Source organism: Muribacter muris (assembly GCF_004569585.1).
Taxonomy (GTDB): domain Bacteria; phylum Pseudomonadota; class Gammaproteobacteria; order Enterobacterales; family Pasteurellaceae; genus Muribacter; species Muribacter muris.
This window is the reverse complement of the sequence record NZ_SPPA01000008.1, coordinates 1-57,671: the sequence shown is the minus strand read 5'-3', so window position 1 is coordinate 57,671 and position 57,671 is coordinate 1. Positions and strand designations below refer to the sequence as shown.

52 protein-coding genes, 3 tRNA genes and 1 pseudogene are annotated in these 57,671 nt (G+C 44.2%); 33 read left to right on the top strand and 23 right to left on the bottom strand.

Annotated features, from left to right (window positions below; all coding sequences use genetic code 11):
• Nucleotides 1–99 precede the first annotated feature (99 nt).
• Both E4T80_RS04950 and E4T80_RS04945 read left to right on the top strand, forming a co-directional pair.
• Nucleotides 100–1,377: a maltoporin gene (locus tag E4T80_RS04950; RefSeq protein WP_135055614.1), complete on the top strand. Its 1,278-nt coding sequence runs from the start codon at nt 100–102 to the stop codon at nt 1,375–1,377.
• 116 nt (nt 1,378–1,493) lie between these two features.
• Complete coding sequence (locus E4T80_RS04945) at nt 1,494–2,324, top strand: MalM family protein (RefSeq protein ID WP_135055611.1); 831 nt, start codon at nt 1,494–1,496, stop codon at nt 2,322–2,324.
• Between the two features lie 85 nt (nt 2,325–2,409).
• On the opposite strand, the gene accC is transcribed toward E4T80_RS04945, so the two are convergent.
• The 3 genes from accC to E4T80_RS04930 form a co-directional block, all read right to left on the bottom strand.
• Nucleotides 2,410–3,753 carry an acetyl-CoA carboxylase biotin carboxylase subunit gene (accC, locus tag E4T80_RS04940; protein ID WP_135055608.1) on the bottom strand — a complete coding sequence of 448 codons (1,344 nt, stop codon included), beginning with the start codon at nt 3,751–3,753 and terminating at the stop codon, nt 2,410–2,412.
• 74 nt (nt 3,754–3,827) lie between these two features.
• Nucleotides 3,828–4,292, bottom strand: coding sequence for an acetyl-CoA carboxylase biotin carboxyl carrier protein (accB, locus tag E4T80_RS04935; protein WP_135055604.1), 465 nt, complete (start codon nt 4,290–4,292; stop codon nt 3,828–3,830).
• Nucleotides 4,293–4,450: 158 nt separating this feature from the next.
• A complete protein-coding gene (locus E4T80_RS04930; protein ID WP_135055602.1) occupies nt 4,451–4,825 on the bottom strand; it encodes a helix-turn-helix domain-containing protein in 375 nt (124 codons plus the stop codon).
• A gap of 149 nt (nt 4,826–4,974) precedes the next feature.
• Here E4T80_RS04930 and E4T80_RS04925 point away from each other — a divergent pair, with 149 nt between their 5' ends.
• Entirely contained in the window at nt 4,975–5,916 is a 942-nt protein-coding gene (locus E4T80_RS04925; protein ID WP_135055599.1) for a Slam-dependent surface lipoprotein, read from the top strand.
• A 55-nt stretch (nt 5,917–5,971) separates the two neighbouring features.
• Here E4T80_RS04925 and dsbA read toward each other — a convergent pair whose 3' ends face one another.
• Both dsbA and E4T80_RS04915 read right to left on the bottom strand, forming a co-directional pair.
• Nucleotides 5,972–6,610 carry a thiol:disulfide interchange protein DsbA gene (gene dsbA / locus E4T80_RS04920; RefSeq protein ID WP_135055596.1) on the bottom strand — a complete coding sequence of 213 codons (639 nt, stop codon included), beginning with the start codon at nt 6,608–6,610 and terminating at the stop codon, nt 5,972–5,974.
• Nucleotides 6,611–6,647: 37 nt separating this feature from the next.
• Nucleotides 6,648–6,917, bottom strand: coding sequence for a DUF1040 family protein (locus tag E4T80_RS04915; RefSeq protein ID WP_135055592.1), 270 nt, complete (start codon nt 6,915–6,917; stop codon nt 6,648–6,650).
• A gap of 83 nt (nt 6,918–7,000) precedes the next feature.
• On the opposite strand from E4T80_RS04915, the gene mobA reads away from it, so the two are divergent.
• The gene (gene mobA / locus E4T80_RS04910) at nt 7,001–8,098 is read left to right on the top strand and encodes a molybdenum cofactor guanylyltransferase MobA (protein ID WP_135055589.1); all 1,098 of its coding nucleotides are present in this window, start codon (nt 7,001–7,003) and stop codon (nt 8,096–8,098) included.
• Between the two features lie 47 nt (nt 8,099–8,145).
• Here the strand turns inward: mobA and E4T80_RS04905 are convergent, their stop codons facing one another.
• The 3 genes from E4T80_RS04905 to rpsT form a co-directional block, all read right to left on the bottom strand.
• Nucleotides 8,146–8,397: a DinI-like family protein gene (locus tag E4T80_RS04905; protein ID WP_047977696.1), complete on the bottom strand. Its 252-nt coding sequence runs from the start codon at nt 8,395–8,397 to the stop codon at nt 8,146–8,148.
• 268 nt (nt 8,398–8,665) lie between these two features.
• The gene (prlC, locus tag E4T80_RS04900) at nt 8,666–10,804 is read right to left on the bottom strand and encodes an oligopeptidase A (protein WP_135055585.1); all 2,139 of its coding nucleotides are present in this window, start codon (nt 10,802–10,804) and stop codon (nt 8,666–8,668) included.
• Between the two features lie 180 nt (nt 10,805–10,984).
• A complete protein-coding gene (rpsT, locus tag E4T80_RS04895) occupies nt 10,985–11,248 on the bottom strand; it encodes a 30S ribosomal protein S20 (RefSeq protein WP_047977691.1) in 264 nt (87 codons plus the stop codon).
• 235 nt (nt 11,249–11,483) lie between these two features.
• Between rpsT and murJ the strand changes: the two genes are divergently transcribed.
• A complete protein-coding gene (murJ, locus tag E4T80_RS04890) occupies nt 11,484–13,046 on the top strand; it encodes a murein biosynthesis integral membrane protein MurJ (RefSeq protein WP_135055582.1) in 1,563 nt (520 codons plus the stop codon).
• On the opposite strand, the gene E4T80_RS12970 is transcribed toward murJ, so the two are convergent.
• Nucleotides 13,043–13,291, bottom strand: a complete 249-nt coding sequence (locus E4T80_RS12970) for a hypothetical protein (protein ID WP_194188937.1) — start codon at nt 13,289–13,291, stop codon at nt 13,043–13,045. The two genes, murJ and E4T80_RS12970, sit on opposite strands and share 4 nt — an antisense overlap.
• A gap of 24 nt (nt 13,292–13,315) precedes the next feature.
• On the opposite strand from E4T80_RS12970, the gene E4T80_RS04885 reads away from it, so the two are divergent.
• Nucleotides 13,316–14,527: an acetate kinase gene (locus tag E4T80_RS04885; RefSeq protein ID WP_135055579.1), complete on the top strand. Its 1,212-nt coding sequence runs from the start codon at nt 13,316–13,318 to the stop codon at nt 14,525–14,527.
• Nucleotides 14,528–14,774: 247 nt separating this feature from the next.
• Here the strand turns inward: E4T80_RS04885 and E4T80_RS04880 are convergent, their stop codons facing one another.
• Nucleotides 14,775–16,400: an ABC transporter substrate-binding protein gene (locus tag E4T80_RS04880; RefSeq protein ID WP_135055577.1), complete on the bottom strand. Its 1,626-nt coding sequence runs from the start codon at nt 16,398–16,400 to the stop codon at nt 14,775–14,777.
• A gap of 79 nt (nt 16,401–16,479) precedes the next feature.
• On the opposite strand from E4T80_RS04880, the gene pcp reads away from it, so the two are divergent.
• On the top strand, nt 16,480–17,118 hold the full coding sequence (gene pcp, locus E4T80_RS04875; protein ID WP_135055574.1) for a pyroglutamyl-peptidase I: 639 nt from the start codon (nt 16,480–16,482) through the stop codon (nt 17,116–17,118).
• 64 nt (nt 17,119–17,182) lie between these two features.
• Here pcp and proS read toward each other — a convergent pair whose 3' ends face one another.
• Entirely contained in the window at nt 17,183–18,898 is a 1,716-nt protein-coding gene (proS, locus tag E4T80_RS04870; protein ID WP_135055571.1) for a proline--tRNA ligase, read from the bottom strand.
• A gap of 368 nt (nt 18,899–19,266) precedes the next feature.
• On the opposite strand from proS, the gene acpP reads away from it, so the two are divergent.
• The 3 genes from acpP (at nt 19,267) to glmS (ending at nt 22,272) form a co-directional block, all read left to right on the top strand.
• Complete coding sequence (acpP, locus tag E4T80_RS04865; RefSeq protein ID WP_006249478.1) at nt 19,267–19,497, top strand: acyl carrier protein; 231 nt, start codon at nt 19,267–19,269, stop codon at nt 19,495–19,497.
• Between the two features lie 128 nt (nt 19,498–19,625).
• The gene (locus E4T80_RS04860; RefSeq protein ID WP_135055568.1) at nt 19,626–20,408 is read left to right on the top strand and encodes a DeoR/GlpR family DNA-binding transcription regulator; all 783 of its coding nucleotides are present in this window, start codon (nt 19,626–19,628) and stop codon (nt 20,406–20,408) included.
• Nucleotides 20,409–20,439: 31 nt separating this feature from the next.
• Nucleotides 20,440–22,272 (top strand): glutamine--fructose-6-phosphate transaminase (isomerizing), encoded by a 1,833-nt coding sequence (gene glmS, locus E4T80_RS04855; protein ID WP_135055565.1) that lies wholly within the window; start codon nt 20,440–20,442, stop codon nt 22,270–22,272.
• Nucleotides 22,273–22,305: 33 nt separating this feature from the next.
• Here the strand turns inward: glmS and E4T80_RS04850 are convergent, their stop codons facing one another.
• Complete coding sequence (locus E4T80_RS04850) at nt 22,306–22,854, bottom strand: DUF805 domain-containing protein (RefSeq protein WP_135055562.1); 549 nt, start codon at nt 22,852–22,854, stop codon at nt 22,306–22,308.
• Nucleotides 22,855–22,987: 133 nt separating this feature from the next.
• Here E4T80_RS04850 and prfC point away from each other — a divergent pair, with 133 nt between their 5' ends.
• Both prfC and rlmB read left to right on the top strand, forming a co-directional pair.
• Entirely contained in the window at nt 22,988–24,577 is a 1,590-nt protein-coding gene (gene prfC, locus E4T80_RS04845; protein ID WP_135055559.1) for a peptide chain release factor 3, read from the top strand.
• Nucleotides 24,578–24,725: 148 nt separating this feature from the next.
• On the top strand, nt 24,726–25,463 hold the full coding sequence (rlmB, locus tag E4T80_RS04840; RefSeq protein ID WP_135055556.1) for a 23S rRNA (guanosine(2251)-2'-O)-methyltransferase RlmB: 738 nt from the start codon (nt 24,726–24,728) through the stop codon (nt 25,461–25,463).
• 395 nt (nt 25,464–25,858) lie between these two features.
• Here rlmB and E4T80_RS04835 read toward each other — a convergent pair whose 3' ends face one another.
• The 5 genes from E4T80_RS04835 to E4T80_RS04815 form a co-directional block, all read right to left on the bottom strand.
• A complete protein-coding gene (locus tag E4T80_RS04835; RefSeq protein WP_135055553.1) occupies nt 25,859–27,157 on the bottom strand; it encodes an NAD(P)/FAD-dependent oxidoreductase in 1,299 nt (432 codons plus the stop codon).
• A 62-nt stretch (nt 27,158–27,219) separates the two neighbouring features.
• Nucleotides 27,220–27,296: transfer RNA gene (locus E4T80_RS04830), tRNA-Arg, on the bottom strand.
• A 52-nt stretch (nt 27,297–27,348) separates the two neighbouring features.
• A tRNA-Arg gene (locus E4T80_RS04825) sits at nt 27,349–27,425 on the bottom strand.
• A gap of 13 nt (nt 27,426–27,438) precedes the next feature.
• Nucleotides 27,439–27,533 (bottom strand) — tRNA-Ser (locus E4T80_RS04820).
• A 182-nt stretch (nt 27,534–27,715) separates the two neighbouring features.
• Nucleotides 27,716–28,318: a YagU family protein gene (locus E4T80_RS04815; protein ID WP_135055551.1), complete on the bottom strand. Its 603-nt coding sequence runs from the start codon at nt 28,316–28,318 to the stop codon at nt 27,716–27,718.
• A 245-nt stretch (nt 28,319–28,563) separates the two neighbouring features.
• On the opposite strand from E4T80_RS04815, the gene purL reads away from it, so the two are divergent.
• The 3 genes from purL (at nt 28,564) to pgl (ending at nt 33,949) form a co-directional block, all read left to right on the top strand.
• The gene (purL, locus tag E4T80_RS04810; protein ID WP_135055548.1) at nt 28,564–32,460 is read left to right on the top strand and encodes a phosphoribosylformylglycinamidine synthase; all 3,897 of its coding nucleotides are present in this window, start codon (nt 28,564–28,566) and stop codon (nt 32,458–32,460) included.
• Nucleotides 32,461–32,549: 89 nt separating this feature from the next.
• The gene (locus tag E4T80_RS04805; RefSeq protein ID WP_135055545.1) at nt 32,550–33,185 is read left to right on the top strand and encodes a hypothetical protein; all 636 of its coding nucleotides are present in this window, start codon (nt 32,550–32,552) and stop codon (nt 33,183–33,185) included.
• A gap of 62 nt (nt 33,186–33,247) precedes the next feature.
• Nucleotides 33,248–33,949 (top strand): 6-phosphogluconolactonase, encoded by a 702-nt coding sequence (gene pgl / locus E4T80_RS04800; protein ID WP_135055542.1) that lies wholly within the window; start codon nt 33,248–33,250, stop codon nt 33,947–33,949.
• 51 nt (nt 33,950–34,000) lie between these two features.
• Here pgl and E4T80_RS04795 read toward each other — a convergent pair whose 3' ends face one another.
• Genes E4T80_RS04795 through epmA form a run of 5 tightly spaced genes read right to left on the bottom strand, consistent with a single transcriptional unit; the run spans nt 34,001 to nt 37,929 of the window.
• Nucleotides 34,001–34,801, bottom strand: a complete 801-nt coding sequence (locus tag E4T80_RS04795) for a glycosyltransferase family 2 protein (protein ID WP_135055539.1) — start codon at nt 34,799–34,801, stop codon at nt 34,001–34,003.
• The gene (lpxH, locus tag E4T80_RS04790; protein ID WP_135055536.1) at nt 34,798–35,550 is read right to left on the bottom strand and encodes a UDP-2,3-diacylglucosamine diphosphatase; all 753 of its coding nucleotides are present in this window, start codon (nt 35,548–35,550) and stop codon (nt 34,798–34,800) included. The genes E4T80_RS04795 and lpxH overlap by 4 nt, the downstream gene beginning before the upstream one ends.
• A 44-nt stretch (nt 35,551–35,594) precedes the next feature.
• Nucleotides 35,595–36,122: a DUF1523 family protein gene (locus E4T80_RS04785; protein WP_135055533.1), complete on the bottom strand. Its 528-nt coding sequence runs from the start codon at nt 36,120–36,122 to the stop codon at nt 35,595–35,597.
• 9 nt (nt 36,123–36,131) lie between these two features.
• On the bottom strand, nt 36,132–36,929 hold the full coding sequence (locus E4T80_RS04780) for a TatD family hydrolase (RefSeq protein ID WP_135055530.1): 798 nt from the start codon (nt 36,927–36,929) through the stop codon (nt 36,132–36,134).
• Nucleotides 36,930–36,945: 16 nt separating this feature from the next.
• Entirely contained in the window at nt 36,946–37,929 is a 984-nt protein-coding gene (gene epmA / locus E4T80_RS04775; protein ID WP_135055527.1) for an elongation factor P--(R)-beta-lysine ligase, read from the bottom strand.
• A gap of 114 nt (nt 37,930–38,043) precedes the next feature.
• Here epmA and E4T80_RS04770 point away from each other — a divergent pair, with 114 nt between their 5' ends.
• The 18 genes from E4T80_RS04770 (at nt 38,044) to E4T80_RS04685 (ending at nt 57,503) form a co-directional block, all read left to right on the top strand.
• Nucleotides 38,044–39,528 carry a TrkH family potassium uptake protein gene (locus E4T80_RS04770; protein ID WP_135055524.1) on the top strand — a complete coding sequence of 495 codons (1,485 nt, stop codon included), beginning with the start codon at nt 38,044–38,046 and terminating at the stop codon, nt 39,526–39,528.
• 104 nt (nt 39,529–39,632) lie between these two features.
• Nucleotides 39,633–40,766 carry an LPS O-antigen chain length determinant protein WzzB gene (locus tag E4T80_RS04765; RefSeq protein ID WP_135055521.1) on the top strand — a complete coding sequence of 378 codons (1,134 nt, stop codon included), beginning with the start codon at nt 39,633–39,635 and terminating at the stop codon, nt 40,764–40,766.
• Nucleotides 40,767–40,769: 3 nt separating this feature from the next.
• Nucleotides 40,770–42,014, top strand: a complete 1,245-nt coding sequence (locus E4T80_RS04760; protein WP_135055518.1) for an oligosaccharide flippase family protein — start codon at nt 40,770–40,772, stop codon at nt 42,012–42,014.
• Entirely contained in the window at nt 42,011–43,090 is a 1,080-nt protein-coding gene (locus tag E4T80_RS04755; RefSeq protein ID WP_135055515.1) for a glycosyltransferase family 4 protein, read from the top strand. Before E4T80_RS04760 ends, E4T80_RS04755 begins: the two co-directional genes overlap by 4 nt.
• A complete protein-coding gene (locus E4T80_RS04750) occupies nt 43,072–44,244 on the top strand; it encodes a hypothetical protein (protein ID WP_135055512.1) in 1,173 nt (390 codons plus the stop codon). Before E4T80_RS04755 ends, E4T80_RS04750 begins: the two co-directional genes overlap by 19 nt.
• Nucleotides 44,226–45,320 (top strand): glycosyltransferase, encoded by a 1,095-nt coding sequence (locus E4T80_RS04745; protein ID WP_135055509.1) that lies wholly within the window; start codon nt 44,226–44,228, stop codon nt 45,318–45,320. Before E4T80_RS04750 ends, E4T80_RS04745 begins: the two co-directional genes overlap by 19 nt.
• A 3-nt stretch (nt 45,321–45,323) precedes the next feature.
• Entirely contained in the window at nt 45,324–46,457 is a 1,134-nt protein-coding gene (locus E4T80_RS04740; RefSeq protein ID WP_135055506.1) for a glycosyltransferase family 4 protein, read from the top strand.
• A gap of 109 nt (nt 46,458–46,566) precedes the next feature.
• Complete coding sequence (locus E4T80_RS04735; RefSeq protein WP_228064792.1) at nt 46,567–47,721, top strand: sugar transferase; 1,155 nt, start codon at nt 46,567–46,569, stop codon at nt 47,719–47,721.
• Nucleotides 47,722–47,724: 3 nt separating this feature from the next.
• Nucleotides 47,725–48,774, top strand: a complete 1,050-nt coding sequence (gene rfbB, locus E4T80_RS04730; RefSeq protein ID WP_135055500.1) for a dTDP-glucose 4,6-dehydratase — start codon at nt 47,725–47,727, stop codon at nt 48,772–48,774.
• A 125-nt stretch (nt 48,775–48,899) separates the two neighbouring features.
• Nucleotides 48,900–49,667 (top strand): bifunctional demethylmenaquinone methyltransferase/2-methoxy-6-polyprenyl-1,4-benzoquinol methylase UbiE, encoded by a 768-nt coding sequence (gene ubiE, locus E4T80_RS04725; RefSeq protein ID WP_135055497.1) that lies wholly within the window; start codon nt 48,900–48,902, stop codon nt 49,665–49,667.
• A gap of 284 nt (nt 49,668–49,951) precedes the next feature.
• Complete coding sequence (napF, locus tag E4T80_RS04720) at nt 49,952–50,485, top strand: ferredoxin-type protein NapF (protein WP_135055494.1); 534 nt, start codon at nt 49,952–49,954, stop codon at nt 50,483–50,485.
• Nucleotides 50,478–50,741 carry a chaperone NapD gene (locus E4T80_RS04715; RefSeq protein WP_047977279.1) on the top strand — a complete coding sequence of 88 codons (264 nt, stop codon included), beginning with the start codon at nt 50,478–50,480 and terminating at the stop codon, nt 50,739–50,741. Before napF ends, E4T80_RS04715 begins: the two co-directional genes overlap by 8 nt.
• A gap of 38 nt (nt 50,742–50,779) precedes the next feature.
• Nucleotides 50,780–53,263, top strand: a complete 2,484-nt coding sequence (gene napA, locus E4T80_RS04710; RefSeq protein WP_135055491.1) for a nitrate reductase catalytic subunit NapA — start codon at nt 50,780–50,782, stop codon at nt 53,261–53,263.
• A gap of 72 nt (nt 53,264–53,335) precedes the next feature.
• Nucleotides 53,336–54,253: a ferredoxin-type protein NapG gene (napG, locus tag E4T80_RS04705; protein WP_135055488.1), complete on the top strand. Its 918-nt coding sequence runs from the start codon at nt 53,336–53,338 to the stop codon at nt 54,251–54,253.
• Complete coding sequence (napH, locus tag E4T80_RS04700) at nt 54,253–55,137, top strand: quinol dehydrogenase ferredoxin subunit NapH (protein ID WP_135055485.1); 885 nt, start codon at nt 54,253–54,255, stop codon at nt 55,135–55,137. The genes napG and napH overlap by 1 nt, the downstream gene beginning before the upstream one ends.
• Nucleotides 55,138–55,159: 22 nt before the next feature.
• Entirely contained in the window at nt 55,160–55,591 is a 432-nt protein-coding gene (locus tag E4T80_RS04695) for a nitrate reductase cytochrome c-type subunit (protein ID WP_135055482.1), read from the top strand.
• A 20-nt stretch (nt 55,592–55,611) separates the two neighbouring features.
• Nucleotides 55,612–56,199: a cytochrome c3 family protein gene (locus tag E4T80_RS04690; RefSeq protein WP_047977284.1), complete on the top strand. Its 588-nt coding sequence runs from the start codon at nt 55,612–55,614 to the stop codon at nt 56,197–56,199.
• Nucleotides 56,200–56,768: 569 nt separating this feature from the next.
• Nucleotides 56,769–57,503, top strand: coding sequence for a hypothetical protein (locus tag E4T80_RS04685; protein ID WP_135055479.1), 735 nt, complete (start codon nt 56,769–56,771; stop codon nt 57,501–57,503).
• A gap of 58 nt (nt 57,504–57,561) precedes the next feature.
• Here the strand turns inward: E4T80_RS04685 and E4T80_RS04680 are convergent.
• Nucleotides 57,562–57,671: pseudogene (locus E4T80_RS04680) on the bottom strand (IS1595 family transposase); the annotation flags it as partial.

Below are 57,671 nucleotides of genomic sequence, written 5' to 3'. Positions count from 1 at the left end.
GTGTAAAACGTCCCCTATTTATTTAAGGTTCATTTATGAAAATAAATGAATAGGGGTTTCTTTACCCAAAATTTTAATAACAGCTAAAGGAGCTTCTCTATGAATATTAACAAAACCCACTTATCCCTCTTAGTTGCCGGCGTTGTTGCTTCCAGCTCGGCCTTTGCTCTCGAATTTCACGGTTATGCCCGTTCGGGGATCGGCTGGACATCCGGTGGCGGTGAGCAATCCGCTTTCACCGTGAACGGCGGCGGGTCAAAATATCGTTTGGGCAATGAATCGGACACATACGCCGAATTTAAACTGGGCAAAGAGCTATATAAAGCGGGCGAAAAATCCATCTATCTGGATTCCAATGTTGCCTACGGTGGTACACTACACAATAACGACTGGACAGCAACCAGCCCTGCTTTGCGTGAATTAAACGTTCAGTTCAAAAATTTCGCCGACAGCCTACCGGGCGCAACGCTTTGGGCTGGTAAACGTTTCTATCAACGCCACGATGTTCATATGAACGACTTCTACTATTGGGACATTTCCGGCCCGGGTGCTGGGATAGAAAATATCGATCTCGGCATTGGTAAACTCTCCCTTGCCGTTACCCGTAATACTGAAGAAGGCGGTGCATTTTCTTACTATTATGATTACAACAAAAAAGCCTACGTTAGCAACCGTGATAGCAAAAAAGAGGTCTATAACGACATTTTCGACGTACGTTTAGCCGGCATTGAATTATGGCAAGACGGATCTCTCAAGCTGGGTTTTGACTACGGCAACGCCCACAAAAAAGATAACAGTCTTTATGCCAACAACAACCCGACCAAAAAAGGCTATTTGGCAACATTGGAATATACCCAAGGTAATTTCTTCGGCGGCTTTAACAAATTGACCGCACAATACGCCAAAGACTCGATGACCTCTTGGAATAACGGACATTCTCAAGGCTCGCTTGACAGCAACCGTGGCAATATGATCCGCCTTATCAATCAAGGTGTCGTGCAAGCCAGCGATAAAATTGAGTTAATGTATGCGTTAATTTACGAAAAAACCAAACTCGACAACAAAGCGGGCAAAACGTGGTATTCCGCCGGTATTCGCCCAATGTATAAATGGACGGACACGATGAGTTCCTTAGTTGAGGTCGGCTATGATCGCATTAAAGATCAAGCGAGCGATAAGAAAAACGATCTGACCAAAATTACCCTTGCACAACAATGGCAAGCCGGCAGCAGCATTTGGGCACGTCCTGCTATTCGGGTATTCGGCACTTATGCAAAATGGAACGATAAATTCAACACAACCGAGCGTACCGATGCAGGCTATAAAGCCAAAGACAGTGAGTTCATCACTGGCGTACAATTCGAGGCTTGGTGGTAATTCTTTCCGATTAGAAATGTTATAAACGGTCAGTTAATGCGGATATTTTGCAACGGTAACATTACCATTTTTCACTCAAAACCGACCGCTTCCCCCCCTTTTTCTTTGGAGGTACAATGAAATTCTCCCGAACGCTACTTTTATCCGCCTTATTGCTCGCGCTGCCCGCTGCTGCCCAGTTTCAACCGACCAAAGCGGAGCTTGCCACTATGCAATGGCGTACAATCTCGCCACCAAGCCACAGTCAAACCCTCGATCTTTTCACACAGCAATTAGCCACAATGCAAGGGGCAAGCGGCGGTGTGATTGGCTATCGGCTACCGGTAAATCAAGAGACGCTTCAGCTTAGCATTACCAGTGAGGTTGTTCAAAATCAATCGGTCTTCGCCCCAAACGTATTGGTCTTAGACAGACAATTTAAACCGGCACTGCACTACCCGTCATCACAATTTCGGTTTGAGCAGGAACAAGGGTTACACCCTGCCCGCTTTATCGGCGAACTCAATCTCACCCCAACGGCAGATCAAACCGCCGTCTATTTACTGATCTACACAACCGACCAAGATAGGCAAGGCAAAACACGGGTAACGCACCCCGCTAAGCTGCTGGCAAAAGCGAAAGGCAATCAACCGCCTGCAATTGCCGATATTGATATTCAACACAGCACGCACGGCAAAATTACCTTAACCCTAAAAGACGGACAAGCCACAAACCAATTTATCGGCTTATTCAGCGATCGCCCTACATCTCAACCGACTATGGAGAAAACGGCAATGCAAATTGCGTCTAAACCGGTTGAACAAAGTACCGAAGATTATTTCAATCACGCCGTTTTAGCGGCTTTAAAAAATCGTGATATTAATAAAGCGATGAATTTAGTCAATGAAGCGGAGAAGCTCGGCTTAACCCAGCCCCGCCAAATTTTTATTCGCCATTTATCCAAATAAGCAGGACAGCAAGCGGTTACTTTCAACCTCTTTTCTGTAAAAAATAAGGCACGCATATGCGTGCCTTATTATTGTCAAAATGATCTTATTTCAAACCCAATTTTTTCTCTAAATAGTGAATATTGGTGCCGCCTTTGCGGAAATTTTTATCCTCTAGGATCTGCTGGTGCAACGGGATATTGGTTTTGATCCCGTCAATGATCGTTTCCGACAACGCATTTTCCATTCGGCGAATGGCTATATCACGGCTCTCGGCGTAGGTGATCAATTTCCCGATCATTGAATCGTAGTGCGGCGGCACGGAATAGCCGGCGTAAATGTGGGAATCCCAACGTACGCCCAAACCGCCCGGCACGTGCAAACGGGTAATTTTACCCGGCGACGGTAAAAAGGTGTTCGGATCTTCGGCGTTAATCCGGCACTCCATTGCGTGACCGCGCACCTTAATATCTTCCTGCTTAATTGAAATCGGTAAGCCGGCGGCAACCCGTAACTGCTCTTTCACCAAGTCCACTCCGGTGATCATTTCCGTTACCGGATGCTCTACTTGCAAGCGGGTGTTCATTTCGATAAAATAAAATTCACCGTTTTCGTATAAGAACTCAAACGTCCCTGCGCCACGGTAGCCGATTTCCAAGCACGCTTTCGCACAACGCTCGCCGATAAAACGGCGTAACTCTTCGCTAATCCCCGGTGCCGGTGCTTCTTCCACCACTTTTTGATGGCGGCGTTGCATTGAGCAATCCCGCTCCGCCAAATAGACAGCATTGCCGTGGGTATCTGCCAGCACTTGAATTTCGATATGGCGTGGATTTTCAAGGTATTTCTCCATATACACCATATCATTATTGAACGCCGCCTTCGCTTCGGACTTCGTCATTGCGATCGCTTCTTCCAAATCTTTCTCGTGGTGAACCACCCGCATACCACGCCCGCCACCGCCGCCGGAGGCTTTGATAATCACCGGATAGCCGATGCGTTTGGCGATCTCTTTATTTTTTGCCGCATCATTGCCCACCGGCCCGTCCGATCCCGGCACACAAGGCACGCCGGCTTTTTTCATTGCGTTAATCGCCGACACTTTATCGCCCATTAAACGAATAACCTCAGCCGTCGGCCCAATAAAAATAAAACCGGAGGTTTCCACTTGCTCGGCAAAATTGGCATTTTCCGATAAAAAACCGTAACCGGGGTGAATCGCATCCGCACCGGTAACTTCTGCCGCAGCAATAATGCGGGGAATATTCAGATAACTTTGTGTTGAAGGCGCAGGCCCGATGCAGATCGTTTCGTCCGCCAGTAAGACGTGTTTTAATTCACGATCGGCGGTTGAATGCACCGCCACGGTTTTGATCCCCAGCTCTTTACAGGCTCGCAAAATCCGCAATGCAATCTCGCCACGGTTTGCAATCACCACTTTTTCTAACATTTGCGTGTCCTTTTAAGGTAACAAGCGGCGAGTTTTTGCAGATTTTTTGCCGGCACGCACCGCTTGTCAGAAGATTATTCAATAATAAAGAGTTTTTGATCAAACTCGACCGCTTCACCGTCATTCACCAAAATCGCTTTAATTGTGCCGGCTTTATCAGACTCAATACGGTTCATCATTTTCATTGCTTCTACAATACATAACGCATCGCCAATGCTTACTGTTTGTCCCACTTCTACGAACGGCTTCGCTTCAGGGCTTGGGCTACGGTAGAACGTCCCCACCATCGGCGAAAGTACCGCGTGGCCGGACACATCCGCTGCTGCGGGTTCGGCTGCTGCCACCGCAGGCGTCGCTGCCGGAACAGCTGCCGGTGCAACCGGTGCTTGCGGCGCTACCGCATATTGTACTGCCGCAGGTGCTGCCGCCGGCGCAGCACGGCTAATACGCACTGTACCCTCTTCTTCAGATACTTCTAATTCAGTGATACCTGATTCTTCAACTAATTCGATAAGTTTTTTAATTTTGCGAATATCCATTGTGAGATCCGTTTGTCAGTTTAAAAATAAATCATACCCGACCCGTTTAGCCGAGAAAAACCTGCGTAGGTTACCTGAATTTGCGCCATTTTGCGATGAAAATCTTGCAAAATTGGCGAAAAGCCGTCAATTTCACAACTGATCGTAGCAGTAGCCTGCTATTTGTTGATGGAATCCAAAAAATTGATCAGATTACGTTTTTGCTCGTTCGAGAGCTTCGCCCAATGATAGTCCAACCGCTGTTTAAGTGCATCGTTGCGGATCGGCACATAATGCTCTTGAACGGAAAAAGTCAGGTTTTCCGCTTTGCTATCGGCAAAAAACCAGCTAATCGGCGTGTTTAAAATCACCGCAATATTGACTAAGTGAGCGACATTAATTTTAGTTGCACCCCGTTCATAGCGGGAGAATTGCTGCTGCGAAACCCCAATCTGCTCCGCTAAATTTTCGGCGGTTAGCCCAACTTCTTTGCGTCGCTGCTGTATTCTTTTACCAATTGCCAAATCCACTTCCGCTGCAATAAATCTGCTCATTTTCATTTTCCAACTGCTGTACTCATTGAGCGATTATTTTTAGGATTTATACGCTTGCATTGATTGTTACGAAGTAGTATATTTTCTTAAATACTCAATCATTGATTATTTTTACTATTTTACTTACCTTAGTGCTAGGAGATTAAAAAATGAAACCGTTCAAACTCACCACCAGCCTATTAGCAACACTGATTTTAACCGCCTGCGGTGGCGGAGGGGGCAGTTCCCATTCCGATACGCCAAAAGCGGTCAATCCCACCGTATCCAAACCTACTCAGACAGCACCTTCTCAACCTACGGCTTCGCCAAATACTGCGACCTCTCAAGCACAGCCCCAACCCACTACCCCAAATGCAGAAGCCTCTTCATCATCTCAACCTTCTGTTAAGCCCAAAGTCAATACAAAGCCCCACACTTTTGTTGAAGTGAGAGAGCTGCCAAAAGGCGAGGTCAAAACCGAAGATATCGGCTTTGGCACACTCACAGGCTACAATAATCAATACTCTTTCAGCGGTGCTTGGCGAGAGCAGAAAACGTCTGCTGAAATTGTTGTCGATACCATTAAAATGCCGCTTGCTAAAAGTTTAAAACTAGGCGGTTTAACAGGCTATGCCTTAGCCAATACGCTTGAGGCGGCTTGGAACGCTGGGCTCAAAAATCCAGACAGAGAAATTTTCTACTTCGGCGATGAAACACCAAGTGCAACTGTTGATAATCTTAGAGGTAAAGCAACTTATTCCGGCGTTGCCAGCCGTTATGACAACGTAACCAGTGAAGTGAAAAATATTGGTACTTCGACCCTCTACGCCGATTTTGATAACAAAAAACTTAACGGGAAACTGGCTATTGACGGACTATGGCGAAGAAATATTTCGCTCAAAGATACCGACATTGTCGGCAACAGCTTCAAAGGTAAAGCCGTAGCGGGCGAAGGTCATCTTTTAAGAACGGTTGAAGGGGCATACGAGGGGAAATTCTTTGGGCCGAATGCTGAAGAAATTGCAGGTAAAGCCATATTTAAAGGTGAGGCGATTATTGGTCAATTAAAAGATCTTGACACCAGTTTCAGTGCAACTAAAAAGACAAAATAACGATAACAAGCGGTGGGATAAGGGAAAAATCTTGCAAAACCCCACCGCAAACAGCTTATTTTTTGATTAAATAAATTGCAGCATCAACATAACGGTCGACAAATTCACCCATTGAGGAGACATCGGAAAAGCCTTCCGCATTGATCTGAAACCGCTCATTCACAAAAAATGCCGGCACACCGCGCACTTTAAAGCTCTCCGCTAGTTGTACCTGTTTATTGACTAACCCGTTTACCGCAAAACTGTTGATACCGCCGTCAAACTGCTCGGCACTCACGCCATTTGCGATAAAGATAGTGCGAATATCGTCCATTGATTTAATCGCATCTTTTTGGGCATTTTCAAACAACGGCGTTTTCACCTTATCTTCCACGCCCAATGCCATTGCTAACGCCCAAGCCCGAGTTAAATTTTCAGATTGACGACCTAAGAAATTCACGTGGTACTGTTTCAGCACCGCGCCTTCCGGCAATTTTGCCTTAATTTTGCTTGGAATTTTATAATTTAATTCAAAATCATAGCAGTGCGGGCAGTAGAACGAGAAAAACTCGACCACTTCTTTTTGAGTAGAAGGCACTTGGCGGACTTCAATATAGTGCTTGCCTTCACTAAAATCCTGCGCCATTACGCTCGGTTGAATCGCAAAAAGGGCAGATAATGCCACGAAAACGGCCTTCAAAGGTAATTTTTTCATTCAGATTTCCTCTTTATTAAAAATGTGTTCGACCAAATCAATCGGTTAAAATTCCACGAGCTCGCAATAATGCGGTTTTAAAATCATCTTCATAATCTTTTTTCAGCCCCGGAATAGCCTCCGCTTTGTCCTTGCCCCGCATTTTGAGCTGATAAATCAGCACCTCATCACACAGTGCATCTAATTGTTGCGGTTTGCCCACTTCTTCCGCCAACTTATGCAATAAATCCAGCAAATGTAAATCCGGTTCTTTGCGCCAATGCTCGCCGAGTAATTCCAACATTTCCTCTAAACGCTTACATTTCATTTCACAATCCTTAAAAAAATTTGTCGAAAACAGGGCTAAATCATATACTGTTACCCCTCATTTTGCAAAATAAGGGGAGAAAAATGACGCACATTTCCGCTGTGATTTTAGCCGGTGGGTTAGCCCGCCGCTTAAACGGCAAACCGAAAGGATTGCAACACTGGGCAGGTAAACCTCTCATTAGCCATATTCTTGAACGGCTACGCCCACAAGTTTGCAATATTGTCTTGAATATCAACCGCTTGCAAGCCGAATACGATCGCCTCTACCCCGATTTACCCCAATACGCCGATCAGCTACCCGATTTCCAAGGGCCGTTAAGCGGTATGCTGTCCGGTTTTACCCATATTAATGGGGATTACCTGCTATTCGTGCCGTGCGACAGCCCGTTACTTCCCGAAAATTTGCTCAAAAAACTGCATACGGCAATCACGATCAACCAAGCACAGATCGCCTATGCCCACGATGGTGAACGCCCTCACCCGACATTTGCCCTGCTACATCGCAACGTTGAACCTGCCCTGAAAACCTATCTGACACAAGGGCAACGCCGTTTATTGCATTTCTTTGCGACACAAAAAAGCGTGGCGGTCGATTTTTCCGAACAACCACAGGCTTTCCACAATTTTAACTGCGAGGCAGATTTTGCAAGCGGGCAGATGCTATTCCCATTTTGCAAAACGCCTATTTTAGCAATTACCGGACACAGCGGTACGGGCAAAACAACCTTGTTGGAAAAGTTGATCCCTCTCTTAAACCAACGGGGGCTGCGGGTCGGGCTGATTAAACATTCCCATCACCATATTGAAGTGGATAAAGTCGGCAAAGACAGCCACCGTTTGCGGCTGGCAGGGGCAAACCCGACAATGATTGCTTGCGATCAACGTTGGGCATTGATGACCGAAACACCCCACCCTGCGAGCTTCGCCCAGTTGGTAGCCCAATTTGACAGCCAGCCACTTGATCTCATCTTGGTCGAAGGTTTTAAACACGAACCATTACCCAAAATTCAGTTACACCGTCAAGGCATCACTAAACCTTTACCGGAGATGGATGACTTCACCCTCGCCACCGCCACGGATTACCCTTTAGCAAGAGAAAACCTCTTAAATATCAATAATATCGAGCAAATCGCTGATTTTATCTTGGGTTATCTGCAAAAGCCGATATCAAACGGCTGAGCAAATTGATGCTACGGGGCGTTATTGTGCCCCGTTCCAAATAATACTTAATCCTCAAGCAAAAACGGATCGTCCCACAGTTCTTCCAAGAAGGCTAAAAAGTCTTCTTTTTCATCGCCCCGAAAGCCCGAAATATCAAAACCGGAAGCACTGGAAAAGCGTACCCTCACATTCACATCCTCAAATTTCTCTGCAATGCGCTCCGGCAGCCTTTCCAACAATTTATCCATTGTCTGCTCTTGCATTGCTAGCTTTTTCGTATCACGTTCTTTCACAAAACGTATATCCAACACTTTCATACCGACTCCTCATTTACTGTTTAGATAAACAGTATAATACAGTATTTTTCCACCCTGTCAATAAATACAGTGGTTTAATTTTGCAAATAAAAAGGCGAAACCGACCGCTTGTCCGCTTCGCCTAATACTTGATCGCTCAATGAGAATGGTAAGTTAAATTTGCGACATTATGTAGCCGTTACACAAAATTAAATGATTGCTATACGTTAGTACCCGCACCATTTTGTCGGGCAAAAAAACGGCACAACCCAAGTTGTGCCGAAAGGGGTTATAAAATGCCCTGCTGTTTGAGCAACGCATCAAGACGGGGTTCTCGCCCCCGGAATTGTTTGAACAATGCCATTGGTGAGCGTGTGCCGCCTTGGGATAAAATGTGATCCACAAAGGCTTGCCCGACCTCGCGGTTTAAAATGCCTTCTTCTGCAAAGCGGGAGAAGGAATCCGCCGCCAAAACGTCCGCCCACATATAGCTGTAATAACCTGCCGCATAGCCGCCGGCAAAAATGTGGTTAAAGGCGTTTTCAAAACGGTAATAAGGCGGCAATGCCACCACCGACACTTGCGCTTCTACCTCGTTTGCAATTTGGCGGACAAACCCGGCTTTTGTCGGTTGATATTCGGTATGCAGGCGGAAATCCAACAAGCCGTACTGTAATTGCCGCCCCATTTTATAGGCAAACTGGTAATTTTGCGCCTGTAAGATGTTCTCTAATAACTTATCCGGCAACGGTTCACCGGTGTCGATATGACCGGAAATCAACTTCAAAGACTCCGCCTGCCAGCACCAATTTTCAAGCATTTGGCTCGGGTACTCCACCGCGTCCCAAGGAACACCGTTAATACCGGATACCGCCACCACCTCCACTTGGGTCAGCAAATGGTGCAGGGTATGTCCAAATTCGTGGAACAGTGTTTCCACCTCTTGATGTAACAGCAGTGAAGGCTTGTCTTTCAACGGTTTGGTGAAATTACACACCAAAAACGCAACCGGTTTTTCAAGGCTACCGTCCGCTAATTTTTGGCGGGAGATCACGCCATTCATCCACGCACCGCTGCGTTTATTTTCACGGGCGTAAGGGTCGAAATAGAACGAACCGAGTAGCTGATTTTGCCCGTCAAACACGTCAAAAAAGCGTACGCTGTCGTCCCACACATCCACGCCGTCTTTTTGCAAAATAGTGAGGTTAAACAACCGCTTGCAGATCTCAAACAAACCTGCCAGCACTTTTTGTTCCGGAAAATAAGGACGCAGTGCTTCGTCATTGACGGCATAACGGCTGTTCTTCTGTTTTTGACTGTAAAATGCAACGTCCCACGCTTTCAAGGTTGGCACGCCAAATTCGGTTTTGGCGTACTCGGCAAGTTCCGCGAGCTCTTTTTGCGCTTGCGGGCGGCTGCGTTTGACCAAATCGTTCAAAAAATCCAGCACTTGCTGCGGATTTTCCGCCATTTTGGTGGCGAGGGAATAGTCGGCATAGCTGTCAAAATCGAGTAATTTCGCCAATGCGAAACGCTGGGCTAAAATTTGGTCGATAATTGGGCTGTTATCCAGTGTGTGATCCGATAATTCGGACGCTCGACTGACGTAGGCTTTGTACACTTCTTCCCGCAGTGCCGCATTTTCGCAATAGGTCATCACCTCCGAGTAGCTCGGATAATCAAGGGTAATGCGGTAGCCGGACTGGTTTTTACTCTCCGCCGACTCTTTCGCTGCCGCCAATGCCCGCTCGCTCAAGCCGGCGAGTTCAGCGGGATCTTGAATGCGTTTTTCCCATTTTGCCGTCGCGTCCAGCACATTATTGCTAAATTTGCTGCCCAATTCGGAAAGCGTTTGCATAATTTTGGCATAATCCGCCCGCTTGTCTTCAGGCAGGCTAATGCCGGATAAGCGGAAATCCAGCAACACATCGTCAATCGCTTTTTGTTGGGCGAGGTCGTATTGCTGAAATTCAGGGCTAGCTTTCAGGGTCAGATAGGCTTGGTATAAGGCTTGATGCTGCCCCGCCCAAGTGCTGTAATCGGTCATCGATTTTTGTGAGACTTCGTGGGCTTTGCGAATGGCGTCATCGCTTTTTACCCCTTTGAGATGCCCGACAAGCGTCCACACCTGCGATAATTTCGTATTAACGTCCGCCAACGGCAAATAGAAATTTTGCCAAGTGGGGTTGGTTTGGGCAGACAGTTTATCGGTCAGGGTTCGACACTCGGCAATCAGAAAATCGATCGCCGGCTTAACGTGTTCCGGCTTGATTTTGGAGAATGCCGGCAAGCCGCTAAAATCCAGTAGCGGATTGCCCTGCAAGGCAGCCGGCACATTTAAGCGGCTCTGTCCGGCAAACACATATTTCGGCAAAGTCAAATAGGCTAAACCGAGCGAGGTGAATTGTAAAAATTGACGGCGTTGCATTTTCTTACTCCCTTTATAAAAAGAATGTGGGCATTCACCCTAACACAACGGCAACGAAAAGCAAGCCGAATTCCCCCGCCTGTGCTACTCAAATTTATCGCTGCAAAGACACAAAAACAGGTTTTCAACCGATAAAAAAACCGACCAAGCGGTCGGTTTTTTCTCAAAATTGGCAAAAAATTATGCTAATTTTTTGATTTGTGCAGCTAATTTTGATTTGTGGTTAGCCGCTTTGTTTGCGTGGATTAAGCCTTTAGAAGCCATTCTGTCCACCACTTTTTGCATTTCAACGAAAGCAGCTTGTGAAGCGGCTTTATCGCCAGTTGCTACTGCTGCGTAAACTTTTTTGATGAATGTACGCATCATTGAGCGTTGGCTTGCGTTGTGTTGGCGACGTTTTTCAGATTGAATCGCGCGTTTTTTTGCTGACTTGATATTAGCCAAGGTCAAACTCCTAAAAAATATCTGTGTAAAAATAAAAAACATAAAACCGCAGTTTTATGTGCTATCGATAGTTTAAAGTTTCATTTTCAACGAGACACGGGCTTGAAAATAACATCGTTCACGCAAGAACGGTTCTTGTGTAAAAGATAGGGGCGGATTTTAGCAGTTTTTTTCTGATTTTCCTATAACAAACTGCTAAAATTCCGATCAATTTTTACTTTACACCGAGAACATTGTGAGCAAAAAATTATTAAAATCGGGAATGATCGTCAGCACAATGACCCTACTCTCCCGCATCTTAGGCTTAATCCGTGATATTGTGGTGGCAAATTTATTGGGCGCGGGCGTGGCAGCCGATGTCTTTTTATTTGCCAACCGCATTCCGAACTTTCTGCGCCGATTATTCGCCGAGGGCGCATTTTCTAAAGCCTTCGTGCCAGTGTTAGCGGAATATAACGCCGATAACGATATTGACAAAACCCGTGAATTTATCGCCAAAGTATCCGGCACATTGGGCGGCTTAGTTACAGTTGTTACCCTTGTCGCAATGCTTGCCTCACCGATAATCGCGGCACTATTCGGCACGGGCTGGTTTGTCGATTGGCTTAACGGCGGCGAAAATGCGGATAAATTCACCCAAGCCTCACTATTGCTGAAAATCACTTTCCCTTATTTATGGTTTATCACGTTTGTGGCACTATCCGGCGCGGTGCTGAATACCCTCGGCAAATTCGGTGTAATGGCGTTCTCGCCGGTTCTGTTGAATGTAGCGATCATTGCGGTCGCGATGTGGGGTGCACCCTATTTTGACTCGCCCGATACGGCTTTGGCGTGGGGGGTATTTTTAGGCGGTTTACTGCAATTTCTCTTCCAAATTCCGTTTATGAAACAGACGGGGCTATTGGTCAAGCCGAAATGGGCGTGGCACGATGAGGGGGTGAAAAAAGTGCGGAATTTGATGATTCCGGCACTGTTCGGTGTTTCCGTTACTCAGCTTAACCTGCTGCTCAACCAAGTGATCGCCAGTTTTCTGGTTACCGGCTCGATTAGCTGGCTCTACTATGCCGACCGCCTAATTGAATTTCCCCTCGGCTTATTCGGCATTGCCATTTCCACTGTGATTTTGCCGAGCCTTTCCCGTATTGCTAAACAGAAAGCGTTAAATGATGCCGAACGCCAATTCCAAAGCACAATGGATTGGGGGGTAAGAATGGTGCTGTTGCTCGGTATTCCGGCGATGATTGGAATGATGATCCTCGCCGAACCCTTGATGATGACAATGTTTATGCGGGGTAAATTCCAGCTCACTGATGCTGTTGCCGCCGCCCAAGCTCTGTTTGTAATGTGTTTCGGGCTCATCAGCTATATGTTGATTAACGTGCTGGCTAACGGCTTTTATGCTCACCAAAACACCAAAACGCCGGTCAAAATCGGCATAATTGCCGCCGTCAGCAATATCGGCTTCGGCGTATTTGCCATCCCGTTCGGCTATTTAGGTTTGGCGATCGCCTCCACCTTATCGGCAGCAGTGAATATGAGCCTGCTCTATCGAGGCTTAGCCCAACGCAACATTTATAATCTCAGCGGTAAAACGGCAATTTTTGCGCTGAAGTTGTTGATCGCCGGTTGCATAATGGGCGCAGCCGTCTCCTATTTCTGCCCAGCCCTCGAACAATGGTTCGTGCTGTCGCTCTGGCAAAAAATTCACTGGATTGTCTGGTTAATCGGCTTAGCCGTCATCAGCTATTTCCCGACCCTCTGGTTGTTAGGGGTGCGAAAACAGGATTTTCGTGCTTAGTTTTTATCGGCAAGCGGTCTGTTTCCAGCAAAAATAGGCAGTGTTATGTCGGCGTTGTAAAAACTAAATGCTTGCTCACGGGTAAACGCACCGCTTGCGTCCATTATATTTTGCAAAAAATAGCGGGCAACCGACCGCTTGTAACCTACGCATTTTATGATCTCTATCACAAAATTGCGGTTTGGTGGTTGATTGTGGGAAGCTTTAAAACTATGCTGAAACCTTTCGGCAATTGCTTTAATCATAACATCTAATATGGGGGAATTATAATGTCGAAGCAACATAATATCTTGGTGATTAACTGTGGCAGCTCATCGTTAAAATTTTCGATTATCGATCCGCACAGTGAAGAAAGCCTGCTGTCCGGTTTAGCGGAATGTTTGGGGCTGGCAGAGGCAAAAATCAGTTGGAAATATGCAGGCGAGAAATTTAACGCGCCCCTCGCCCCTCACGCGACCCATACCGATGCACTGACCTTTGTTACCGATAAGATCCTTGCCGATTACCCGCAATTAAAAGAGAGCATTCAAGCCATCGGGCATCGCATCACCCACGGCGGCGAAAAATATCATCAGCCGACCTTGATCACCGAAGAAGTCATCGGCGAAGTGGAAAAACTGTTTGAGCTCGCCCCGTTGCACAATCCCGCAAATATTATGGGGGTACGCGCGGCACAAACCGCCTTTCCACACTTAAAAGCCAAAAATGTGGCGGTGTTTGATACGGGCTTCCACGCCACGCTGCCTGCCCACGCTTACCTCTACCCGCTACCGATTTCCCTCTATGAGCAATACGGCATTCGCCGCTACGGTTTCCACGGCATCAGCCATTATTACATTGCTTATAAAACGGCGGAGCAGCTCGGCAAGCCGTTATCCGATTTGAATATGATTAGCTGCCATTTGGGTAACGGTGCATCCATCACGGCAATCAAAAACGGCGAGAGTATTGATACCTCAATGGGCTTCACACCGTGCGAAGGATTAGTAATGGGGACACGCTGCGGTGATATTGATCCGGCGTTGTTAATTTACCTCAAACAGAAATTGGATCTCTCCACTGAAGAAACCAGCAACTTAATCAACAAACAATCGGGCTTGCTCGGCTTGAGCGGTAGCAGCAGCGATTTCCGCTACATTACCGAACATTACGAACAAGATAAAAATTGCCGCATTGCGTTGGAAGTCTATATTCACCGTTTGGTAAAATATATAGGTGCTTATGCGATGCTACTCGACAATCAGCTTGATGCGATTGTATTTACCGGCGGGATCGGCGAAAACTCCGAACTGGTACGCCGCTTGGTGTTAGAAAAACTGACCATTTTAGGCTTTGAACTCGATCAGCAACGCAACCTTGCCGCCCGTTTCGGCAACAGCGGTGAAATTACTACCGAAAAATCGCTGCATTCTGCCTACGTCATTCCAACTAATGAAGAACTGGTGATTGCTAAATATACCACCGGCTTTTTCGCAGCATAATTACAAAAAATCAATATTCTGTAGCCGTTGCACAAAGTTGTTTTTTGTTCGCTTGTAGGGACACACTGCGTGTGTCCTTTATAAAAATCAAATTATTTCAATAGGTTAAAATCCGGACACACGCAGTGTATCCCTACATTCTGTTAAAATGTCTATTTTTGTGCATTTGCTACATAATACCGCAAAAAACTCAACGTAAAAGACCGCTTGCAAGCGGTCTTTTTAGATGATTATGTGGCAAAACCGATTATTCGGTTAAGTAGAGATTGCGAATATAGTAATAATCCTGCGGATCGGTGGTGGTAAAGCCTTTGACATAGGGTTTCACCAAGCGTACATTCACCGAGTTATATACCGGTACAATCGGGTATTGCGCCATAAAGGCTTGCTCTGCTTTGGCGTAAATTTCACTGCGTTCTTCCGCTGTTTTGGCGTAGTATGAGCTTTCAATCAACGCATCATAGGCGGCGTTTGAGAAAAATGCATCGTTATAGCTACTGTTGGTTAGGAAGTTATTTTGGAAAGCGGTCGGGTTGTTGTATTCTCCCTGCCAAGCAGAGCGTGAGACATCAAACAAGCCCTGATTGCGTGTCGCCAAAAAGGTTTTCCATTCCTGATTTTCCAACGAAACTTGCACCGCACCGTTGGTATTCGCTTTCCACATTGAAATCACTGCAATCGCAATTTTCTTGTGATTTTCAGAGGTATTATATAACAAGTTGAATTTTAAAGGATTTTGCTTATCAAAGCCTGCCTCTTTGAGCAATTCAATCGCTTGCTGATTACGTTCTGCTTGCGACAATTTGGCATAAGCGGGCGACTGAATTTTCTCCCCTTCACCAATATAATTCGGCGTGTGAGTGTAGGTGGGCGTTTGCCCCATTCCCAGCACTTTATCGGTAATAATGTCTCGTTGCAGTGCGAGGTTTAACGCTTTACGCACCCGTATATCATTAAACGGTGCTTTGGCGTTATTAAACGCATAGAAGTAGGTGGCAATGGTGCGGGTGGTGTAGAGTTGATCGGCTAATTCTGCCTTGAGTTTGGGGTAAAGATCGGCAGGAATGCCGGTGCTTGTCATATCCAAATCGTTGGCTCGGTAGCGTGCGACATCGGCATTGGCGGAGGCAAGTGAAAGCAAGGTCGCTTTGTTGATCACCGTTTCTTTGTCGTTCCAATAATGAGCATTACGCGTAAAGACCAATTTTTCGTTTAGCACTCGCTCGGCAAGCGTGTAAGCGCCATTGCCGACAAAATGCCCGACTTCTATCCATTTATCGCCAAATTTGTCCACGCTCGCTTTGTGTATCGGCACAAGAGCGTGAGACACTAACATTGCAGGCAAATACGGCACGGGCGAGCTTAAATTGAGCTGTAAAGTGTGAGCGTCTAAGGCTTGAATACCCAGTTCGGTGGGGGATTTTTTACCGTTGATGATGTCAGTGGAGTGGTTGAGTTTGAGCTTTTCAAGGTAGCTCGCATAGGGTGAGGCGGTTTTGGGATCGGCTAACCGTTGCCACGCATACACAAAATCATCGGCAGAAAGCGGATCGCCGTTAGACCATTTTGCCTCTCTAAGTTTAAATGTCCACCGGGTAAAATCCTCGTTGCTGTGCCATTCTGTTGCCGTACCTGCTTGGATATTTCCCCATTGATCTCGAACCACCAGCCCTTCAAACAGTTGGCGGATAATCACCGCTTCGGGAATGCCTTCCACTTTATGCGGATCGAGTGAGGCAGGTTCTGCGCCGTTGTTAATCACAATTTCCTGCTTGGCTCTCAGCTTAACCCCCTCAGGCACAACAGCAGCGGTGGCAGATTGCCCCGCGATAAGCAGAGTCAGTGTCGTCAGTAAAAATGTTGTCTTTTTCATTCATTCGCTCCTGTTAGTGTTATAATTTGTTCAATAAACTAGCATAAAAGTTAATTTAATGTAAACAGAAATGATGCCTATGAAAAAAGTCCTTTTAACCGGCTTTGAGCCGTTTAACCACGAACCGATCAATCCCTCTTGGGAAGTGGCAAAAGTGGTCGCAGAACAGAGTGAGAATGTAGTGGCTGTACAACTGCCCTGTATGTTTGATCGTGCCTTAACCGAACTGTTCGCTAACATTGAAGCCATTCAGCCCGATGTCGTGATCTGTATCGGGCAGGCAGGGGGTGTGGCAAATTTGCAAATAGAGCGGGTGGCAATCAACTTAAATGATGCAGCCATTCCCGATAACGCAGGGCAACAGCCGATTGATACGGCGGTTGTACCGAATGCCCCGAACGCCTATTTTGCTACGCTTCCTTGCAAAGCGATTGTACAAGCACTCAAAACCGCCGGCATACCTGCCGCATTATCGCTGTCAGCAGGGAGCTATGTGTGCAACCACACGATGTTCGGGCTACTGGATTATTTGGCGAAAAATACCCCGAACTGCCGAGGCGGTTTTATCCATATTCCATTTTTATTGGAACAAGGCGTACGACACCGAAACGCGCCGACAATGGCACTGGATACCTTAGTGCAAGGGATTAAAATCGCTATTCAAACAACATTAACCAAAGAGACCGATCTCCACATAGCCGGCGGTGCGATTTACTGATTTACACAAAACCAAAATAAAAAGACCGCTTACAAGCGGTCTTTTTTGAAGCATTTTTTGCAAATTAAGCGTTGAGCTGCCCTTTGATGAAATCCAGGATCTGATCTTTAGCGATCATCTGTTTTTCACCGTGGCGGCGGTTTTTGTACTCAATTTCGCCGTTATCGAGGTTTTTCTCGCCGATGACGATCATATGCGGCACGCCGATCAATTCCATATCGGCAAACATCACGCCCGGACGCTCTTTGCGATCGTCAAAAATCACCTCTACCCCTTGGGAGCGTAAAGTGCGGTACAGTTCCTCGGCAAACGCCTGCACTTTTTCCGATTTGTGCATATTCATCGGCACAATCGCGACCGTAAACGGTGCAATTTCATCGGTCGGCCAAATAATGCCGCGTTCGTCGTGGTGCTGTTCAATTGCGGCAGCGATCACACGGGTTACGCCGATGCCGTAGCAGCCCATAATTAAAGTTTGCGGGCGACCGTCTTCGCCTTGTACGGTCGCATTCATCGCTAGGGAATATTTATCGCCGAGCTGGAAAATATGCCCGACTTCAATCCCCCGCTTGATTTGCAATGTGCCTTTGCCGTCCGGACTCGGATCGCCTTCAACTACATTGCGTAAATCCGCCACTTTTGGCAAGGCGACATCCCGTTCCCAGTTCACGTTGAAATAGTGTTTGCCGTCAATATTTGCGCCTGCACCAAAATCGCTCATTAAGGCTACGGAACGGTCAATAATCATCGGAATATTGAGATTTACCGGCCCGAGCGAACCAACGCCCGCCCCGATTTTTGCCTTAATCTCTGCTTCATCGGCAAAGGCAAACGGCTCGGCAACTTCCGCCAGTTTGGTGGCTTTGATTTCATTTAAGTCGTGATCGCCACGCACGATTAACGCAACAAGCGGTTGGTTTTCGTCCGCTCCTTTCACAATCAGGGTTTTAACCGTTTTTTCGATTGGCAAACTAAATTGTTCGACCAATTCCGCAATGGTTTTTGCATTCGGCGTATCCACCAATTCCAGTGCTTTGGTAGGGGCTTGACGTTCTCCCACGGCGATTGCTTCGGCAAGTTCAATATTCGCCGCATAGTTGGATTCGGTCGAGAACACCACGTCATCTTCACCACTTTGAGCTAATACTTGGAACTCGTGCGAGGCACTGCCGCCGATCGAGCCGGTATCCGCTGCGACCGGACGGAAATCCAATCCTAAGCGGCTGAAAATATTGCTGTAAGTCTGGTGCATTACGTCATAGGTTTCTTGCAACGATTCGCGGTTGGTGTGGAACGAGTAAGCGTCTTTCATTAAAAACTCACGCCCGCGCATTACCCCGAAACGTGGGCGTACTTCGTCACGGAATTTGGTTTGAATTTGGTATAAATTGAGCGGTAGTTGGCGGTATGAGCTGATTTCACGGCGGACTAAATCGGTGATCACCTCTTCGTGTGTCGGACCAAGCACAAAGGCACGGTTGCCGCGGTCGTTAAACCGTAATAACTCGGGGCCGTAGTCGTCCCAACGTTGCGATTCCACCCATAAATCCGCCGGCTGTACCACCGGCATTTCCACTTCCAGCGCGCCGGATTTATCCATTTCTTCACGGATAATGTTTTCCACTTTTTTCAATACCCGCAAACCCGTTGGTAACCAGTTGTATAAACCGGAGGCGAGGGGGCGGATCATTCCGGCACGCAGCATCAGTTGGTGGCTGACTACTTGAGCGTCATTCGGGGTTTCTTTTAAGGTTGAGAATAAATATTGGCTTGTACGCATTGTGTGTCCTGTTTCATCAAATTAAAAATGCCGTATAAATTCGGAAAATCGGCTTATTCTAAAACAAAATGAGCGAGGATCGGCAAACAATTTTCGCATTTGCAAAAAATTTGCCGCATCTGACCGCTTGTATCGGGAAATCAAGCCAAAATTGGCGTTCGATCAAAAATCCCCTATGGATAATTTGCCGTCTTCTGTGGTAGAATGCGGTCGCTTTTTCGCTCCGCTGCTGAGCAAAACGATTTAGTTCAGGTGTGGGGAAAAGCGTAATCTGGTTTGACTTCTGCCAAAAGAGGTTGAATTTAGAGGAATTTTCTTTACACTGTTTAACTCTCGCATTTAGGCGAATTTTACATAGGAAACACAAAATGAGCATTGAAGAACGCGTAAAAAAAATCATCGTTGATCAATTAGGTGCTAAAGCGGAAGATGTGAAACCTGAAGCTTCATTCATTGAAGATTTAGGCGCAGATTCACTTGACACTGTTGAGCTTGTGATGGCTTTAGAAGAAGAATTCGATATTGAAATTCCTGATGAAGAAGCGGAAAAAATCACAACCGTTCAATCTGCGATTGACTACGTACAAAACAATCAATAATTTATGCGTAAATTTGAGGTGGCAATAGCCACCTTTTTTATTGACTGCTATTTTCGCTTTTCTTTCCGATCTTTTCCCGCTATAATCCGCAACAAATTTTCGAAACGAAAGATAAATCATCAACAAATATGTCGAAACGAAACACACAACAGCGCCGCCAATTCATTGCCAATTTAGTGCAGTCTGAAGGCGAAGTGAGTGTAGAGCATTTATCCAACCTGTTTGAAACCTCTGAAGTAACGATCCGCAAAGATTTAACCGCCCTGGAAGAAAGCGGTTTTTTACTGCGCCGTTACGGCGGTGCTATCAAAATGCCGTCCGAGTTGAATGATGAAACGCCGGAAAAACTTTCGAACCAAAAGTTAGCCATCGCTCAAACAGCGCTCCGACAGATACGGGATCACAACCGTATCATCATTGACAGCGGCAGCACAACGGGGGCATTAGTCAAACTGCTCGATCAAACCGGCTTGGTGGTAATGACTAACTCTCTCGCCCTCGCCAATGAATTAACCGTCTTAGAGTGTGAACCGACCGTGTTGATGACCGGCGGCACTTGGGACGCCCGCTCCGAATCCTTTCAGGGCAAAGTCGCAGAAAAAGTGTTGCGTTCTTACGATTTCGATCAACTGTTTATCGGCGCAGACAGCCTCGATCTCGCACGGGGTACAACCACCTTTAACGAGTTGGTCGGGCTAAGTCAAGTAATGGCGGACGTTTCCCGTGAGGTGATTGTGTTGATCGAATCCCAAAAAATCGGGCGAAAAATGCCCAATATCGAACTTGAATGGCAACAAATCGACAAACTGATTACCGATGATGAGTTGTCTGACGAAGTGAAATCCTGTCTCGAACAGCAAGGGGTGAAGGTGATTATCGCAAAAAACAGCGAAAATCCGCCCGCTTGTTAATCTATTTTAATTTTATAAAGGAAAAGCAATTATGTGTGGAATTGTCGGCGCAGTCGCGCAACGTGATGTCGCAGAAATTTTAGTGGACGGTTTACACCGTTTAGAATATCGGGGTTACGACTCCGCAGGGGTGGCGGTGCTAAATGCCGATCACGAACTGCAAATCGTCCGCCGGGTCGGCAAGGTGAAAGCCTTAGATGATGCCCTAGCACAATCGCCGATTTTAGGCGGGACGGGTATTGCTCACACCCGCTGGGCGACCCACGGCGAGCCGTCCGAAACCAATGCTCACCCGCACCGTTCCAGCAACATTGCGGTGGTACACAACGGTATCATCGAAAACTATGAGGAATTGCGTGAAACCCTGCAACAACGGGGCTACGTTTTCCAATCCCAAACGGATACGGAAGTGATTGCGCATTTAGTCGAATGGGAACTCCGTTCTACCGGTACTCTGTTAGAAGCAGTACAAAAAACCGTTGTTCAACTGCGTGGCGCTTACGGTACGGTGGTAATGAACCAAAACGAGCCAGAACATTTGGTGGTGGCTCGCTCCGGCAGCCCGTTAGTGATCGGCTTGGGAATGGGCGAAAACTTCCTCGCCTCCGACCCGCTGGCACTGCTTAGCGTTACCCGCCGTTTCATCTACCTTGAAGAAGGCGATGTGGCTGAAATCAGCCGCCGCAGTGTCGAGATTTACGATCAAAACGGCATTAAAGTCGAACGAGCTATCCACGAGGGTAACTTTGAAGCCGATGCGGCAGATAAAGGCCCATACCGCCACTATATGCAAAAAGAGATTTTTGAGCAGCCGGTGGCGATCCGCAATACCCTTGAAGGTCGTATTCATAATGACAAAGTGGTGATTGACGCTATCGGCAAAGACGCAGAGGCTATCCTAAAACGCGTTGAGCATATTCAAATTGTGGCGTGCGGTACGTCTTATAATGCGGGTATGGTTGCACGTTATTGGTTTGAGTCGATTGCAGGGGTAAGCTGCGATGTGGAAATCGCCTCCGAGTTCCGTTATCGCAAATTTGTTACCCGCCCGAACAGCTTATTGATCACACTTTCTCAATCCGGCGAAACGGCAGATACCTTGGCGGCATTACGTTTAGCGAAAGAGTCGGGCTATATGTCGGCAATGACTATTTGTAACGTGGCAAGCTCGTCCCTTGTACGCGAATCGGATTTCGCTTTTATGACAAAAGCGGGCGTCGAAATCGGCGTAGCATCAACTAAAGCGTTCACCACCCAATTAACCTGTTTATTGTTGTTAAACGTAGCACTCGGTCGCTTAAAAGGCACGGTCAGTGAAGCGCAGGAACAGCATATTGTTCAAGCCTTACAACGCCTGCCGGCACAAATTGAAAGTGCGTTAGTATTTGATAAAGCGATCGAAAAACTGTCCGAAGATTTCGCGGACAAACACCACACACTGTTCCTCGGACGTGGTGAGTTTTACCCAATCGCAATGGAATCGGCATTAAAGCTCAAAGAGATTTCCTATATTCACGCCGAAGCCTATGCCGCCGGTGAATTAAAACACGGCCCGCTTGCGCTGATTGACAGCGATATGCCGGTGATTGTCGTTGCGCCGGAAAATGATCTGTTGGAAAAAGTAAAATCAAATATTGAAGAAGTGCGGGCAAGAGGCGGTCAGCTTTATGTGTTCACCGATCACGATGCCGGCTTTAGCGAAAGCGAAGGCTTTAAGACCGTGGTCTTCCCGAAAGTGGACGAGGTTACCGCCCCGATTTTCTACACTGTGCCGTTACAGTTACTCTCTTACCATATCGCCCTAATTAAAGGCACTGATGTGGATCAACCGAGAAACTTAGCCAAAGCGGTTACGGTAGAATAATATAAAAAGGGGGCGATAGTCCCTTTCTTTCATTTATGCGTCTAAATTACCCAGATTATTCGCTGACGTTGGATTTGAATTATCAGATGGATATTTCGGACTTTCACCATATTTATTTGCGTGCGGTTGCCCGTCTTTGAATAGCAACCATAAATTAAAGCCCACATAAACCAATAAGAAAATAATTGCTGACATTGCTACTATCACCGCATTACTGCTAGATATATTCTTGATATAAAGAGAAAAATCAAAATTATCAAAAGACTCTATGATATCCAATGCATAGAGCGGAAGCTCCAAGATAATAATCGAAACTTGCCACCACCCGGAATAACCGAGATCGTGCAAACGACGTGTTGTAATGCTAATACTGGGAACAAGCATTAATAGTTCGAAAATATACGTCATTACTTTGATCGTGTCGCTTATGGTATTCTGATTTAATTTCTCACTAAAGGACTGTATAAAAGCCAAAGTAACACTTATTAAGACGATTATCAAAAAAAACCAACCGTACTCTTTACGTCTAGCACGGTCTTTGAAATTAAAACTGTTTTTCAGGGCATAAATAAACCAATTCATTTTTCTCTCCTTTTGCAAGCGGTCAGTTGAAGTGAAAAGTGTGCAAAGTGTAGCATAATTCGCCAATCTTGGTTGTTATCTTTGCACAGATCGGGGAAAATAGTCGCCATTTTTCAAAGATAAAGAGAATAGAATGTCTTTAAACGATTACCCACAACAAGTGAATAAAAGACGCACCTTTGCGATTATTTCTCACCCCGATGCCGGTAAAACCACCATTACCGAAAAAGTCTTGCTCTACGGCAATGCCATTCAAAAAGCCGGTTCGGTCAAAGGCAAAGGCTCAACCGCTCACGCCAAATCCGACTGGATGGAAATGGAAAAACAACGGGGAATTTCCATTACCACCTCCGTGATGCAGTTCCCCTATAACGATTGCCTTGTAAACCTGCTGGACACGCCGGGGCACGAAGACTTTTCGGAAGATACCTACCGCACCCTCACCGCCGTCGATAGCTGCCTAATGGTGATTGACTCGGCAAAAGGGGTTGAAGAGCGCACGATTAAATTGATGGAAGTTACCCGCCTGCGTGATACCCCGATTTTAACCTTTATGAACAAGCTCGACCGTGATATTCGTGATCCGATGGAATTATTGGACGAAGTGGAAAGCGTTCTGAAAATTCGCTGTGCGCCAATCACTTGGCCGATCGGCTGCGGCAAATTGTTCAAAGGCGTTTACCACCTTGCCAAAGACGAAACCTATCTTTACCAAAGCGGGCAGGGGCATACAATTCAAGATGTCCGCATTGTCAAAGGGTTAAACAGTGCCGAGCTTGATGATGCGGTCGGCAGCGATCTTGCCCAACAACTGCGTGATGAACTGGAATTAGTGCAAGGGGCAAGCAATGAATTTGAGTTGGATGCTTTCTTAAAAGGCGAGCTCACGCCGGTCTTCTTCGGCACGGCGCTCGGCAATTTCGGGGTAGATCATTTCCTAGACGGTTTAACGGCGTGGTCGCCAGCCCCGCAAGCCCGCCAAGCCGATGTGCGTAGCGTAGCCGCCAGCGAAGAAAAATTCAGCGGCTTTGTGTTCAAAATTCAAGCCAATATGGATCCGAAACATCGAGATCGGGTAGCGTTTATGCGTGTCGTTTCGGGCAAATATGAAAAGGGAATGAAGCTCAAACACGTTCGGATCGGCAAAGAGGTAGTCATTTCCGATGCACTCACCTTTATGGCGGGCGACCGTGCCCACGCCGAAGAAGCCTACGCCGGCGATATTATCGGCTTACACAATCACGGCACGATCCAAATCGGCGATACCTTCACGCAAGGCGAGAGCCTTAAATTTACTGGCATTCCCAACTTTGCGCCGGAGCTGTTCCGCCGTATTCGGCTAAAAGATCCACTCAAACAAAAACAACTGCTAAAAGGATTGGTACAACTTTCTGAAGAAGGGGCAGTGCAAGTGTTCCGCCCGTTAATTAACAACGATTTAATCGTGGGCGCGGTTGGGGTGTTACAGTTTGATGTGGTCGTGTCCCGCTTAAAAACCGAGTACAACGTAGAGGCGATTTACGAAACGGTAAATGTGGCAACTGCCCGCTGGGTTGAGTGCAATGATGCGAAAAAATTTGAGGAATTTAAACGCAAAAACGAACAGAATTTAGCCTTAGACGGCGGCGATAACCTCACCTATATTGCGCCGACAATGGTTAATCTCAACCTTGCCCAAGAGCGTTATCCGGACGTTACCTTCTTTAAAACACGGGAACACTAATGCGCAAGCGGTCCGTTTTCACAGAAAATTTGCAAAAACACGAATATGAATGTTAATACATTGCAGGGAGGCAGAACGCGCGTCGCAAGCCATCACTGCACATTTTCCCCTTAAACTGACCGCTTGTCAGATAAAATAAGGAACACAAATGAGCGAACAAATTTACGGTATCCACGCCGTTAAAGCATTCTTAGACAATGCACCGGAACGTTTAATCGAGGTCTTCGTCCTAAAAGGACGGGAAGATAAACGCCTTACCCCGCTACTCACGGCGCTACAACGCTACGGCATTACAGTGCAACAGGTGAACCGTCAAACCTTGGACAATAAAGCTCAAGACGAGGTACATCAAGGGATCATCGCCCGCATTATGCCCGCTAAAGAGCTGAACGAAAATGATCTGGATACGATTTTAGCCGCCAAATCTGCGCCATTGTTGCTTATTTTAGATGAGGTAACTGATCCGCATAATTTAGGGGCGTGTTTACGCACCGCAGATGCGGCAGGGGTTGATGCCGTGATTGTGCCGAAAGACAAATCCGCCCAACTGACCGCCACCGCTCGCAAAGTGGCATGCGGTGCAGCCGAAACAATGCCTTTGATCAGGGTAACCAACCTCGCCCGTACAATGCGGGAATTGCAGGCTCGCCAGATTTGGATTGTCGGTACAGCAGGCGAAGCCAGCGAAAACTTATATCAAACGAAATTAAACGGTGCAATTGCATTGGTGATGGGCGCAGAGGGCGAAGGAATGCGACGACTGACCCGTGAACATTGCGATCAATTAGTCAGTATCCCAATGGCAGGTTCGGTATCGTCCTTAAATGTGTCCGTTGCCACCGGTATCTGCCTGTTTGAGATTGTCCGCCAACGCACCGCAAGCTAAACCGCCTTAAGAAATATGATGGCTCGCCCCACGCACAACATAAAAATGGAGGCTTACTAAACGCCCTCTATAAGCCATTGAAATGAGAGATATTAGACACACTCTGTATATCGCTACGACCGAAATAAAATCTCCGTGTTGTGTAACTGCCACACAATTTCGTAAAAAAAAGCGGGCAAATCACCCGCTTTTTGCAATATTATGTAGCAGTAGCACAAAGTTGTTTTTTATTCGCTTGTAGGGACACTCTGAGTGTGTCCGGATTTTAACCTATTGAAATAATTTGATTTTTATAAAGGACACACGCAGTGTGTCCCTACATTCTGTTAAAATGTCTATTTTTGTGCATTTGCTAAATAATATCGGCTTTTTGCACCTTTTTCACAATAGATTGTTTAACGGTATTTATCCAAAAACTTATAGTAATTCGTGCCGATTTTCAGTGCCATTTTTTTGACGAAACGTCCACCGAACAGGCTTGGGATTTTCAGATTTTCAAATACTGCTAACCGCTCGTCATTCCCCTCAATCGCTTCGGCGATAATGCGTCCAGCCAAACCGGTCAGCGCTACGCCGTGTCCGGAGAACCCCTGTGCAAAATAAATATTGGGTTGGGTACGCCCAAAATGCGGCGCAGAGTTGATCGTCATATCAATCGGACCACCCCAACCGTAATCAATTTTGACATCTTCCAACTGCGGAAACACATCCAGCATATTCCGCCGCATTTTTGCCACCATATCAACATTGGTGCTGGAGTCGCTCCCGAAAAGGAGGCGATTATCAGCACTCAAGCGGTAGTAATCCAAGAAAATATTGTTATCGCACACCGACATTCCGTTGTTGATGACCGAGTCGGCAAGGGCTTGGCTTAGAGGTTCGGTCGCAATAATAAAACTTTCCACCGGTAAAATTTTGCGCGCCAGCTTACCGCTAATGTGCTTATTTGATTTGGCATCAATGTAGGCATTGGTGGCTAACACCACATTTTGTGCGGTAATCACACCTTCCGGTGTTGTAATTTTGACCGACTTACCGCAAGGCTCTAATTTGAGTGCGGGGGTATGTTCATAAATTTTTACCCCTAATTTGAGACAGGCTTGGGCTAAACCTAAGCAATAGTTGAGCGGGTGCAGATGACCCGATTGGCTGTCAAACAAGCCGCCGCAGTAAATACGGCTGCCAACGTGCTGCTCGACTTTAGTTTTATCCCATAGCTGCATATGTTGGTAGCCAAAGATATTGCGGCTGGCTTGGTCAATCGCAATCAGGTCGTCTAGTCTGCGTTGATTTAACGCAAGGGTGGCGTAACCCCGCTGCCAATCGCACTGAATTTGGTATTTTTTGATGCGCTCATCAATAATATCAAGCGCTTCGAGGGACATTTCCCACAACTTGCGGGCATTCTCCAAGCCGATTTGCGCAATATATTCATCAATACCGTCTTCAAAGCCGTTAATGGCTTGCCCGCCGCTGCGTCCGGATGCCCCAAAACCGACCCTTGCCCCTTCGATAACCACTACCTCTTTGCCTTTTTCCGCCAGCTCTAAGGCTGTCGAGAGACCTAAAAAACCACCACCGATAATACACACTTGCGTATGGCAATCTTGGGTTAAATTCGGCAGTTGAAAATGAATATTTCGGGTATCGGAATAGTAAGTTCGGATATGTTCTTGATGTGCAAAGGTCAGCATAAAATTCGCTTGGTGAAATCTTATTTGAGAAACTGTTGAACGATAAGATCTGATATTTGAAATGGCGCACCCGAGAGGATTCGAACCTCTGACCGCTCGGTTCGTAGCCGAGTACTCTATCCAGCTGAGCTACGGGTGCAGATTTGGGAGAAACAGTGTATTGACTTTATTATGTTGGAACACCATTAAAATGGCGCACCCGAGAGGATTCGAACCTCTGACCGCTCGGTTCGTAGCCGAGTACTCTATCCAGCTGAGCTACGGGTGCGTGATAAAGTAAATGGCGGTGAGAGAGGGATTCGAACCCTCGATGGAGCTTTTTAACCCCATACTCCCTTAGCAGGGGAGCGCCTTCAGCCTGCTCGGCCATCTCACCACTCACTGTGTCTGTGGGCGTGCATATTACTAGGTTCGCAAAATAAGTCAAATTTTTTTTTGAAAAAAAGTAATGATTGGACAGTTCCTAGTCAGAATGATGCCTTTTGCAACATTTGCATACAGCCTATACCAAAAACAAAAGGCCGGGATTTCTCCACATCCTTTTTGCTTCACCCAAAATTAGCGAGAGGCGTGCTCAAGCGACACTTCCGGATCTGGCTGCTTGGTGATGCGGTTACGCAAATCACGGCGGATCACCTCGATCGTCCAGAACCAAAAAATATGCCCGACCAATTCGGAAATATGCTCATACAATGGCCACTCTGCTACCGGCGGCGTTAAACCTAATGCCGGAAAGGTAATATAATGCACGCAGATGTTTGCAATAATTCCTGCGCCGATGCCTTGCCAAAATTTGATTTTCGGGAAAATTTCCGCCACGACGCAATACCAGATAGCAAAAACCAATGAAAAAATCATATGGGTTACACCAATCCAGTTAAAAGCGTGGTCGGCAAACATAAACGCCGCTTCAGTCGGGTCAATCCCGATATAATCACGCAAAAAAACGTGCGGTGGGTTTAAGAACGCACGGGAACATACTTCAATCGCTTGCGAAGGGTCTTGACAGGCTGCGGCAAAAAAATCAAACGGGCTGCGTGGCGGAAACGGGTGCTCCGCTCCCCATTTCACAAACACCGAAATAATACCGGCAATCACACCAATAAAAATCGCCAAGCCATAACGGCGGCGAGCAGGGTCAGTTTGTTGTAATAGGCTCATAAGCTACCTTTTGAATGAAAAATTAAATAAATTTAGCGTTTGAAATAATCATCAAACGGTGTGTATTTTGACGCTATGCACTCGAAATATCAAAAAAATCTGCCTCACGCACCGAGTTAATTTGATCCAAATCAAAAAGCATCTCACTTCCCCACCTCGACATCGTTAAATTTCACAATGCAAACGTTTGCGTTATCCGTTATAATTACCGCCAAATTTCTATTTTTCATCTACGGAATCATCAAATGACTGTACAAACTTTTCGCGGCTCACCTGCCCTTTCCGCATTTCGTTTAACCCAGCTTTCCCATACTTTCGAAAAACAGCAATTACCGGTGAAATCCGTTTATGCCGAGTATTTGCATTTTGTGGCGTTAAACCGACCGCTTGCAGCAGACGAAACCGTTAAAATTCAAGAACTTTTACACTACGGGCCAACCCTTGAAGAGCACGAACCGACCGGCTTTTGCCTCATCGTTACCCCGCGTATCGGCACGATTTCTTCGTGGTCGTCCAAAGCAACTGACATCGCCCATAATTGCGGATTAACCGCCGTTGATCGCATTGAGCGTGGCTTGGCGTACTACTTTGATTTTTCCGCCCAACCGACTGCCGAGCAACTCGACACCTTAAAAGGTTTGCTACACGACCGAATGTTAGAAACCGTGTTAGATGCCCCTGAACAAGCCGATGCGCTCTTTGCTCAACAAGATCCGAAACCGTTCACCTGTGTGGATATTTTGAACGGGGGACGCAAAGCGTTAGAAGTGGCGAATGTCGAATTAGGTTTGGCACTTGCCGAAGATGAAATTGATTATTTGGTGGAAAACTTTACCGCACTGGGCCGTAACCCGCACGATATTGAGCTGTATATGTTCGCACAAGCCAACTCGGAGCATTGCCGCCACAAAATTTTCAATGCAGATTGGACGATTGACGGCAAAAAACAGGATAAATCCCTGTTCAAAATGATTAAAAATACCTTCGAGAAAAACCCTGATTATGTACTTTCCGCCTACAAAGACAATGCGGCTGTGATGGAAGGCTCAACGGTCGGGCGTTTCTTCCCCGACCAAGACGGGCAATACCGCTATCATAATGAAGATGCGCATATTTTAATGAAAGTGGAAACCCACAATCACCCGACTGCTATCTCACCATTTCCGGGGGCGGCAACCGGTTCGGGCGGCGAAATCCGTGATGAAGGTGCAACGGGACGAGGCGCAAAACCGAAAGCCGGCTTAACCGGTTTTTCCGTGTCCAACCTACTTGTGCCGAACTTTGAACAACCGTGGGAAAACCCAATGAGCAAGCCGAACCGTATCGCCTCTGCGTTGGATATTATGATCGAAGGCCCGCTCGGCGGAGCCGCATTCAACAATGAATTTGGTCGCCCTGCCTTGCTCGGCTATTTCCGTACCTATGAAGAAAAAGTAAACAGCTTTGGCGGCGAGGAAGTGCGTGGCTACCACAAACCGATTATGCTGGCGGGCGGGATCGGCAATATCCGTGCCGAACACGTTCAAAAAGGCGAAATTCCGGTTGGGGCAAAATTGATCGTCCTCGGCGGGCCGGCAATGAACATCGGCTTAGGTGGCGGAGCAGCCTCTTCAATGGCATCGGGCAAATCGAAAGAAGATTTGGATTTTGCTTCCGTTCAACGTGAAAATCCGGAAATGGAACGCCGCTGCCAAGAGGTGATCGACCGCTGCTGGCAAATGGGCGAAGATAACCCGATTCTATTTATCCACGATGTCGGGGCGGGCGGTTTGTCCAACGCAATGCCGGAATTGGTTCACGACGGTGAACGGGGCGGTAAATTTGAGCTGCGTGATATTCTCTGCGATGAAAAAGGAATGTCGCCGCTCGAAATTTGGTGTAACGAATCTCAAGAACGCTATGTGTTAGCCGTTTCACCGGAAAAATTACCTCTATTCACCGAAATCTGTGAGCGTGAGCGTGCCTGCTTTGCCGTGATCGGCGAAGCGACCGAAGAAAAACATCTCACCCTGCACGATAACCACTTTGACAATAATCCGATCGATTTGCCGATGAACGTATTGCTCGGCAAAACCCCGAAAATGCACCGTGAAGTTTCGTCAAAAACCGTGCAAAACCCACCGCTTGCAACGGAAGAGATCACCTTAAAAGAGGCGTTCCACCGTGTATTACACTTACCGGTTGTAGCGGAAAAAACCTTCTTAATCACCATTGGCGACCGCTCGGTAACAGGAATGGTTGCACGGGATCAAATGGTCGGCCCGTGGCAAATTCCGGTCGCAGACTGCGGGGTAACGACTGCCAGCCTCGACAGCTACCACGGCGAAGCAATGTCAATGGGCGAACGGGCGCCGGTTGCTTTGTTAGACTTCGGTGCATCTGCGCGTTTAGCGGTTGCCGAGGCAATCACCAATATTGCCGCAACCGACATTGGCGACATTAAACGGATTAAACTCTCGGCAAACTGGATGTCGGCAGCAGGACACGCCGGCGAAGATGCGGGGCTTTACGAAGCAGTGAAAGCCGTCGGCGAAGAGCTTTGCCCAACCCTCGGCATCACCATTCCGGTGGGTAAAGACTCAATGTCAATGAAAACCACTTGGACGGAAAACGGCGAACAAAAAACCGTTACCGCCCCACTCTCGCTCGTGATCAGTGCCTTTGCCCGTGTGGAAGACGTTCGCAAAACCGTTACCCCACAATTACGCACCGATAAAGGCGCAACCCGCCTATTGTTAATCGACCTCGGCGAAGGCAAAAACCGTTTGGGCGCAACCGCCTTGGCGCAAGTGTATAAACAACTGGGCGACAAACCGGCAGACGTAGTCAATGCCGATACGTTGAAAAACTTCTTCAACGCAATGCAAGCCCTTGTTTCACAACAGAAATTACTTGCCTATCACGACCGTTCGGACGGCGGTTTAATCACTACTCTCGCCGAAATGGCATTTGCAGGACACTGCGGGGTGGAAGTGGACATCAGCGCCTTAGGCGATGACGACTTGGGCGTACTGTTCAACGAAGAATTGGGCGCAGTGATTCAAGTGGCCGACAGTGAATTAACCGCCGTGCGTGATGTGCTACAAGCACATAATCTGATTGCCCATACTAAAGAACTGGGCGCAGTGGTGGTAGAAGATCGCTTTGAAATTGCCCGCGGCACGCGCAAATTACTTAGCGAAAAACGCTCCGAATTGCGTGGAATTTGGGCGGAATTGACCCACCAAATGCAGCGTTTGCGTGATAATCCGGAATGTGCCGATCAAGAGTTTGAAACGAAAAAAGATCCGCATAACAAAGGGTTATCTGCCCATTTAACCTACGATATTAACGAAGATATTTGCGCCCCGTTTATCAACAAAGGGGTCAAACCGACGATTGCTATCTTGCGTGAACAGGGCGTAAACAGCCATTATGAAATGGCGGCAGCGTTTGACCGTGCCAGCTTTAATGCGATTGACGTGCATATGAGCGACCTCATCGCAGGCAGACGCAATCTGAAAGATTTCAATGCGTTAGTCGCTTGTGGCGGCTTCTCCTACGGCGATGTACTCGGCGCAGGCGGCGGCTGGGCAAAATCCATTTTGTTTAACCCAATGTTGCGTGATCAGTTCAGCCAATTCTTCGCTAACCCGAATACCCTTGCCCTCGGTGTGTGTAATGGCTGTCAAATGGTCTCAAACCTCGCAGAAATTATTCCGGGCACAGAAAATTGGCCTCGCTTTGTGCGTAATAAATCGGAACGCTTTGAAGCGCGGGTCGGCTTGGTGAAAATCAACGACACCCACTCACACTGGTTCGCCGGAATGGCAGGCTCACATATGCCTATTGCTGTCAGCCACGGCGAAGGACGAGTAGAGTTCAAGCGGTCAGATCAGCTTGCGAACTTGCAAAAACAGAACTTGGTGATTGCACAATACATTGACAACAACCTGCAACCGACCGAAGTTTACCCGGCCAACCCGAACGGCTCAGTACAGGGTATTACCGCTATCGGCAACGCAGACGGACGAGTCGCCATTATGATGCCACACCCAGAGCGTGTGTTCCGCACTGTCAGCAATTCTTGGCACCCGGAAAACTGGAGCGAAGACGGCGCTTGGATGCGATTGTTTAGAAATGCTAGGGTGGCGTTAAAATAGTGTGAAGTAGATCGCAGATAAACGAAATAAAAAATGGATAATAGACATTCAGCTATTATCCATTTTTATTGTATTAATAAGGAAGAAAAATGTTAGATACAGGAAAATTTAGAGATTTATTAGAAAATGAAATAATAAACTTTATAACAAATAATGAAATTTCAATAGGGTTTATTATTGCTATTATTATATTTATAATAATTCAATTTTTTCAAAAGTTTGAATATATACATCGACATTATGCAAATAGAGAATATACAAAAATTAACAACTTATTAAATATAAAAGAAAATCTCTCTAATATTTATTTAAAAGAATTAACCCAAGAAGTTATTGATGAATATGTATTTAGAGTTTGCACAACTATTTCTGCAAACAAAAAATTAAGAGAAATTATTTTGGTGAAACACAAAGAAAATGATATAGAACTGTTTCATTTCAAAAGAGCATCTAGATTCTTTAAATTAACAGATGAAGGTTTAAAAATAGAAATATCTAAATTAGATATTTTTGGTAAGTATTTTAACTATGCTTTTTCTATAGTTTTATTTTTATTAGTTTTATACATTCTCATTTTAATTAGCTTATCTGAAAATATCACTTTACAAAAATATCTTATATCTCTATTTTTATCTTGTTCCTTTAGTATAGGTGCTTTATATATTTTAACACAGAACTTTCCTCTAAAATCTGCTATATATTTAAAAGAAAAACTAAACCTTTAAGAGACTAACAAGTCTAACCTAATCCTGCTAGACTAATTCTCTTTTACTACAAGGATTATACAATGAACACCCTAACCTTCCCCACTGCACAAAATGCGGTAGAAAAAATTGCACAAGAGTTGCAACTGTATAGCCGTCAAAATCGGGCGGTACATATTTCGCTATCGGGCGGTAGTACACCAAAATTATTGTTTAAAACCTTGGCGCAAGCGCCGTATAACACGGGTATTCACTGGGCAAATCTCCATTTTTGGTGGGGGGACGACCGTATGGTGCCGCCACAGGATCCAGAGAGTAATTATGGTGAAGTGCAGAAATTGCTGTTCGATCATATTCAAATCCCAGCGGAAAATATCCACCGTATCCGTGGGGAAGATGATGTAGAACAAGAGCTTGCAAGATTTTCGCAGGAACTGACCGCTTACGTGCCGAATCAGCAGTTCGATTGGATTATTCTCGGTATGGGGACAGACGGACATACCGCCTCGCTTTTCCCTCATCAAACGGATTTTGCCGATCCGAATTTAGCTGTCATTGCCAAACACCCTGAAAGCGGTCAGCTTCGGATTTCTAAAACGGCGAAACTGCTTGAGCAGGCAAAACGTATCACCTACTTGGTAACCGGTTCAAGTAAAGCCGAAATTTTAAGGGAAATTCAAACAACCTCTGCCGAAAACTTGCCCTACCCTGCGGCAAAAATTAAGGCGAAAAACGGGATTACCGAATGGTATTTGGATAAAGATGCCGCCAAACTGCTCGACTAAATCCACCAATAAAAAAGGGCGTACCGCACGCCCTTTTCTTTTTCTCATCAATTAATCGGCTTTCGTCCATTCCATTACCAATGGCTTGATACCGATCTCACCGGAATTAAGGCAATCCCTAAGCTGTTGAATACTTTGACAAATATTTGCGGTAACTTGATTGGCTTGGGCGATATCTTCCGGTGTAATATCGGGGCGGACACGCTCAAATAATATCGCATCTAACAGATGCTCGGCGTGCATACCCTCCCGACAAAAATTCAACACCCCCGCCTCACCAAACGTTGTGGCAACGGTAGTTATTTGGGTGGTGGCAATGCCCAATGCGCCGTCTTCGCCGCCAAATGTCCGAAACAATGAATGTTGCGGAAAGCCGCCACACGCGAGAAAAAACGATCGCCGAAACACCGTGTTGCCCGCCCCCGTCATTCGCATATGTTGCCACGCATAATCAAAATTCGGGTGTTCGGCATAACGTGGCGCAAGATCAATCGGCTTTAATTCCAAACGTACAAGCGCTACTTCGGGGCGGTGCAAAAATACCGCCTCCGCCACCTGCAATGCCTGATTTTCGTAGGCATCGTCCGCATCTAAAAAAGCGATAAGCGCCGCCTCACTTTGCAAAGCACCCCAGTTCCTCGCTTTCGCCGCTCCGCCGTTTTGCGCCAATCTCTCTACCCGAATTTTGTGCGGTAATTGTGCTTCAAACTGCTTCGCAAGCTGAAAAGTGCCGTCCGTTGAGTAGTCATCAATCAACCAAAGCGTGCCGAGTTGGGCTTGATTCAACGCACTTTGCACGGCACGTTGCAAGGTATCTTCTGCGTTATAGCAGGGGATAATTACATCTATCATTTTGATTTTTCAAGATTTTCAATAAACCGAAAGCCGTCTGCCGTTACCGATAAGATGGAGATTTTCTGTTCTCCCCAATCCCCTAATACAATGCGGGTAAACAGGCTGTCGGCAGATTTTCTGTCATAATGCACCGCTTGTCTGTGCGTATGCCCGTGAATCAGCCACTCGGCTTGGTATTTCGCTACCGTTTGGGCGGTAAATGCGGGATTAACGTCCATTATCTCTGCCGATTTCTGCCGTTTATCTGCGCGGCTTTTCGCACGAATTTTCTCGGCAATGCTGACCCGCCACTTCAACGGTAAACACAAAAACAGCCGTTGCCGCCATTTTTGATGGACTTTGCGGCGAAAGCGTTGGTATTTCACATCGTCAATACAGAGGGTGTCGCCGTGGCAGAGTAGCGTTTTTTTGCTAAATAAATCAATCGGATAGTAATCGGGTAATAAGGTTATGCCCGTTTCCTCGGCAAAGCGGTTGCCGATTAAAAAATCCCGATTACCGCAAATAAAATAGCACTTCACACCGCTTGTGGTGAGCCGTTTAAGTTCCTGTTTGACTTGGGCAATCAGCTCGGACTGCTCATCATCGCCCACCCAAAAATCAAACAGGTCGCCCAAAATATAAACCGCCTCGGCAAGCGGTGCGTTATCCCGCAAAAATTGCAAAAAATGGGCGGTGATTTGGGGCTGATGATCGTTTAAGTGCAGATCAGCGATGAAATAGTAATGTGGAGAAAGGCTATTCATACTCTTAATGCAAAAAGAATGGGCGATATATCGCCCATTGTCTGCTATTTTGAACTATCAAACCAGCCCCGTACCAGTTGGACGGAGAGGAAGAAAGTGAGTGCAAAAAATGCGTAAAGAATGTAGCTGACCCACGGTTTTGATAGGGTTTCGCCCGCCTCAAGCGGTTTAATTGAGACGATATTTCTAAATTCATTCAACCAGTTAATCCGCCAGCCGTAGTAGCGGATTTCGACCAACTGTTTTTCGTTCGCATAGGCTTGTGCTTTGGCTTGAATATCCGCCGAGTTGAATTTGAAGTAGAACGGTAAGCCCCAACCGGTATCTTCGTTGCGGTACACCATTACTTTTTTCTCTTCAGGGCTTTCGGTAAACAAGAAATAGACATCTCGCACTTGCCCGTCGGGCGGGTTGGATTTGCTGATTAAGCCGTCTTTGTCCATTCGGCGGACTTCCATTCCGGTTACAACGGTTGCCTCGTAGCTTGGAAAAGCGTAGTTCACCGCTCCGACCAAGACAATATGTAGGGATAACATCACGAGAATCAGGAAATATTTAATCATCGTTTTCATTGGGTCTCCTTAGCTTGCAAGCGGTTGGATTTTAAATAAATTTTGCACATTTTGAGTCGTGATACGGGCAAATTCTCGGCTGGATAAGCCCTTCAAGGTTGCGACATAATCGCACACTTCCCGCACATACGCCGGTTGATTTGGCTTGCCACGATAGGGAATCGGTGCAAGGTAAGGGGAATCCGTCTCAACCAATAGCCGCTCTATCGGTACTTGCCGCACCACTTCCCGCAATTCTTCTGCGTTGCGGAACGTGATAATGCCGGAAATCGAGATATAAAAGCCTAAATCCAACGCCCGTTTCGCCATTGCCCAATCTTCCGTGAAACAATGTAACACACCGCCACACTGTTCGGCACGATTTTTTTCCAATATTTGCATTGTATCTTCACGGGCAGAGCGTGTGTGGATAATCAAGGGCTTGTGCAATTTATTCGCAATATCAATCTGTTGTTCAAATAACGATTGCTGCAATGCTTTTGTTTCGGGGGTGTAGTGATAATCCAGCCCAGTTTCGCCGATTGCCACGACCTTTGGATCTTGTGCCAACGCATAGAGTTTATCGTAATCAAAAGGCTCATCTTCAACATTAAGGGGATGAACGCCGCACGACAACGAGACATCATTTCGGTGAGCGGTGAGCTGTTTCATCGCCTCGAATCGTCCGACTGTCGTACAAATGGAAATAAAATGATGTACGCCACGCGCTTTAGCATTCGCAATGACTTCGTCCACGTTTTTGTGGCGGGCTGCATAATCCAGCGAGTCAAGGTGGCAGTGGGAATCCACAATCAGTAAATCGTTCAAAGTTTCTCCTTTATTATTAAGCGCGTTCAACACCGAACGCCATTACTTCATCAATACGCTCAGCGTTCATTGCAATCATCAATAGGCGATCCACCCCTAACGCAACGCCGGAGCAGTTGGGAATCCCCGCCTGCAATGCGGCTAAAAAACGGTGATCCAATGCTTGTTGCGACAGCCCCATTTCGCTGCGTTGTTGATTATCTAATTCAAAACGGCGTATTTGCTCTTTGGCATCGCTCAATTCGTGAAAACCGTTGGCAAGCTCCAAACCTTTGTAGTAAAACTCAAACCGTTCGGCGACCCGATGATCTTCACTGCTGATTTGTGCCAGCGCCGCTTGGCTGGCGGGAAAATGATACACTGCGGTCGGACGTTCCCGACCAATATTGGCTTCGACCACTTCGCTGAATAAAAATTGCAATAGCGTGTCCCGTTGCTCATTTTCCTCACATTGCAACCCGTGCTCACGGGCTTTGGCGAGCAATTGTGCTTTAGTCGCCGAGAGGGGATCTAAACCGACGTAGGTTTGGAAAACAAACTGATAACTGTACGATTCCGCCGGTTCGCAATCCAAAATCTGCTGAAGAAGATCGTCCACTTCGTTAATCAACCGATACATATCGAAAAACGGGCGATACCACTCCAGCATTGTAAACTCTGGGTTATGGCGGCTGCCCGCTTCCTCGTTACGAAACACCCGACATAATTGAAAAATCGGCCCGCTGCCGCTCGCTAACAAACGTTTCATATGGTATTCGGGACTGGTGATCAAATGTAGTGTTTTCGCTTGGCTGGCAAACGGCGATAAAAATTGGGTGTGAAAGGTGGAAAGATGCACATCCGTTACCGAAAATTCACTCATTGCCGGCGTTTCCACTTCCAATACGCCACGATCGGTAAAAAACTGGCGGATATCAGCGATAATCTTAGCTCGTTTAATCAAATTTTGGATCGAGGCGGACGGCTTCCAACTCAAGGCTTCACTTTGTAAATTTTCCATTCAATTTGACCGCTTGTTTAACAAAAATCAGCAAATGATTATAGCAAATCTTATTTGACTACGCTAAAAAGGTGAGTACCATTATCCCGCTATAATTAGAACTGAGGAGAAAACGTGCAATTTTTTTCCATTATCCGCATTGTGGGTATTTTAGTGATGAGTTTCTCGTTTGCGATGCTCCTGCCGGCATTTGTGGCATTGCTATACGGTGATGGCGGCGGGCGGGCGTTTGTCGAGGCGTTTTTGCTCAACTTTAGTGTCGGGACGGGGCTATGGTGGTTCTGTCGGCATTCCCGCCAACCGTTGCGTGCCAGAGAAGGCTTTCTGATTGTTGTGCTATTTTGGGTCGTACTCGGCTTGCTTGGTGCAGTGCCGTTTATTTTATTAGACAACCCCGATCTCAACTTTTCGGCATCTATTTTTGAGTCTTTTTCAGGTCTGACCACCACCGGCGCAAGTGTGATTAACGATTTGGATTCACTGCCTAAATCGCTCCTATTTTACCGCCAATTTTTACAATGGTTAGGCGGAATGGGGGTTATCGTATTGGCTATTGCCATTATTCCCTTTCTTGGCATTAACGGTATGCAGCTTTACCGTGCAGAAATGTCAGGACCGTTTAAAGAACAAAAAATGCGTCCCCGCATTGCGGAAACCGCCAAAATTCTATGGCTGATCTATTTATCACTCACTATTTTGTGTTCCTTAGCATTTTGGATTGCCGGAATGAGTGGTTTTGATGCTCTTACGCATAGTTTCGCTGTCATTGCACTCGGTGGTTTTTCCACTCACAGTGCCAATATCGGTTATTTTGATAGTGATGCCATTAATTACATCACCGTATTCTTTTTACTGATTGCATCCTGTAATTTTGCTTTACATTTCTCGGTATTTGAACAATTTAGCGGTCGTTACCGAGGGCAACCTAAATACAAAATCTTCAAATCCTATTGGCAGGACTACGAATTTCGTTTCTTTCTATTACTTCAGTTATGCCTTTTTCTTATCTGTATGGGGGTATTTTGGCTTTATAATTACTTTGAGAGCGGAAATATCTCGGTTTCAGCAGCGGCTTTACAACTCATTTCCATTACCACAACAACCGGTTTTTCGACCAGTAATGTGAGCCTCTGGCCTTCCCTTTTACCGATTCTGATCCTGTTAGCTTCGTTTATCGGCGGCTGTGCAGGCTCAACCAGCGGCGGTTTAAAAATGTTTCGTGTCTTATTGCTGATCTTACAAGGCAGACGGGAAATTCATCGTTTTATCCACCCGAATGTGATTCAACCGATCAAACTCGGTAAACATATTTTATCGGAACGTATCGTAGAAGGTATCTGGGCGTTTTTTGCCGCCTATTTCTTTGTATTTGTCGTCTGCTGGTTAATCACGATTGCCTGCGGAATGCAACCTCTAGATGCATTCAGTGCTATCATCGCCAGTTTGAATAATGTCGGGATTGGATTAGGAACTGTCAGTGATAACTTTGCCTCTGTGCCCGATAGTGCCAAATGGGTACTGGCATTTGCTATGGTGTGCGGCCGCTTAGAAGTGTTTACTCTCTTGGTTATCCTTAGCCCGACTTTTTGGCGGGATTAGGGGGAAGCAAGCGGCGCATTCTTGATAATTTTCTTCAATTTATCCAATTACTATTGTAGAATACGAAAATTTTAGTAATAAAACAAAATCTTTAGGATTACACTATGCCCGCCCAACCACAGACCACATCATCAAATGATGAAGTTGATTTACTTGAGCTTCTAAAAGTACTTTGGGATAAAAAAGTTTGGCTTCTTATTTCTACTTTTGTTTTTACAACAATTGCTGGAATATACGCCTTTACTGCTAAAGAGCAATGGACATCTCAAGCGGAAGTAATTGCTCCAAAAGTATCCGATATAGGGAGTTATTTCCATATTCGCAAAGAGTATGCACGTATTTTAGGGCAAAATTTTGATGCTAATGAGTTGGAAAAAGCACTATTTAATCGATTCAATCTCGTTTCCGAATCTTTAGATAAACGCAAAGCATTTTTTGAGCAATCCAATGTTTACCGCAGACTCTCAGAGGGTAAAGAGGATCAGCATAAACGTATTATCCTTTCCGAATTGATCACAAAAAATACAAATGTTATCAAACCTGATCCTAAAAAAGAACCTAATTTGTTAGGACGTAAAATCAGTTTTTATGCTGAAACGCCGGCTGAAGCACAAGATACACTCCAGCAATTTATCACATTTACAGGACAATCAGCCTATCAATTGGAATTGGAAAACTTTTTAATTGACTTCAATGAAATAATTTCTGATCTAAATTATGAAAAAAACAAATTTGAACGCAATTTAGCAATCGAAAAAAAGGTGCAGCTAGAAAATCTGCATAATGCATTAAAAATTGCCCAGCAAGCAGGTATTAAAGATTATGCAGAACCATTTCGCTCAACAAATGATACCGCTCTCCAAGTACTTGCAATGTCGGAAATAAAACTGCCACTATCAGATTCAAAACTGAGTGATAGTTCTTACTTATTTATGCTAGGCGAAAAATACTTAAAAGCACAAATTGATGTATTAAAGCAGGAAGCAATTGTTTATCCGCCTAGATACTATGAAGTAACCGCACAGTTACAAGAGTTAGAACCACTACTTGTTAAATTAAAAGGTGCTAAGGCAAATACCTTTAGTTATCAAGCTTCCCCCAATTATCCAGTGATAAAAGATAAACCTAAAAAAGTAATTATTTTTGGACTTGGTACAGCAATAGGATTTATATTAGCCTGCTTCATTTTTTCTATTAAATACATTTATCAGAATAAAAGAAAACCATATATAAAATGATATATGAAAAAAATTATAATTAATATTCTATGGCTTCTCTTAGAAAATAGTTCTAGGATATGGCTAGCGCTATTTACTAATGCATTTCTAGCAAGAGGATTAGGAGTAGAGAATTTCGGAATTATTCAATATTCTCTCAGTCTAATTGTCATATTTTCCTCTATCTCCTTTATCTGTGGAGCTGAAGTCATTGTCCCTATGCTAACAAATGCTAAAGGAAGAAAAATAGAATATATCTTAGGTAATGTATTTATATTAAGGATATTTTTTTCTACTATAGCTTACCTACTCACTCTTATATATGTATATGTTTTCGACAATAATTTAGAGATATTTTATCTAATTGCTATTCTCGGATTAACAATGCTCGTAGGGGAATCTTTCGCAGTTATTACAGCTTGGCTACAAGCAAATACAAATATTAAGTTGAGAAGTCTATTGGTTATATTAAGTAGCCTTTTAAAATTCATTATTATTGCAACATTATATTTCTGTAATATCACTGAAATTAAATATTACGCTTTAGCTTGGGTTATTGAAGCATATATTATTGCTATTGGATTATATTTTATTTATAAAAAACATACCAACTATATGCTTATTAAGTATAGTAAAAGGAAAGTAATTTTCTTTCTAAAAAAAGGCTTTCCCTTTTTTTTATCACTACTTTTAATGTATGCTTTTATTAGAATGGACATAATCATGTTAAAACAATATTCTAACTTAAAGAGTGTTGGCTTATATAGTGCCGCTTATCAATTAATAGGCGCTATATCTCTAATAGCGCCTATTTTAGCAATGTCTATTGCTCCTAGTATTATATATAAATCAGAGGCCCAAAATATAAAATTAAAGATACTCTATATTTCTTTAGGAATGGGATTAATAGGGACTGCGTTATCATTATCAATGATGTTCTTCTCTAAATTTATAATACTTACTATATATGGAGTTAGGTTTGAGGAAGCAATATTAATTTTTAAATATCTTCTAGTAGCTATGATATTATATTTTATCAATGAAGGTATGAATATTTACTTCTTAAAAATAGGCAATGGTAAACTACTCATAATCAAGTGGGGAATAGTACTGTTATCATCTATAATAGTTTATATGTATTTTATACCTAAATACTCAGCTATAGGTGGTGTTATTGGTTATGCTACTGGATATACTATTTCAATTTTATTTTCATTACTTATTTTATATAAAGATAAATCAATCAATATGACCAAAGGTAAAATATGAAAAAAGTCTGTTTTTTTGGTGGTAACCTGAATAACTCTGGCGGAACAGAACGTGTATCTACATCTATTGCTAATGGTCTAGTGGAGCAAGGTTATGATGTCATTATGCTTAACTTATACGAAGGGTTAGAACCATTTTTTGAATTACACTCAAATATACAAAATTATCAATTATATTCAGGAAAAATTTCAGGCGCTAAACACTATATCTCTACAATTAGAAAACTAAGAACTTTTATTAAACATCACGGCATCGAAACACTTATCGTAGTTGAATCTATGCTATCTTTGTTCTCTTTACCATCAATCATTGGTTTACAGGTCAAACATATCACTTGGGAACATTTCAATTATAATGTTGATTTAGGTAAAAAAGCTAGACGGTTTTCCCGCCATCTATCTCGTTTACTATCAGACAATATTGTTACCCTAACGGAGAAAGACAAACAAATCTGGCAAAAAAATACATTTGGGAAAGCGGAAATTATTGCTATACCAAATCCTTCTCCTTATCCTATAAGTGATCACACACCTTCTCTTGATAATAAGGTAGTTTTAGCTATAGGGCGATTAACCTATCAAAAAGGATTTGATCTACTTTTACAAGCTTGGGCAATCGTCAAACAAAATGAGATAGCTCGAGACTGGACACTTCAGATTCTCGGAGAAGGAGAGGATAAACCATTATTAAACTCCCTCATCCAAGAGCTTAATCTTGGTCAATCTGTTGTTATCTATCCATTTTCAAATCAGGTATCATCGTACTATCAGAAAGCATCTATTTTCTGTATGAGTTCAAGGTTTGAAGGTCTAGGAATGGTAATACTAGAAGCACAATGTTTCGGATTACCTTGTATCTCTTTTGATTGTGAGATAGGACCGAGTGAAATTATTAAACATAATCAAAGTGGATATTTATGTGAGCCGGAGAATATTAATAGCTTAGCTGATCAATTAATTACTTTAATGAGCCTCAATAATTCTGATTATTTAAAAATGAGTAATGAAAGTAAAAAAAATATAGCACAAAAATTTAATACCTATTCCATTATTGAACAATGGAATTTAATATTATGATATATAAAAAATCTAATTATCTTGCTCATACTATTGCATTTTTATCATTATTCTTCTCTATTATTGAGATTAATGCACCAATAGTTGTATATGGCATACAATTTGTTGGTTTTGGCTTATGCATAAGTATGGCATACTTATTTAGACCCTTTCTGTCACTTAAAGTTATTTTTATCTCTTTTTTATTAACGGCAACTATTCTTCTTCTTTCTTTGTTGCAATTTTCCTACCTAGAATATAGAGGTATCTTTTGGTCTAATACAATTAGAACATTATTTTGGATAAATAGTGCGATTTTCCTATCTGGGTATTTCTCTCAGACTTTAACTCACAAAGAAATGCTCAATGTCATTAAAATACTTATTGTTATAGCCTCATTAGCTGTCATTACCCAATTTATTTCCTTCTATAGTCTTAACTTAGAGCTAGATTTTTCTATTTTACTTGGAGGAGAAGGGGTCAGAAGTGCTTATACTGGCAGCAGTAATATAGTCTATCGACCAACAGGGCTAACTAGTGAACCCGCTATCCACTGTGGCATTATGATGGGTCTTCTAACTCTTTATTATATTCTTGATAATAAAAGTAAAATAATCCCTATTATTGGATTAATCAGCATCCTACTTACTTTTTCTACTTTAGGTATTATTCTCAGCTTATCTTATCTAGCCATAGTTTATACTAAGAGAATATCAACAATTTTAATCGGTATATGCTTAATCATAATTGCTAGTTCCTTTATGATGGATAATATTATTAACAGATACGAACTCTTTATAGCTGGTAATGATACAAGTAATAATGTAAAACACGATATTTTTGAATATTTCTTTTCTAGCATAGAGTTTATCTTATCTGGATTAGGTTTTGTAGGAAAAGATAATAATGCCCCAGCCTTTTATGAAGCATTATATGATATGACGTATTTTTTTACGGTACATATTTACTTTGGGCTCATAATTGGTTCTATATTACTTATAATAACATTAATTTTACTACTAAAATCTCAGTTTACCACAAGGGAAAAACTCTTAATTATACTAGCACTAGTTAAGTTATCCGGTCCTACATTTATGTTTTTTAGTTTTTTCATAATGAGCTTATTCTTATTCAATACATTTAGGGTTAAAAATAAATGCGAATTCTCTTTTTAATTACTGGTTTAGGTATGGGTGGTGCAGAACGCCAAGTATGCGATTTAGCAGATAGCCTATCTAGCTTGGGTCATTCAATTCAAATCATCTCTCTCTCTTCTAAATTAGATACAGGTGTTCTTCCTAATAGAAAGGAGATCGAACTTTTCTATTTAAATATGAATAAGAATCCTATTAGCTTTATTATTACCTATTTAAAATTAAGAAATCTTATCCAAAAATTTCAACCTAGTGTTGTTCACTCACATATGTTTCACGCAAATATCATGGCAAGGTTATTGAAATTAACGCAAACATTTCCTAAATTAATTTGCACAGCACATAGCAAAAACGAAGGAGGTAAGCTACGTATGTTAGCCTATCGCATCACAAACAGATTAGCGGATCTCAATACGAATGTCAGTCAAGATGCTGTCGATGAATTTATTAAGAAAAAAGCTGTTAATCCAAATCAAATGATTGCAATAAGTAATGGAATTAACCTCAATATCTTCTATAAAAATGAAATATTTAAAGCAGAGGTCAAAAAAGAATTAGAATTTGATGACTCTGTCTATATTTTTTTGGCGATCGGACGATTAACCGATGCTAAGGATTACCCAAATCTTCTCAAGGCCTTTTCAATTGTAAAACACCAAAAAGAAAATGTTTTTCTTCTTATCGCAGGCATAGGTGAATTAGAAGAATCGTTGAAAGATCTAGCAAAAACATTAAATCTATCTCATAATGTTAAATTTCTAGGGCTAAGAAGAGATATTCCCAAATTAATGAATGTCGCCGATACATATGTTATGTCTTCTTATTATGAGGGGCTTCCACTTGTGCTAGGAGAAGCAATGGCTACCGAAAACATTGTAGTCTCAACAGATTGTGGTGGCCCAAAAGAAATAATTGGCAATAACGGTTTTTTAGCATCTATACATGATAGCCAAAAACTAGCTGAGAAGATGCTAGAAACAATGGCTTTATCTCAAGAACAAAGAGAGATTTTAGGAAAAAATGCAAGAGAACATATTAAGAAAAATTATTCTCTAGATGCAATTACAAAGAAATGGTTAGAGCTTTATCAGGTATAAACGATGAAAAAGAAGATCATATTAATAGGTAATATCGGTTCAATGATGATTAATTTTAGAAAGGAGTTAATCATAGAGTTTGTATCAAATGGACACGAAGTTTACTGCTTTGCATTTGGTTATACAAATAAAGAAAAAGAGCAAATTAAAAATTGGGGGGCAATACCTAAAGACCATTATCTTGATCTAAAAGGTCTTAATCCAATTAGAGATTTAACAGGTATTTATAAGCTTTATCATAGTATCAAAAGTATTAATCCCGATATAGTATTTAGTACATTTATCAAGCCTGTTATTTTTGGCACAATCGCAGCCAAGCTAGCTAGAGTTCCCCGAATTGTTGGGATGATAGAAGGATTAGGTAATGCATTCACTTACCATAAAGAAGGTCAATCCTTTAAAGCCAAGATAATCCGTTTAATTCAAGTTATCTTATACAAAATATCACTACCACATTTAAATAGCATAATTTTTCTAAACCCTGATGATAAAAATGACCTTGTTGATACTTTTAATATTAAAGTTAAAGAAATGCACATTTTAGGTGGAATTGGTGTAGATTTAGATAAATTTAACTATTCTATCCCACCTCAAGATAACATTAGATTTATTTTCATTGCAAGATTACTTAAAGAAAAAGGTATTTTTGAATACTTAGAGGCAGCAAAGAAAATAAAGCGAAATTACCCTGAAGTAGAATTCATCATTCTTGGCGATTTTGATGAAAATAACCCTTTTGCATTATCAAAAGATAGTCTAAATGACTATGTCAATAATCAAATCATTAATTACTATGGATATGTAGATAATGTAGCTAAAATTATAAGTGAGTGCTCAGTATTTGTTTTACCATCATACAGAGAAGGTGTTCCCCGTAGTACACAGGAAGCTATGGCAATCGGTCGTGCAATTATTACAACTGATGTTCCAGGTTGTAGAGAAACCGTTGAAAATGGTATAAACGGTTTTATAGTTCCTCCATATTCTGCTATAAAAATTGCTGAAAAAATGACTTATTTCATCCAAAATCCCGAACAAATCAAATTAATGGGGGATGCTAGCAGAAAAATTGCAAAACATAAATTTAATATTAAAGATGTTAACCATAAATTAACCTCAATTATTTTAGGATATTAATATGCATAATCAAAAGAGAAACTCACGTTGGTACGAGCGTATTTTTTTTAGTACCACGATTCAAAGTTGTTTAGGTGTTTTTATATCATCATTACTCCCCGCATTTATAATGTGGGAAGATAAATGGCAAGTAGATACTCGTTCTAATACAATTATTGTAACCTCACTAACGTTTATCTTTATTGCTTTAACACTACGCATTTTAATGAAATATCCTGGAAATAAATCAAGTAGTTTTATTATTTCCAGCATAATAGTTTGGTATTTTATTGCACTAACTATATTGACTATTTTTCGCTTAGATTACTCAAACTTACTTTTAGGTATCAGCTTTTTTCTAACAAGCCTATTCTGTTTTATAGGATATTTTCTCTCTAGAAACTGGATCATTCCTAAAATTGCTTATATCCCGTTGGGAAAAGCAAAAAACATTCACACCATTAAAAACGTCGAATGGATTCAGCTAATTGAACCTAATTTAGGTATAAGACGAATTAACGCAATTGCCGTTGATCTACACTCACCCGAATTAACTGCGGAATGGCAAAGTTTCTTGGCTAAATGCACTTTAAACGGTATTCCTGTTTATAATGTAAGGCAATTGGAAGAATCTTTAACAGGGCGTGTAAAAATTCGTCATATGTATGAAAATGACTTAGGTTCACTGTTACCATCCCCAATATATTCATTAGTGAAGCGCCTAATGGATATTATTTTAATTACAGCGACTTTCCCGATTACTCTCCCCGTTATGGCAATTACAGCGGTTGCTATTCGATTAGAAAGTGAAGGTGGTGCACTATTCATTCAAAAACGTGTCGGTCAAGGTGGAAAAGAATTTAATATTTATAAATTTAGAAGTATGTGCCACGATTCAGAGAAAAACGGCGCTCAATTTGCCTCGGCAAATGATATGCGGGTAACCCGTATTGGTAAATTTATCCGGAAAACCCGTATTGATGAGCTCCCTCAATTCTTTAACGTGCTGAAAGGCGATATGAGTTTAATAGGACCTCGTCCAGAGCAAAAAAACTTTGTCGATAAATTTGAAGAAAAAATTCCGTTTTATAACTATCGTCATATCGTCAAACCAGGCATTTCAGGCTGGGCGCAAGTTGTTCAAGGCTACGCTGCAGATGTAGACGACACACAAGTAAAAGTGGAACACGATTTTTACTATATCAAACATTTTTCTTTGTGGTTGGATATTTTAATTATATTCAAAACATTAAAAACAATGTTCACAGGGTTTGGCGCCAGATAGCGTATGCTCAATATTCTCATCACAGGCGGAGCAGGCTTTATTGGCTCCGCCGTTATTCGGTATATTATTAATTATACTCAAGACGCCGTTATCAATGTTGATAAACTCACCTATGCAGGTAATTTATCCTCTCTAAATACTATTTCAAATAGTCCTCGCTATCGGTTTGAACAAGTCGATATCATTGATAGAACCGCTCTAGAACGTATCTTTAGTCAATACCAACCCGATGCGGTAATGCACTTAGCGGCGGAAAGCCACGTTGATCGCTCAATAGACGGGTCGGCAGCTTTTATTGAAACCAATATTATCGGCACTTATACCCTATTGGAGGTTGCACGAACCTATTGGCATAATTTACCGCAACAGAAAAAAGCAACATTTCGTTTTCACCATATCTCAACCGATGAAGTATATGGCGACTTAACACATATGCAACCCCCATTTACCGAAAATTCACCTTATGCACCGAGTAGCCCTTACTCTGCGTCCAAAGCGGCCAGTGATCATCTAGTCCGTGCTTGGCATAGAACCTACGGGTTACCGACCATTATCACGAATTGTTCAAATAATTACGGGCCGTTCCAATTCCCCGAAAAATTGATTCCTTTAATGATTTTAAATGCGCTAAAAGGTAAGCCTCTGCCTGTTTACGGCGATGGACAACAAATTCGAGATTGGCTGTTTGTCGAAGATCACGCTTATGCGCTATATGAGGTACTCACAAAAGGCAAGCTAGGCGAAACCTACAATATCGGCGGCTATAACGAAAAAACAAATCTTGAGGTTATTCACACTCTCTGCGAAATATTAGAAGAACTCGTACCGAACAAACCTGCCGGCTTAACCCAATATACGGATCTCATCACTTTTGTTGCTGATCGACCGGGACACGATATTCGTTATGCAATCAACGCCACCAAAATATACAATGAATTAGGTTGGAAGCCGCTCACGCCCTTTGAAACCGGTATGCGCAAAACGGTAGAATGGTACTTAAACCATCAAGAATGGTGGGAAAAGAGACCAAATAGCACTTATCATTCCACATAAAATCAGCGATGCCGTTGTCTTTCTCTCAATAAAGCCAACCGAAATGGCATATTTTGCAAATTGTTAAGGAAATCCAACCGCTTTTTTGTTAAGGTATGCCTAAATTTTTCTGATTTCTGACTAAAATGAACGAATTTGAATCGACAGCTTCCCAAGAAACAACCCACTTTGGCTTTAAAACTGTGGCGAAAGAGCAGAAGCAACAGTTAGTTGCCAATGTATTTCACAGCGTTGCCGGTAAATACGATTTAATGAACGACTTGCTCTCGTTTGGTATTCATCGGGTCTGGAAGCGCTTTACCATTGATTGTAGCGGGGTGCGTAAAGGGCATAAAGTGTTGGATTTAGCCGGTGGCACGGGGGATTTCAGTGCAAAATTTTCCCGCATTGTCGGCGAAAACGGGCAAGTGATTTTAGCGGATATCAATAGCTCGATGCTTGAGGTCGGTCGGGAAAAATTACGTAATTTAGGCGTAGTCGGCAATCTCAGTTATGTACAAGCCAATGCAGAGTGTCTGCCCTTTGCGGACAACAGTTTCGACTGCGTAGTTATCAGCTTTGGTCTGCGTAATGTTACCGATAAAGACAAAGCACTCCGCTCAATGTTCCGTGTGTTAAAGCCGGGCGGGCGGTTACTGGTATTGGAATTTTCCAAACCGATTATCGATCCGATCAGCCAGCTCTACAATTTCTATTCCTTCAATATCTTGCCAAAAGTCGGCGAAGTGGTAGTGAACGATGCGGAAAGTTATCGCTATTTGGCGGAATCTATCCGAATGCACCCAAAACAAGACGAGCTGAAAGCGATGATGGAAAATGCCGGCTTTGAAAGTGTCAGTTATTACAATTTAAGTGCCGGTATTGTCGCTCTGCATCGGGGCTATAAATTTTAACCTCACCCTGTGTCAGAACATTTTCCAATAACATTGGCAATGCGATGTATCCGTAACAGACAATTTTGCCCATAATCTATGGGCATTAGTCTATCCCCACCGCTTATTTAATATCGATTTTAATCCGCCCCATACTATCCAAAGCACGACTTTCTACTCTTCCTCTTTCATATTTTTTGATTACTATCAAATTAACAGTAATTAACCTTTTATGACAATTTCACAACATTTGCGAGATGCTATAATAGGTAGCCTTGATACCCTACTGTTTTTGTAAACTATTTTTGACAGATTCAACCGATGTTTCGCTCTCACGCCGCCACTTTTTGCGTGGTCATTTTTTAGATGCACTCAAGAGTGAACAAGTTAAGCAGCAAGGTTATCAGACCATTCGGGCACCTTGGACAAAATTAGCCGATTTTTTCACACAATGCACCGCTTGTAGCCGTTGTATAGATGTATGTGAAATGCACATTTTGGTGAAAGGGGGCGATGGTTATCCTCAAGTAGATTTTACAAGCGGTCGGGGGGAGTGCAGTTTTTGCAAAGCCTGCGTGAATGTGTGTAAAGCAGAGGTGTTTCGCTCAACCAATGAAGAACCTTGGCAGCACAGGGTTGAAATTCAGCCTCAATGTTTAACACAGCAGCGGATTGAATGTCGCAGTTGTGAAGACAGTTGCGAACAACGCGCCATTCGCTTTAAACGTCAGGCGGGTGGCATTGCAACGCCGCAATTAGTGTTGGAGGCGTGTAACGGTTGCGGTGCTTGCCTTTCGATTTGCCCGAACCAAGCAATCAAAATTTTACATAATGAGTAATGAATTAGACAACTGGTATGTCGCAAGCCTTGTGGTGCAAGTCAAACCCACCAAAATTGCGGCGGTTAAACACGCTTTGAGCGAACAAGTCGGCACGGAAATTCACGCTGAAAACAGTGCGGAAGGCAAACTGGTCGTCGTGATGGAAGCCGATTTTCAACCGGACTTGGTCAAAAGAATGGACGCTATCAAAGAGATTGACGGGGTAATTGCCGTGTCATTCATTTACAGTTATCAGGACGAGCCGCACCTTTAACCTGCGGTTATGATTACCTATTATTTGTGGGGAATAGTATGAAACTCAATCGCCGAGATTTTATGAAAACCAATGCCGCGGTGGCTGCCGCAGCCGCAGCGGGCATTGCGATTCCGGTCAAAAACGTCTATGCGGACGATACCGGTATTAAGTGGGATAAAGCACCTTGCCGCTTTTGCGGCACCGGGTGTAGTGTATTGGTCGGGACAAAAGACGGGCGTGTCGTTGCTACCCAAGGCGATCCCGATGCGGAAGTAAACCGTGGTTTAAACTGTATCAAAGGCTACTTCCTTTCCAAAATTATGTACGGAAGCGACCGCTTGACCGCCCCGATGTTGCGAATGAAAGACGGTAAATTTGACAAAAACGGCGAATTTACCCCGATTTCGTGGGATCAGGCATTCACCATTATGGCGGACAAAGTTAAAGCGATTATTAAAGCCAAAGGGCCGAATGCGGTCGGTATGTTTTCCTCCGGTCAATCCACTATTTACGAAGGCTATGCGAAGGTAAAATTGTGGAAAGGCGGTTTCCGTTCCAACACCATTGACCCGAATGCCCGCCACTGTATGGCATCGGCGGCGGTGGCGTTTATGCGTACCTTTGGAATGGACGAACCGATGGGCTGCTATAACGACATTGAGAAAGCCGATGCCTTTGTGTTATGGGGATCGAATATGGCGGAAATGCACCCGATTTTATGGTCTCGCATCTCTGACCGCACGCTCTCGAATAAAGAGGTGAAAGTGGCGGTACTTTCCACCTACGAACACCGCTCATTTGAACTGGCGGATATGCCGATCATCTTCCACCCGCAGTCCGACTTGGCGATTTTAAACTACATTGCCAACTACATTATCCAAAACGATAAAGTTAATTGGGATTTCGTCAATAAACATACCAAATTCAAACGGGGTGAAACGGATATCGGTTACGGTTTACGTCCGGAGCATCCGTTACAACAAGCAGCGAAAAATGCGAAAACCGCAGGAAAAATGTATGACAGCGATTTTGAAGAGTTTAAGAAAATCGTTGCTCCTTATACCCTTGACGAAGCGCATCGCATTTCCGGTGTGCCGAAAGATCAGTTGGAAAGTTTAGCCAAACTCTACGCTGATCCGGAGAAAAACATCGTCTCCTATTGGACAATGGGCTTTAACCAACATACACGCGGCGTATGGGTGAACCATATGATGTACAACGTTCACCTGCTCACCGGCAAAATTGCCAAACCGGGCTGCGGGCCGTTCTCGCTGACCGGTCAGCCGTCTGCTTGCGGCACGGCGCGTGAAGTGGGCACGTTCGTCCATCGCTTACCGGCGGATATGGTCGTAACCAATCCGAAACACCGTGAAATCGTGGAGAAATCCTGGAAGATCCCTGCCGGTACGATTCCGACCGAAATCGGCTACCACGCCGTTGCTCAAGACCGTGCATTAAAAGATCGCAAGCTTAACTTCTTGTGGACAATGTGCACCAACAATATGCAAGCAGGCCCGAATATCAACCAAGAACGCTTGCCGGGCTGGCGTGATCCGGAAAACTTTATTGTAGTTTCCGACCCTTATCCGACCGCTTCCGCCCTGTCTGCCGATCTGATTTTACCGACTTCAATGTGGGTTGAAAAAGAAGGCGGCTACGGCAATGCGGAACGCCGCACGCAACTTTGGCGACAACAGGTAAAAGGACCGGGCGAGTCCCGCTCTGACCTATGGCAAATTGTGGAATTTGCGAAATATTTCAAAGTCGAAGAGGTATGGAGCGAAGAATTACTTGCCCAAATGCCGCAATACCGTGGTAAAACCTTGTATGACGTACTTTACCGCAACGGTCAAGTGGATAAATTCCAAGTGCCGACTAACATTCCGGGCTATCTCAACGACGAAGCCGAGCATTTCGGTTTCTATCTCCAAAAAGGCTTATTTGAAGAATACGCCGACTTCGGACGTGGGCACGGACACGACTTAGCCGATTTTGACACCTATCACCAAGTACGCGGTTTACGCTGGCCGGTGGTGGATAACAAAGAAACCCTATGGCGTTACCGTGAAGGTTTTGACCCTTACGTCAAAGCAGGCGAAGAAGTACGCTTCTACGGCAATGCGGACGGCAAAGCGGTGATTCTCGGTGTACCTTACGAGCCGCCTGCGGAAGCACCGGATGCCGACTATGATTTATGGCTCTGTACCGGGCGTGTGCTTGAACATTGGCACACCGGCACAATGACCCGCCGTGTACCGGAACTGCACAAATCGTTCCCGAATAACCTCGTGTGGATGCACCCGACCGATGCCCAAAAACGTGGCTTACGCCACGGGGATAAAGTGAAAGTGATTTCGCGTCGTGGCGAGATGATTTCCCACTTGGATACCCGTGGGCGTAATAAGTGTCCGGAAGGCTTGGTCTATTCCACCTTCTTTGATGCAGGGCAGTTAGTGAATAAAACCACCCTTGATGCAACGGATCCGATTTCCTTTGAAACCGACTTCAAAAAATGTGCGGTTAAAGTGGTAAAAGCCTAATGATTTGCCCCTTGAATGAGAGGGGCAAAGCAAGCGGTCTGATCAGCGCAATTTTTTGCAAAAGGGAATGAAATGAAACTGAACCCTGCTCGGCGTCAATTTCTTAAAAATGCGACCCGCACGGCAGCGGGCGTATGCGGTGCCGGTATTATTTTAGGGCTACAACAAAGCCAAAGCCTCTCACGAGAAGGCGTTGCCTTACGCCCGCCAGGTGCTTTGGCAGAAGAGGACTTTACCCGTGCCTGCACACGTTGCGGGCAGTGTGTGCAGGCTTGCCCCTACGATATGTTGCACCTTGCCTCGCTACTTTCACCAGTGGAAGCCGGCACGCCTTATTTCGTGGCACGGGATAAACCGTGCGAAATGTGCGAGGACATTCCTTGTATGAATGCCTGCCCTTCCGGTGCGTTATCAGGCTTGGAAAATATCAACCAAGCCCGTATGGGATTGGCAGTGCTGCTCGATCACGAAACTTGCCTCAACTGGCAAGGCTTACGCTGTGATGTCTGTTATCGGGTCTGCCCGCTGATTGATAAAGCCATCACCCTTGAGCGGGTGCATAACGATCGCACCGCAATTCACGCCAAGCTCATTCCGACTGTGCATTCCGATGCCTGCACCGGCTGCGGTAAGTGTGAGCAAGCCTGCGTACTGGAAGAAGCGGCGATCAAGGTGTTACCGATGGATCTGGCAAAAGGAATGCTCGGCAGACACTATCGCTTAGGCTGGCAGGAAAAGCAAAATGCGGGGCAATCGTTGATTGAAAAACAACACCCGAACGGTTTTAAAACAATGGAGGCGCGTATGCCACAAGGAATGCACGAACCGAGCTACCAGCCGATGCAGGTCAAACCGGATCTAAAAACTGCTACGCCTAATCGGGCGAGTTACGATTATGTGCCAAATCCGACCACAGTGGCAGAACCGACCTTAAATCCAGTGGGATTAGATATGCACATTCCGAGCCAACTCCAACAAGGAGGGCAGTAATGGCAGCAGTCAATTCACCGAAAACAGCGGGATTGGAAGCACGCCAAACACTCGGCTGGTGGCGGGCTTACCGCTTTTTAATCCTACGCCGCTTCAGTCAACTCGGCATTATTTTAATGTTTTTAAGCGGTCCGTTTTGGAATGTGTGGATTTTAAAAGGCAATTATAGCGGCAGCACATTATTGGAGACGCTCCCGATGAGCGATCCGCTTATCACGTTGGAAAGTCTTGCCGCAGGTTATCTGCCAAGTTGGCAAACATTACTGGGGGCAGCAATTATCGTTTTATTTTATGCCGTTATCGCCAGTAAAGCCTTTTGCAGCTGGGTTTGCCCGCTCAATATGGTTACCGACTTAGCCGCTTGGCTGAGACGCAAATTGGGGATTCGTACCTCGGCAAAATTGCCTCGCCATACCCGCTATGTGCTACTTGCCATTATTTTGCTCGGCAGTGCGGTAAGCGGCACACTGGTGTGGGAGTGGCTTAATCCAGTTGCTGCCTTAGGCCGAGCTTTTGTCTTCGGGTTAGGTGCGACTCTTTGGTTGGTTTTAGCAGTTTTCCTGCTGGATTTATGGGTTGTCGAACACGGCTGGTGCGGACATCTCTGCCCAATTGGTGCGACCTATGCACTCATCGGTTCAAAAAGCATTCTGCGGGTAAACGTGATTGATCGCAAACGTTGCGATCGTTGTATGGATTGCTATCACGTCTGCCCCGAACCGCAGGTGCTACGCAAGCCCTTGCACGGCGAGGCAAGCGACAGCCCGATTGTACTGTCAAAAGATTGTATTAGCTGCGGACGTTGTATTGATGTCTGCGCTGAAAAAGTTTTTGCCTTCGGAACACGCTTTCAAGGCAATATTCGTGTGAAAAATCTCTCTTAAATTCAAGAGAATGGAGTGAACAATGAAAAATTATCTTGCCCTCTTTTTAACGGCAATCGCCGGTATTGCCGTTGCTCAAACACCGGTTCACGTTGGCTCAAGTTTAGAAGATGCCGCAGAAAATGTTACGCCGGAATTTACCAACCCGCTCAAAGATGCGGAAAGTATTCCCACGACTTTCCCTCACCAACCGCCCCTTGTACCGCATAGTATCCGTGGTTTACAAGTAACGAGAAATGTCAATCAATGCCTTGGCTGCCACGGCGTTGAAATTTCCAAAACCACCGGCGCACCGCGTGTACCGAAAAGCCACTTTATGACGAGAGACGGGCAAATGCTCGACAATGAATCGCCACGCCGTTACTTCTGCTTGCAGTGCCACGTTCAGCAAGCAAACGTTAATCCGATTGTACAAAATAAATTTGACACTATTCGTCAAACTCAAACCAAATAAGGAAGGTCAAAATGTTTAAACTGATTAAGAAATTTTGGAACTGGTTTAAAACGCCAAGTAAAATCGGCATCGGCTTTCTGATTTTAATCTCGGCAATCGGCGGTATTGTCTTTTGGGGCGGCTTTAACGCCGGCTTGGAATACACTAACACGGAAGAATTTTGTTCCAGTTGCCATATGAATGACGTTGTGCCGGAGTACAGAGCCTCTGCTCACTACTCCAACCGCAGCGGTGTAAAAGCTATCTGCTCGGACTGCCACTTGCCACACGAATTTATTCCGAAATGGACGCGTAAAATCGAAGCGGCAAAAGAAGTCTATGCCCACCTCACCGGTAAAGTGGACACCAAAGAGAAATTTGAGGCACACCGTTTAGAAATGGCACAACGTGAATGGGCAAGAATGAAAGCGAACAACTCTCAAGAGTGCCGCAACTGCCATAACTTCACCGATATGGACTTCACCCAACAAAAACGGGTTGCCGTGCAAATGCACCAAATGGCAGAAAAAGAGGGCAAAACCTGTATCGACTGCCACAAAGGGATCGCTCACCAATTACCGAATATGCACGGTATCAAATCGGGTTACGAAAGCAAAAAGCCTGAATAATCCACCGATAAAAAATCTGCCCAATCGGGCAGATTTTTTTATGCCTGACAAGCGGCAGAATTGTTGTTATTTTTTGCAAAAAGTCATTATGATGCCCCAACTTTCCACCAGATACATTGCCTTTAATCATCCCCCCTAAACGACCTACCGTACCGAGTAGAAAAATAGAGCCTATTTGGACAAATCGGTTAAATAGCCTGAAAAATATATTTATACTTTATTTAACTCTCACCTTAAGAGGTTAAAATGAGCAAAAACCATTTAAAGATCCTTTACAAGCGGTCGGTTTTAAGCGGATGATATTTGCAAAATCTTTCAACATTATGTATGTAGTTACACAAAGTTGTTTTTTGTTCGCTTGTAGGGACACACTGCGTGTGTCCGGATTTTAAGCTATTGAAATAATTTGATTTTTATAAAGGACACACGCAGTGTGTCCCTACATTTTGTTAAAATATCTATTTTTGTGCATTTGCTACATAATACCGAAATCTTTTAAGAAACCGACCGCTTGTTTGTGTGAACAGTGGAAATCCCGTTCACGTTAAAGTTATATTAAGGAGTATCAAATGAGTCATAAAACATTTAGAAAGTTATTTAAAAAAGAGCTAATTGAAAAAATGCAGGCGTTAGGTTATCGGCAATTTCCAAGACGCAATGAACTGTATTTTATTAAAGATTTAAAAAACGGTTTTTATACGATGGTTTATATTACATTTAATCGATTTGATGCCGATGAATTTACCGGTGATCTCTATTTATCCTTATATCCATCAGGTCTTTATGTGGATTTTTCTAATTATGAAAAATGCTATCGTAGAAGAGTAGGTGATTTTTTGTTAAAAGAAGAGCGTCAAACACTTTTAAATCCTTACTTACAAAATATAGAGAACGTGGGAGGAGCAGCTTGGTGGTATGCCAGTGATTGTGAGGGGCTGGATAACTTTATCGAAGCCTTAAAAATTTCTGAACCCCGCTTTTTGGCTCAGAAAGGGATTGAGCAAGCGGTATTGAATAATAAGCTGCTAAGACGGTGGTATCAAACACTTGTTTTAGAAATTATTCATTTGGCAACAGAGCCAAGCAATCAAATTGAAATGGAATTAGTGGCACAACCTAAAACTGATCCGTTTAAAATAGGGATGCAATGGTTTAGGGCAGCAGAAATCTATATGCACCAACGGGGATACGGTAAAATTAAGAAAAGTCAATTGGAAAATTTTGCTAGTCAAGCTTATATGACCTATTACTATCAACAGTTGAATGGCGATTATAACCCGATTTTATTAGCACCTTATGAGTAAATACAAGCGGTCGGTTTTAAGGAGATGTTTGCAAAATCTTTGGGGCTGTACTAGATAACTAGAATAAATTCTGCTTTACTAATTGTTTTAAAATGGAAAATTGAACTTTTATTTCACTGTGGTTAAAACGCCATTCACATTCCTTCAAATACAGTTCAAAATGCTCTT

Bases quoted from the DNA above. Each gene is read 5' to 3' on its own strand.
- E4T80_RS04850 (WP_135055562.1), bottom strand. From the start codon at position 22,854: ATGAATTGGTTTATTTATGCCCTGAAAAACAGTTTTAATTTCAAAGAC.
- glmS (WP_135055565.1), top strand. From the start codon at position 20,440: ATGTGTGGAATTGTCGGCGCAGTCGCGCAACGTGATGTCGCAGAAATT.
- E4T80_RS04785 (WP_135055533.1), bottom strand. From the start codon at position 36,122: ATGAAAACGATGATTAAATATTTCCTGATTCTCGTGATGTTATCCCTA.
- pgl (WP_135055542.1), top strand. From the start codon at position 33,248: ATGAACACCCTAACCTTCCCCACTGCACAAAATGCGGTAGAAAAAATT.
- E4T80_RS04925 (WP_135055599.1), top strand. From the start codon at position 4,975: ATGAAACCGTTCAAACTCACCACCAGCCTATTAGCAACACTGATTTTA.
- proS (WP_135055571.1), bottom strand. From the start codon at position 18,898: ATGCGTACAAGCCAATATTTATTCTCAACCTTAAAAGAAACCCCGAAT.
- E4T80_RS04715 (WP_047977279.1), top strand. From the start codon at position 50,478: ATGAGTAATGAATTAGACAACTGGTATGTCGCAAGCCTTGTGGTGCAA.
- E4T80_RS04905 (WP_047977696.1), bottom strand. From the start codon at position 8,397: ATGAAAGTGTTGGATATACGTTTTGTGAAAGAACGTGATACGAAAAAG.
- E4T80_RS04695 (WP_135055482.1), top strand. From the start codon at position 55,160: ATGAAAAATTATCTTGCCCTCTTTTTAACGGCAATCGCCGGTATTGCC.
- E4T80_RS04930 (WP_135055602.1), bottom strand. From the start codon at position 4,825: ATGAGCAGATTTATTGCAGCGGAAGTGGATTTGGCAATTGGTAAAAGA.
- mobA (WP_135055589.1), top strand. From the start codon at position 7,001: ATGACGCACATTTCCGCTGTGATTTTAGCCGGTGGGTTAGCCCGCCGC.
- E4T80_RS12970 (WP_194188937.1), bottom strand. From the start codon at position 13,291: ATGATTAAAGCAATTGCCGAAAGGTTTCAGCATAGTTTTAAAGCTTCC.
- E4T80_RS04945 (WP_135055611.1), top strand. From the start codon at position 1,494: ATGAAATTCTCCCGAACGCTACTTTTATCCGCCTTATTGCTCGCGCTG.
- E4T80_RS04860 (WP_135055568.1), top strand. From the start codon at position 19,626: ATGTCGAAACGAAACACACAACAGCGCCGCCAATTCATTGCCAATTTA.
- E4T80_RS04755 (WP_135055515.1), top strand. From the start codon at position 42,011: ATGAAAAAAGTCTGTTTTTTTGGTGGTAACCTGAATAACTCTGGCGGA.
- E4T80_RS04885 (WP_135055579.1), top strand. From the start codon at position 13,316: ATGTCGAAGCAACATAATATCTTGGTGATTAACTGTGGCAGCTCATCG.
- pcp (WP_135055574.1), top strand. From the start codon at position 16,480: ATGAAAAAAGTCCTTTTAACCGGCTTTGAGCCGTTTAACCACGAACCG.
- E4T80_RS04795 (WP_135055539.1), bottom strand. From the start codon at position 34,801: ATGATAGATGTAATTATCCCCTGCTATAACGCAGAAGATACCTTGCAA.
- accB (WP_135055604.1), bottom strand. From the start codon at position 4,292: ATGGATATTCGCAAAATTAAAAAACTTATCGAATTAGTTGAAGAATCA.
- accC (WP_135055608.1), bottom strand. From the start codon at position 3,753: ATGTTAGAAAAAGTGGTGATTGCAAACCGTGGCGAGATTGCATTGCGG.
- acpP (WP_006249478.1), top strand. From the start codon at position 19,267: ATGAGCATTGAAGAACGCGTAAAAAAAATCATCGTTGATCAATTAGGT.
- E4T80_RS04880 (WP_135055577.1), bottom strand. From the start codon at position 16,400: ATGAAAAAGACAACATTTTTACTGACGACACTGACTCTGCTTATCGCG.
- epmA (WP_135055527.1), bottom strand. From the start codon at position 37,929: ATGGAAAATTTACAAAGTGAAGCCTTGAGTTGGAAGCCGTCCGCCTCG.
- E4T80_RS04805 (WP_135055545.1), top strand. From the start codon at position 32,550: ATGTTAGATACAGGAAAATTTAGAGATTTATTAGAAAATGAAATAATA.
- napA (WP_135055491.1), top strand. From the start codon at position 50,780: ATGAAACTCAATCGCCGAGATTTTATGAAAACCAATGCCGCGGTGGCT.
- E4T80_RS04835 (WP_135055553.1), bottom strand. From the start codon at position 27,157: ATGCTGACCTTTGCACATCAAGAACATATCCGAACTTACTATTCCGAT.
- E4T80_RS04815 (WP_135055551.1), bottom strand. From the start codon at position 28,318: ATGAGCCTATTACAACAAACTGACCCTGCTCGCCGCCGTTATGGCTTG.
- dsbA (WP_135055596.1), bottom strand. From the start codon at position 6,610: ATGAAAAAATTACCTTTGAAGGCCGTTTTCGTGGCATTATCTGCCCTT.
- E4T80_RS04765 (WP_135055521.1), top strand. From the start codon at position 39,633: ATGCCCGCCCAACCACAGACCACATCATCAAATGATGAAGTTGATTTA.
- purL (WP_135055548.1), top strand. From the start codon at position 28,564: ATGACTGTACAAACTTTTCGCGGCTCACCTGCCCTTTCCGCATTTCGT.
- E4T80_RS04735 (WP_228064792.1), top strand. From the start codon at position 46,567: ATGTGGGAAGATAAATGGCAAGTAGATACTCGTTCTAATACAATTATT.
- E4T80_RS04685 (WP_135055479.1), top strand. From the start codon at position 56,769: ATGAGTCATAAAACATTTAGAAAGTTATTTAAAAAAGAGCTAATTGAA.
- napH (WP_135055485.1), top strand. From the start codon at position 54,253: ATGGCAGCAGTCAATTCACCGAAAACAGCGGGATTGGAAGCACGCCAA.
- napG (WP_135055488.1), top strand. From the start codon at position 53,336: ATGAAACTGAACCCTGCTCGGCGTCAATTTCTTAAAAATGCGACCCGC.
- prlC (WP_135055585.1), bottom strand. From the start codon at position 10,804: ATGCAACGCCGTCAATTTTTACAATTCACCTCGCTCGGTTTAGCCTAT.
- E4T80_RS04745 (WP_135055509.1), top strand. From the start codon at position 44,226: ATGCGAATTCTCTTTTTAATTACTGGTTTAGGTATGGGTGGTGCAGAA.
- rlmB (WP_135055556.1), top strand. From the start codon at position 24,726: ATGAGCGAACAAATTTACGGTATCCACGCCGTTAAAGCATTCTTAGAC.
- E4T80_RS04740 (WP_135055506.1), top strand. From the start codon at position 45,324: ATGAAAAAGAAGATCATATTAATAGGTAATATCGGTTCAATGATGATT.
- rfbB (WP_135055500.1), top strand. From the start codon at position 47,725: ATGCTCAATATTCTCATCACAGGCGGAGCAGGCTTTATTGGCTCCGCC.
- E4T80_RS04760 (WP_135055518.1), top strand. From the start codon at position 40,770: ATGAAAAAAATTATAATTAATATTCTATGGCTTCTCTTAGAAAATAGT.
- E4T80_RS04750 (WP_135055512.1), top strand. From the start codon at position 43,072: ATGGAATTTAATATTATGATATATAAAAAATCTAATTATCTTGCTCAT.
- prfC (WP_135055559.1), top strand. From the start codon at position 22,988: ATGTCTTTAAACGATTACCCACAACAAGTGAATAAAAGACGCACCTTT.
- lpxH (WP_135055536.1), bottom strand. From the start codon at position 35,550: ATGAATAGCCTTTCTCCACATTACTATTTCATCGCTGATCTGCACTTA.
- E4T80_RS04950 (WP_135055614.1), top strand. From the start codon at position 100: ATGAATATTAACAAAACCCACTTATCCCTCTTAGTTGCCGGCGTTGTT.
- ubiE (WP_135055497.1), top strand. From the start codon at position 48,900: ATGAACGAATTTGAATCGACAGCTTCCCAAGAAACAACCCACTTTGGC.
- E4T80_RS04915 (WP_135055592.1), bottom strand. From the start codon at position 6,917: ATGAAATGTAAGCGTTTAGAGGAAATGTTGGAATTACTCGGCGAGCAT.